The 43,623-nt window shown below is 59.3% G+C and carries 54 protein-coding genes and 2 tRNA genes (1 of these 56 running past the window's edge); 18 read left to right on the plus strand and 38 right to left on the minus strand.

The features are described from left to right. A protein-coding gene (locus DXY03_RS11465; protein ID WP_244272450.1) for a HEAT repeat domain-containing protein crosses the window boundary here: on the minus strand, positions 1–862 show its 5' portion. The gene continues 23 nt to the left of window position 1, outside the view; the window shows 862 of its 885 coding nt (coding positions 1–862); its start codon is at positions 860–862; its stop codon lies beyond the left edge, outside the window. Positions 863–944: 82 nt separating this feature from the next. Here DXY03_RS11465 and DXY03_RS11470 point away from each other — a divergent pair, with 82 nt between their 5' ends. Then, positions 945–1,379, plus strand: a complete 435-nt coding sequence (locus DXY03_RS11470) for a DUF2656 family protein (RefSeq protein ID WP_115010510.1) — start codon at positions 945–947, stop codon at positions 1,377–1,379. Positions 1,380–1,381: 2 nt separating this feature from the next. On the opposite strand, the gene DXY03_RS11475 is transcribed toward DXY03_RS11470, so the two are convergent. Next, complete coding sequence (locus DXY03_RS11475) at positions 1,382–1,669, minus strand: M15 family metallopeptidase (RefSeq protein ID WP_136987683.1); 288 nt, start codon at positions 1,667–1,669, stop codon at positions 1,382–1,384. A gap of 137 nt (positions 1,670–1,806) precedes the next feature. On the opposite strand from DXY03_RS11475, the gene DXY03_RS11480 reads away from it, so the two are divergent. Further along, a complete protein-coding gene (locus DXY03_RS11480; protein WP_115010512.1) occupies positions 1,807–3,105 on the plus strand; it encodes a HEAT repeat domain-containing protein in 1,299 nt (432 codons plus the stop codon). 68 nt (positions 3,106–3,173) lie between these two features. Here the strand turns inward: DXY03_RS11480 and mpeA are convergent, their stop codons facing one another. The 3 genes from mpeA to DXY03_RS11495 all read right to left on the minus strand — a co-directional run bounded on the left by mpeA (position 3,174) and on the right by DXY03_RS11495 (position 5,601). Then, the gene (gene mpeA / locus DXY03_RS11485; protein WP_043695066.1) at positions 3,174–3,671 is read right to left on the minus strand and encodes a class 2 C-phycoerythrin subunit alpha; all 498 of its coding nucleotides are present in this window, start codon (positions 3,669–3,671) and stop codon (positions 3,174–3,176) included. Between the two features lie 39 nt (positions 3,672–3,710). Further along, positions 3,711–4,256, minus strand: a complete 546-nt coding sequence (locus DXY03_RS11490; protein ID WP_114987359.1) for a bleomycin hydrolase — start codon at positions 4,254–4,256, stop codon at positions 3,711–3,713. Positions 4,257–4,407: 151 nt separating this feature from the next. Further along, positions 4,408–5,601 (minus strand): HEAT repeat domain-containing protein, encoded by a 1,194-nt coding sequence (locus DXY03_RS11495; RefSeq protein WP_115010513.1) that lies wholly within the window; start codon positions 5,599–5,601, stop codon positions 4,408–4,410. A 75-nt stretch (positions 5,602–5,676) separates the two neighbouring features. Here DXY03_RS11495 and DXY03_RS11500 point away from each other — a divergent pair, with 75 nt between their 5' ends. Beyond that, complete coding sequence (locus DXY03_RS11500; RefSeq protein WP_115010514.1) at positions 5,677–5,982, plus strand: hypothetical protein; 306 nt, start codon at positions 5,677–5,679, stop codon at positions 5,980–5,982. 2 nt (positions 5,983–5,984) lie between these two features. Continuing rightward, the gene (locus DXY03_RS11505) at positions 5,985–6,572 is read left to right on the plus strand and encodes a Nif11-like leader peptide family natural product precursor (protein WP_115010555.1); all 588 of its coding nucleotides are present in this window, start codon (positions 5,985–5,987) and stop codon (positions 6,570–6,572) included. 5 nt (positions 6,573–6,577) lie between these two features. Here DXY03_RS11505 and DXY03_RS11510 read toward each other — a convergent pair whose 3' ends face one another. The 12 genes from DXY03_RS11510 to DXY03_RS11560 all read right to left on the minus strand — a co-directional run bounded on the left by DXY03_RS11510 (position 6,578) and on the right by DXY03_RS11560 (position 15,291). Further along, on the minus strand, positions 6,578–6,886 hold the full coding sequence (locus DXY03_RS11510) for a CpeR family transcriptional regulator (RefSeq protein ID WP_114987367.1): 309 nt from the start codon (positions 6,884–6,886) through the stop codon (positions 6,578–6,580). A gap of 28 nt (positions 6,887–6,914) precedes the next feature. Next, positions 6,915–7,529 (minus strand): chromophore lyase CpcT/CpeT, encoded by a 615-nt coding sequence (locus DXY03_RS11515; protein WP_115010515.1) that lies wholly within the window; start codon positions 7,527–7,529, stop codon positions 6,915–6,917. A gap of 10 nt (positions 7,530–7,539) precedes the next feature. Next, entirely contained in the window at positions 7,540–8,076 is a 537-nt protein-coding gene (locus DXY03_RS11520; protein WP_115010516.1) for a phycobiliprotein lyase, read from the minus strand. Then, complete coding sequence (locus DXY03_RS12400; protein WP_170950981.1) at positions 8,073–8,243, minus strand: hypothetical protein; 171 nt, start codon at positions 8,241–8,243, stop codon at positions 8,073–8,075. The genes DXY03_RS11520 and DXY03_RS12400 overlap by 4 nt, the downstream gene beginning before the upstream one ends. 121 nt (positions 8,244–8,364) lie before the next feature. After that, on the minus strand, positions 8,365–9,096 hold the full coding sequence (locus DXY03_RS11525; RefSeq protein WP_115010517.1) for a phycobilisome rod-core linker polypeptide: 732 nt from the start codon (positions 9,094–9,096) through the stop codon (positions 8,365–8,367). 102 nt (positions 9,097–9,198) lie between these two features. After that, positions 9,199–10,845: a phycobilisome rod-core linker polypeptide gene (locus tag DXY03_RS11530; RefSeq protein WP_115010518.1), complete on the minus strand. Its 1,647-nt coding sequence runs from the start codon at positions 10,843–10,845 to the stop codon at positions 9,199–9,201. A 116-nt stretch (positions 10,846–10,961) separates the two neighbouring features. After that, on the minus strand, positions 10,962–11,846 hold the full coding sequence (locus DXY03_RS11535) for a phycobilisome linker polypeptide (protein ID WP_115010519.1): 885 nt from the start codon (positions 11,844–11,846) through the stop codon (positions 10,962–10,964). 149 nt (positions 11,847–11,995) lie between these two features. Next, the gene (locus DXY03_RS11540) at positions 11,996–12,691 is read right to left on the minus strand and encodes a pentapeptide repeat-containing protein (protein ID WP_244272452.1); all 696 of its coding nucleotides are present in this window, start codon (positions 12,689–12,691) and stop codon (positions 11,996–11,998) included. Between the two features lie 5 nt (positions 12,692–12,696). Then, positions 12,697–13,455 carry a phycobilisome rod-core linker polypeptide gene (locus tag DXY03_RS11545; RefSeq protein ID WP_115010521.1) on the minus strand — a complete coding sequence of 253 codons (759 nt, stop codon included), beginning with the start codon at positions 13,453–13,455 and terminating at the stop codon, positions 12,697–12,699. A gap of 72 nt (positions 13,456–13,527) precedes the next feature. Next, a complete protein-coding gene (locus DXY03_RS11550) occupies positions 13,528–14,103 on the minus strand; it encodes a phycobilisome polypeptide (protein ID WP_115010522.1) in 576 nt (191 codons plus the stop codon). Then, positions 14,100–14,525 (minus strand): hypothetical protein, encoded by a 426-nt coding sequence (locus DXY03_RS11555; protein WP_115010523.1) that lies wholly within the window; start codon positions 14,523–14,525, stop codon positions 14,100–14,102. Before DXY03_RS11555 ends, DXY03_RS11550 begins: the two co-directional genes overlap by 4 nt. Before the next feature lie 109 nt (positions 14,526–14,634). Further along, a complete protein-coding gene (locus tag DXY03_RS11560) occupies positions 14,635–15,291 on the minus strand; it encodes a TVP38/TMEM64 family protein (protein WP_115010524.1) in 657 nt (218 codons plus the stop codon). 119 nt (positions 15,292–15,410) lie between these two features. On the opposite strand from DXY03_RS11560, the gene DXY03_RS11565 reads away from it, so the two are divergent. Beyond that, on the plus strand, positions 15,411–15,848 hold the full coding sequence (locus tag DXY03_RS11565; protein WP_244272454.1) for a hypothetical protein: 438 nt from the start codon (positions 15,411–15,413) through the stop codon (positions 15,846–15,848). Here the strand turns inward: DXY03_RS11565 and DXY03_RS11570 are convergent, their stop codons facing one another. Next, positions 15,849–16,088 carry a hypothetical protein gene (locus tag DXY03_RS11570; protein WP_115010556.1) on the minus strand — a complete coding sequence of 80 codons (240 nt, stop codon included), beginning with the start codon at positions 16,086–16,088 and terminating at the stop codon, positions 15,849–15,851. Positions 16,089–16,357: 269 nt separating this feature from the next. Between DXY03_RS11570 and DXY03_RS11575 the strand changes: the two genes are divergently transcribed. Further along, positions 16,358–17,740, plus strand: coding sequence for a hypothetical protein (locus DXY03_RS11575; protein ID WP_136987684.1), 1,383 nt, complete (start codon positions 16,358–16,360; stop codon positions 17,738–17,740). A gap of 14 nt (positions 17,741–17,754) precedes the next feature. On the opposite strand, the gene DXY03_RS11580 is transcribed toward DXY03_RS11575, so the two are convergent. Together DXY03_RS11580 and DXY03_RS11595 are read right to left on the minus strand one after the other, a co-directional pair. Then, positions 17,755–18,183 carry a hypothetical protein gene (locus DXY03_RS11580; protein WP_115010527.1) on the minus strand — a complete coding sequence of 143 codons (429 nt, stop codon included), beginning with the start codon at positions 18,181–18,183 and terminating at the stop codon, positions 17,755–17,757. Positions 18,184–19,645: 1,462 nt separating this feature from the next. Further along, positions 19,646–20,251 (minus strand): recombinase family protein, encoded by a 606-nt coding sequence (locus tag DXY03_RS11595; protein ID WP_115010557.1) that lies wholly within the window; start codon positions 20,249–20,251, stop codon positions 19,646–19,648. A 429-nt stretch (positions 20,252–20,680) separates the two neighbouring features. Here DXY03_RS11595 and DXY03_RS11605 point away from each other — a divergent pair, with 429 nt between their 5' ends. Together DXY03_RS11605 and DXY03_RS11610 are read left to right on the plus strand one after the other, a co-directional pair. After that, complete coding sequence (locus DXY03_RS11605; protein WP_115010558.1) at positions 20,681–20,926, plus strand: DUF1651 domain-containing protein; 246 nt, start codon at positions 20,681–20,683, stop codon at positions 20,924–20,926. An 836-nt stretch (positions 20,927–21,762) separates the two neighbouring features. Then, entirely contained in the window at positions 21,763–22,008 is a 246-nt protein-coding gene (locus tag DXY03_RS11610) for a hypothetical protein (RefSeq protein ID WP_115010531.1), read from the plus strand. Between the two features lie 1,075 nt (positions 22,009–23,083). Here the strand turns inward: DXY03_RS11610 and DXY03_RS11615 are convergent. The 10 genes from DXY03_RS11615 to psbB all read right to left on the minus strand — a co-directional run bounded on the left by DXY03_RS11615 (position 23,084) and on the right by psbB (position 31,260). Next, a tRNA-Phe gene (locus tag DXY03_RS11615) sits at positions 23,084–23,156 on the minus strand. Positions 23,157–23,181: 25 nt separating this feature from the next. After that, complete coding sequence (locus tag DXY03_RS11620; RefSeq protein WP_115010532.1) at positions 23,182–23,832, minus strand: ComF family protein; 651 nt, start codon at positions 23,830–23,832, stop codon at positions 23,182–23,184. Between the two features lie 54 nt (positions 23,833–23,886). Then, positions 23,887–24,162 (minus strand): DUF2470 domain-containing protein, encoded by a 276-nt coding sequence (locus tag DXY03_RS11625; protein ID WP_011363472.1) that lies wholly within the window; start codon positions 24,160–24,162, stop codon positions 23,887–23,889. 180 nt (positions 24,163–24,342) lie between these two features. Continuing rightward, complete coding sequence (locus tag DXY03_RS11630) at positions 24,343–25,581, minus strand: FGGY-family carbohydrate kinase (RefSeq protein ID WP_115010533.1); 1,239 nt, start codon at positions 25,579–25,581, stop codon at positions 24,343–24,345. A gap of 4 nt (positions 25,582–25,585) precedes the next feature. Continuing rightward, positions 25,586–26,821, minus strand: coding sequence for a methionine adenosyltransferase (gene metK, locus DXY03_RS11635; RefSeq protein ID WP_115010534.1), 1,236 nt, complete (start codon positions 26,819–26,821; stop codon positions 25,586–25,588). 23 nt (positions 26,822–26,844) lie between these two features. Beyond that, positions 26,845–27,618, minus strand: coding sequence for an HAD family hydrolase (locus DXY03_RS11640; RefSeq protein WP_115010535.1), 774 nt, complete (start codon positions 27,616–27,618; stop codon positions 26,845–26,847). 5 nt (positions 27,619–27,623) lie between these two features. After that, a complete protein-coding gene (locus DXY03_RS11645) occupies positions 27,624–28,715 on the minus strand; it encodes a 30S ribosomal protein S1 (protein ID WP_115010536.1) in 1,092 nt (363 codons plus the stop codon). Positions 28,716–28,887: 172 nt separating this feature from the next. Next, positions 28,888–29,370 (minus strand): transcriptional regulator NrdR, encoded by a 483-nt coding sequence (nrdR, locus tag DXY03_RS11650; protein WP_115010537.1) that lies wholly within the window; start codon positions 29,368–29,370, stop codon positions 28,888–28,890. Between the two features lie 213 nt (positions 29,371–29,583). Beyond that, the gene (locus DXY03_RS11655) at positions 29,584–29,679 is read right to left on the minus strand and encodes a photosystem II reaction center protein T (protein WP_011128841.1); all 96 of its coding nucleotides are present in this window, start codon (positions 29,677–29,679) and stop codon (positions 29,584–29,586) included. Between the two features lie 21 nt (positions 29,680–29,700). Next, positions 29,701–31,260 carry a photosystem II chlorophyll-binding protein CP47 gene (gene psbB / locus DXY03_RS11660; RefSeq protein WP_114987403.1) on the minus strand — a complete coding sequence of 520 codons (1,560 nt, stop codon included), beginning with the start codon at positions 31,258–31,260 and terminating at the stop codon, positions 29,701–29,703. 182 nt (positions 31,261–31,442) lie between these two features. Here psbB and DXY03_RS11665 point away from each other — a divergent pair, with 182 nt between their 5' ends. Then, on the plus strand, positions 31,443–31,919 hold the full coding sequence (locus DXY03_RS11665; protein WP_115010538.1) for a 2Fe-2S iron-sulfur cluster-binding protein: 477 nt from the start codon (positions 31,443–31,445) through the stop codon (positions 31,917–31,919). Positions 31,920–31,978: 59 nt separating this feature from the next. Continuing rightward, on the plus strand, positions 31,979–32,083 hold the full coding sequence (gene psbM, locus DXY03_RS11670) for a photosystem II reaction center protein PsbM (protein ID WP_025362091.1): 105 nt from the start codon (positions 31,979–31,981) through the stop codon (positions 32,081–32,083). A gap of 1 nt (position 32,084) precedes the next feature. Here the strand turns inward: psbM and DXY03_RS11675 are convergent, their stop codons facing one another. Continuing rightward, positions 32,085–32,933 (minus strand): universal stress protein, encoded by an 849-nt coding sequence (locus DXY03_RS11675; RefSeq protein ID WP_115010539.1) that lies wholly within the window; start codon positions 32,931–32,933, stop codon positions 32,085–32,087. A gap of 82 nt (positions 32,934–33,015) precedes the next feature. Between DXY03_RS11675 and DXY03_RS11680 the strand changes: the two genes are divergently transcribed. The 6 genes from DXY03_RS11680 (at position 33,016) to DXY03_RS12405 (ending at position 36,066) form a co-directional block, all read left to right on the plus strand. Then, positions 33,016–33,420 (plus strand): thioesterase family protein, encoded by a 405-nt coding sequence (locus DXY03_RS11680; RefSeq protein WP_115010540.1) that lies wholly within the window; start codon positions 33,016–33,018, stop codon positions 33,418–33,420. A gap of 94 nt (positions 33,421–33,514) precedes the next feature. Beyond that, a complete protein-coding gene (locus DXY03_RS11685) occupies positions 33,515–34,186 on the plus strand; it encodes a DNA-processing protein DprA (RefSeq protein WP_244272455.1) in 672 nt (223 codons plus the stop codon). Positions 34,187–34,192: 6 nt separating this feature from the next. After that, positions 34,193–34,384, plus strand: coding sequence for a hypothetical protein (locus DXY03_RS12660; RefSeq protein WP_256377255.1), 192 nt, complete (start codon positions 34,193–34,195; stop codon positions 34,382–34,384). Next, positions 34,363–35,268 carry a peptide chain release factor N(5)-glutamine methyltransferase gene (gene prmC, locus DXY03_RS11690; protein ID WP_115010541.1) on the plus strand — a complete coding sequence of 302 codons (906 nt, stop codon included), beginning with the start codon at positions 34,363–34,365 and terminating at the stop codon, positions 35,266–35,268. The genes DXY03_RS12660 and prmC overlap by 22 nt, the downstream gene beginning before the upstream one ends. Before the next feature lie 13 nt (positions 35,269–35,281). Then, positions 35,282–35,896: an L-threonylcarbamoyladenylate synthase gene (locus DXY03_RS11695; RefSeq protein ID WP_244272456.1), complete on the plus strand. Its 615-nt coding sequence runs from the start codon at positions 35,282–35,284 to the stop codon at positions 35,894–35,896. Beyond that, positions 35,893–36,066 carry a hypothetical protein gene (locus DXY03_RS12405; RefSeq protein WP_170952057.1) on the plus strand — a complete coding sequence of 58 codons (174 nt, stop codon included), beginning with the start codon at positions 35,893–35,895 and terminating at the stop codon, positions 36,064–36,066. Before DXY03_RS11695 ends, DXY03_RS12405 begins: the two co-directional genes overlap by 4 nt. Before the next feature lie 9 nt (positions 36,067–36,075). Here the strand turns inward: DXY03_RS12405 and DXY03_RS11700 are convergent. The 6 genes from DXY03_RS11700 to ctpZ form a co-directional block, all read right to left on the minus strand. Continuing rightward, positions 36,076–36,147 (minus strand) — tRNA-Thr (locus DXY03_RS11700). Positions 36,148–36,337: 190 nt separating this feature from the next. After that, entirely contained in the window at positions 36,338–36,646 is a 309-nt protein-coding gene (gene minE, locus DXY03_RS11710; protein ID WP_006851856.1) for a cell division topological specificity factor MinE, read from the minus strand. A gap of 4 nt (positions 36,647–36,650) precedes the next feature. Next, positions 36,651–37,463, minus strand: coding sequence for a septum site-determining protein MinD (gene minD / locus DXY03_RS11715; RefSeq protein WP_115010543.1), 813 nt, complete (start codon positions 37,461–37,463; stop codon positions 36,651–36,653). Between the two features lie 56 nt (positions 37,464–37,519). Then, positions 37,520–38,158 carry a septum site-determining protein MinC gene (gene minC, locus DXY03_RS11720; protein WP_115010560.1) on the minus strand — a complete coding sequence of 213 codons (639 nt, stop codon included), beginning with the start codon at positions 38,156–38,158 and terminating at the stop codon, positions 37,520–37,522. A 7-nt stretch (positions 38,159–38,165) separates the two neighbouring features. Next, complete coding sequence (locus DXY03_RS11725) at positions 38,166–39,431, minus strand: HD domain-containing protein (RefSeq protein ID WP_115010544.1); 1,266 nt, start codon at positions 39,429–39,431, stop codon at positions 38,166–38,168. Then, complete coding sequence (ctpZ, locus tag DXY03_RS11730; RefSeq protein WP_115010545.1) at positions 39,428–40,705, minus strand: carboxyl-terminal processing protease CtpZ; 1,278 nt, start codon at positions 40,703–40,705, stop codon at positions 39,428–39,430. Before ctpZ ends, DXY03_RS11725 begins: the two co-directional genes overlap by 4 nt. 67 nt (positions 40,706–40,772) lie before the next feature. On the opposite strand from ctpZ, the gene petB reads away from it, so the two are divergent. Together petB and petD are read left to right on the plus strand one after the other, a co-directional pair. After that, complete coding sequence (gene petB, locus DXY03_RS11735; RefSeq protein ID WP_011363493.1) at positions 40,773–41,429, plus strand: cytochrome b6; 657 nt, start codon at positions 40,773–40,775, stop codon at positions 41,427–41,429. 39 nt (positions 41,430–41,468) lie between these two features. Continuing rightward, complete coding sequence (gene petD / locus DXY03_RS11740; RefSeq protein WP_006851144.1) at positions 41,469–41,951, plus strand: cytochrome b6-f complex subunit IV; 483 nt, start codon at positions 41,469–41,471, stop codon at positions 41,949–41,951. A 76-nt stretch (positions 41,952–42,027) separates the two neighbouring features. Here petD and DXY03_RS11745 read toward each other — a convergent pair whose 3' ends face one another. After that, positions 42,028–43,485, minus strand: coding sequence for a glycoside hydrolase 100 family protein (locus DXY03_RS11745; protein WP_115010546.1), 1,458 nt, complete (start codon positions 43,483–43,485; stop codon positions 42,028–42,030). Positions 43,486–43,623 lie beyond the last annotated feature (138 nt).

The raw sequence follows: 43,623 nt of genomic DNA on the forward strand, positions 1-43,623 counted from the left end.
TTACAGCGAGCTTGAGCACCACAGCGACGGATGGGTCGCTTTCCGTCTCCATGCACTGCTGGAGTTGGCTGATCACGGAAGGGTCTTCCAGTTTCATCAGCGACAACGCGGCATTTTTGCGAACCAGTGCCGCTTCGTCCTGCAGGTTCGGAAGCAGCAGTGGGATGGCCCATTCGCTTTCGTTGAGCTTGCCCATCAGGGTTGTCGCTTCAGCGCGCACGTCTTCATCGGCATCCCTCAGGGCATTGGTGAGCAGTTGACGCGCATCCTCATCACCAAGGTTCTGGATTTGATCCCCGAGGGCGGCGATGGCTGCCGTGCGGATCTGGGCATGGGGTGATTGGGCAGCCTTGCGCAAGGCCTCCGGTGCCCGTGCGCCCACGAAAGCCAGGCCCCAGCTGGCCAGGCCCGTCTGCATCGGGGTGCTGCCGGTGTCCACCAGGATGTCGAGCAATCCGTCCACGGCAGCGGGGCCAATGGCGGCCATGGCGCCAACGGCCGATCCCTGGACGACCGGATCGGCATCGTTGAGCAGAGCCTTCAGCAGGAATGGAAGGGCGCGTTGATCGGAAATCAACGTCAGCGTTTTGGCGGCCGCGCGGCGCACCGTCACGTTCTCGTGGTCGCACATCGCGGTGCATAGGGCTGGAACGGCAGCACCACCAACGGTGCCGAGGCTTTCGGCAAAGGTGAGGCGCAGCAGTCCACGCCGGTCTCCCAGGCCGGCCACCATGCGCTCGATGGCCTGGGTGTCACCAGCGAGACGCTCTCCCTGCCGCAGTTGTTGCTTCAGCTCCTCAGCCAGTTGCTCGGCTTCCTCTTCGCTCAGCTGAATCGTTTCAGGGCTGCTTACGGGAGACATCGATTCGGTCACGGCAAGGCTGAAGCAGCCATTCATTATCCGTTTCTCCCATCGCTAAGGTCACCGGACTGCACTGTTTGTTGTGACCCGATTCGTCCTTTCCCACAACCTGCAGATCCAGGATTCCGCCGTGCCTCCTCTCGCCTTTGATGCCCTGGCCAAGGCGTTGGCGGAGCAGTGCAATTCTGTGACAGCGTCGGAAGCGCTCAGCCACCCGCATTGGAAGATCAGCCTCGAGTCCACGGCGACTCCAGGACAGTTGGCTCAAGAGATCAGTCAGGCCTGGCGAAAGATCCGCGCTGATCAGGGACATTCCACCGACCATGCCGTTATGGCGCTTGGCGGTCGTAAGGATTCCGAGGGAACGCCCGGCGCCCCGCTCCAGCAGGGCGGCTGGGGTGTGGATGTGGTGGAAACCCGTGATCCAGACGGGTTTCTGCAGGCGATCAATTGGATTGGACTCACGGCCGGCCGGCCGGCCGATGGCATCTTCCAGTTGATTGATCGCCCGGGCTGACTTCAGCCGCGCTTACGACGTCCGGCGCGTCTGGCTGGCTTCTTGGCCGCAGCTTTGGGAGCCTCTTCTGTAACGGCGGCCACGGGTGCGGCTGCTGGGGCCGGTGCGCTGGCTTCACCGGAGCCGTAGGAGAACGCCACCGAATCAATCGCAAGGCCACGGTTGTGCATCGACTGCATGCTGCGGCAGAGCTGTGCAAACGGCACCCGCACCGAGCGTGCCGTCCAAGGGCGAGAACCGGGCTCAATCCCTGTTCGTACAGCAATTGATGTGGCGAGGGTGGGTCCCATGGCAGGCGATGTGACTGCGTTGAAGATGCCGCAGCTGCCGGAATTTTCGAGCCTTTCGCAATCTTCCTTACGAGAGCAGATCCACGCTTTCCGGCCTGTGGAGTCCTGCAGAATTAACCCCCCAAGAGCGTGCTGCCTTGACCGGAGCTTTTGACAACATCCATCCGGGGCTGTCCCAAGGCGATGCGATCCGCCTGCTGAGCACTCCGCTGGAGGAGCTGGAGTCACAGAGTGATCCCTACATGGCGGCGGCCCATCTGATCAACTTTCCCGGCCGCGAAACGGAATCGGCGTTGATCGCCTTGGTGATGGATCCGGAGCAAGCACAACCACGCAAATTGGCGCGGCGGAAGGCTGTGGAAGTGCTGGGACGGCTGGGCTGTCAGGAGGCCATGGCTGCCATCGCCAACTGTCTCAACAGCGACGACCCCTATCTGGTTGAGAACTCTGCTTTTGCGCTTCAACAGCTGAACTGCCAAGACGTCACCGTTCATGAGGCGTTGCAGCAGCTGTTGTCAGACCCAGCCCAGAACCGACGGGTGTTGATTCAGAGCCTTGCCGCGTTGAACGTCTCCGAAGCGGAGCCGTTGATTGCGAGCTTCCAAACGTCTGATCAGCCGGGGGTTCGCGGTGCGGCCATCAGTGCCAGCATCCGTCTGGGTGGCAGCCGAGACCACGTCTCTGTTCTTGGTGAGCAGACGTTGTTGCCCAATCAGATGGATCGCCAGTCGGCGATTCAGGATGCGATCAATGCCGGAGCAACGGAGCTTCTGCCTCAGATCCTGCGCGCACCTGTTTCGCCTGTGTTTCGGATGCGGGCGTTGCGTGCGCTCTGGCCTGAGGGCCGGCTGCAGAACGATGGTCTTGATCTGATCGAGCTGCTTGATGGCTTGATCGTCGATCGCCCGGAAGCCTTGGAACTGGTGCACGCCTACGACCAGCCGCCCTCAGCCGATTTCCTGATTCAGGAATTCTTCGGCACGGATTTCAGTCGCAGTTACCTCGCACTCCAGACCCTGCAGGACCATTCAGCGGAGCAGCTCTGGCCAGCTCTGGAGCAGCGATGGCATGCCGAGGCCCACAACGACTATGGGGCGCATTACTTTTTCATCCGCCTGTTTTCAAGGATCGGGCCCTGGCCTGATGAGGCTCTCGGCCTGATCGAATCCATCCTTGCGGAGGCCATCACCACGCGCCGGCCGCAATTCATGAAATCCAAGCCGGCTGCTGTGTTGGCCATGGCTGGTTTGAAGCTCGTGAAGGATCCAGACACAACGGTGGCGTCATGGCTTGATCCACAAGCGACGCCCTTCTGGGAAGCCCGTTATGCCGCTGCGATGGTGGCGTCTCCCGCGCAGTTGGCGTCGGCCCTGAGTGACCCTGAGCCCTTCGTGGCGATGCGTGCCCGAGCCGCCTGCAAGGCCACCGCTGGTTGAGCATGAAAAAAGGGGGCGGATGAACCGCCCCCTGCAATGGAGTTCGAATCGAAACTCTCGGCTGAGAATCAGGCGAGGGAGTTGATCACGTAGTCCAGAGCAGCGTTGTACTCGGTCAGAGCCTGGGGGCTCAGGTCGCGAGGAGCGCAGCCGTCGTTACGCATTTGGGTGAAACCAGCAACGTAGGTGCCGGGGTCGATGCTGAGGGCCTTGTAGACCTCACGCTGACCGTTGATGGCCAGTTCGTCCAGAGGGCCGGTGCCGCCAACAACCAGGGAGTAGTTGATCAGACGCAGGTAGTGGACGAAGTCGCGCTTGCACTTCTCCTTGCCTTCGGTGGCGCACTGGCGGGGCTGACGGCCGGTGGCACCGTTGGGGTACTGGGTGTAGACGGCGTCGACAGCGCGCTGAGCGATGGCGTCGTAGTTCTGAGCGATTTTCTCAGCAGCCTCGAGACGGGCGGCTGCACGCTGCAGGGAACCCTGCACAGACTCCAGGTCGGAGCTGGTGGGGAAACGGGAGCCGCTGTCTGCGGCGCCGATGACGGTGGTGAGAACGGACTTCATTGATTTAAAAGAAGGTTGTGCTTGAAAATCTCAGGCGGTTCAGCTGATGGCGCTGATCACCATGTCGAAGTAGGAAGCAGCCTCAGCGGAGAGTGCGTTGCAATCGCCTTCGGTCACAGGCATCTTGCGCTTCTCACCAGTGGTGTTGTTGGTGTTGGTGATGTGCGCACAGGCGGAGGCCTTCATGATGGCCACAGCGCGGGAAGCGGAGCCGGAAGGAACGCCCAGAGCGGCATAGGTCTCGCGCAGACCGTTCAGGCAGCGGTCCTGCAGCACGGAAGCGTCACCAGCCAGCAGGGCGTAGGAGACGTAGCGCATGATGATCTCAGCATCACGCAGGCAAGCAGCCATTTTGCGGTTGGTGTACACACCACCGTTGGGGGCGGTCAGGCCGGTGTTCTCGCAGCAGATGCCTGCAACGGAGTCGGACACCACGCAGGAAGCGTTAGCGGTGATGGCGTTCACGGCGTCCAGACGCTTGTTGCCCTCGGCGATGAATGCCTTGAGGTCGTTCAGCTGAGCGCCACCGATGAAGCTGCCGCTGGAATCAGCGGAAACAGCCTGCCTAGAGAATGCGTCGAGCATAATCAAATGCTTAGGAGAGGGGGGTAGATGCGATGCATCACCCCGGGACCGTACGCCGCCCGCCAAGTCATGGGGGCAATTGCTTCAGGCTTCTCAATACAAATTTGCACTGCAAAAAGAAAGAAAAACGAAAGTGCGAAGTGGCTTCGATTTAAGAGAGAAGAAGTGCCACTTCGCGGCAGCTCCACTGCAGCGGCTGCCAGGGATGGCTGCGGCCAACCTCTTCCAGCAGTGATGTTTGATCCCGCAGCTGTAGTCGCAGGCAGCTCCAGGCGCCCGCGATTCGGGACTTCGCATATTGCGGTGCTGTTTCCGCCAGTGCATCACGCACCAGGTCGCTGCGTTCATGCAGCTCCAGCAGTCCGGTGCAGCTCGCCAGCAGGTAGTGAACGCCGTAGTCGCTGCCGAGGCTGGAGCGCAACGCATCGATCTGATCCAGTTGCGCGGCTCTGGGCATCGCCATCAGAGCTTTAGCGGCGGCGTACTGGCGGGCTTCGTCCCGATGCTGCAGTCCCTCTTTGATCGCTTCGGGTTCGGCAGCGGTTTCGGGGATGCCATCCAGGTTCAACTGCCTTGGATCGTCCTGAAGCAGCTCCTTCAACAGATCTGTCGCATCAGGATCAACGGCGCCCGCTTGGCTGGTGGCCATCTGAAACGCACTCTTGGCGCGCAGGGGCATCGAGACCGGGCAACGGATCAACGCCGCCAGGGCTTCGATCCGGCCCGCATCTCCCAGATCGATCACGGCGGCCCGTCGTCGCCCGGGGTTGTCATCCCGGAGCTGCTCTACAAGCGGATGAAGACCTTGCTGGTCGCCCAGCACCCGAACGGCATAGGCATGGGCCGCTCCCGCCACCAGGGGATTGCTGTCGTTGCGGCAACGATCAATCTGGCCGCTGGCATCGTTCATGCCCAGGCGGCAGAAGGCCTGAAGCACCGCGCGGCGTTGGTTGTCGGGGCCCTGAAGCGCTTGCAGAAGTGCCGTTTGCTCCTCCTTATTTAGAGGTGTACCCAGCCGGGCGATGGCATCAGCCGCATTGACGACCGTGGGTTCGTCATCGGCCTGTAGGGCAGCAAGAAGAACGGGAAGTGCTGAGCCGTCTTTGCGTCGGCCCAGGGCTTCGAGGGCCTTGCGCCGGGTGATGCGTTCGTAGAGGTCGTCGGAGTCGTTGGCTCCGGCTGCCAGGAGTCTCTGAAGGGACTCGGGGGATTGGCAGGCGCCAAGACGAGTTGCGGCGAGATATTTAAGGCCGGGATTCTTGAGCTCGGCGGGCGGCTTGAGCAACGTTTCAATCGCCGTCTCTTCACTCATTCCAGCGAAAAGAGTGTCGAAGCGTTCGCTCATTGCCGATCAAGAATTTGAAAAACCTGAGGATGGTTCATTTGGCTTATGATCCCGTCCAGCCAAAGCTTAAGCCGAATGGCCGTTGCCGAAAGCGCAGCTCAAGAAATCCGTCGATTTGTTGAATTGCATCAATCCGGATCGGCGTTGAATCAAATTGCTTCGCTTGATGATCTCAATGGATTGTTGAAGCAGGCCGAAAGCCCTTTGTCTGCCTCACTTATCCCGCTTGAGCAGGCAACGCGTCCCCCCAAGATTCTGGTGGATTCGGGGGTAACAGAATCAAAGGTGCCGTGGCGAATTCTTCAGTGCCCTGGTGGTCCTTTGGTGCTGCAGATGATCTGTGAAAAGGTTAATTTTGCCCTCTGGATTCAGGAGTGTTGATGATGGCCAACTCTGAACTTGAGCGTTTCGTCCAGGCAATTGCTGATGATCACGGTCTAGCCACGGGGATCAAGACGCTTGGCTCCCACTACGACATCGTTGCCTACGCCAACATCCGTGGCTACGCGATCACCTTGGCGGAATGGGGGAGATATCTGGCCATGGATTGGTTGCAGACCTCCGATGCCGATCTGGCCTCTGTTCACCGGGCCGATCAAGCCCATTGGAGCTGGGCGTTTCGTCAATTGTCCCGCTGGCGTGCGCTGTTGATGGATGGTGCTGAATCCGAGGGCATGCTTGGCCCTGCAGATTTTGCAGTAACCCCGGATCAGTCCGTTGCCCAGCCGGCCAGTATCCCGGCATCCAGCCTGACGGATGCAGAGAAAGATGCGGCTTTGGCGTCGTTCATCCAGCTGGTGAAAACACGGCCTGATCTCAAGGACCAGGTGAAATCAGCACGGAACCAAGATGAAGTGATTGGCTTGGCTCAAGCCCAGGGTTTTGCGATTGATTCACTCACGCTGTTGCGGAGTTGGAGTCAGGTGTCTGACTTCAGCAAACCCACCTGGTTTGGTTGGTTTGATGATTGATCGCTTCAGCTGATCTCCGCATAGCGGGTGCGTGTGGTGCCGCGTTTGGCCCAATACGTCACCAGTGACTCACCACCGGGCCTGGGAACTGCTGCTGTGGCGCGAAGGATCTTGAAGGTGCGCCTTGGCCCCATCGGCCAGTTGCCCGCAGCTGCAATTTTTCGTACGCGTCCACCAATGGCTTCAATGCAACGCTCGAATTTTTCGAGGTGGGTTTGATCCACCGTTTCAAAGATGAAATCGGTTCCTTCGCAAATCAGATGCTGCGATCGGATCCAGGTTTTCAGTTGTTTCTCGGCCTCAATTGCAGACATCGTCTAGCTGCTCAGACGAGGAGGTTGCTCACCATTTGAGCCAGTTCTGGTCCAGCTCGTTCCCGAGGTGAGCCACACGTTTGAATCGCAGCGGCCCGTGTTCGGAGCCCCAGCGCTGCTCATCCGTGTCGGGGTCAAAGCCTCGATCGCGACTGATCCAGTCTGTGGCGTTCACATCCACTTCGCTGACCAAATACGTGAGCCGGCCATCCCGGGGAACCATGCAGTTCTTGCCAGGTTCCACTTCACCCAGGTATCGACCGGCTTCAACCTCGCGAAAGTGCATCCCACAGCCACAACGTGGCTTCAGAGACTCAGGCTTGAGGCTGTTGAGGAGTTCAGGGCGTTGGCCTGCACCAGCCAACCGGATGGGATCAGCGAATCCGTAGTTTTCAACGATGAACGTCTCAGCCTCGGCCGGGAGCAATCGATGAATGCCTTGGCGATAGGGCCGCCAGGGATCATGGTCATAACTTTGCTCCGAATAAAACCCAGGTGCTTTCAGAACATCCCAGGGAAGCGGGCGAAAAAAGATATTGATGTGAGCGTAATCCTTGGGATTCTCCTGAGATTGTTGGAGATTGCTGTAGTGCCCTGAAAGCGTTTTGGCGAAGAGGAGCAGAGCCTCGTTGTTGTCTGACATTGGCGTGGGATCAGCTGCTCAGGCGCCGCACTTCTGAAGCAAAGGACGTTTGCAATACACCTGATCCAGCCGATGTGCGGAGCACAGAAGAGCGGCAGCGAACATTCTCCGAGACAAACCAGATGCGTTCTTCGGCGATGGATTGCTCGTATTGCGTGGTGAGCAGAAATGTTCCGTCGCTGAGAAAGCTGTAGCTGGATTGCGCTGGCGCTGCTTCTGCATAGCCAACACTCCGAAGCAGAACGCCTTTGCGGTCATCGCTTGGAATGGGCACAATCAGGCATGAACCGGATGACACCTCATTGGGATCATCTGGTTCCCAGTCGCTTTCGGCAGCCCAAGTCATTCGAAACGGTGCCGAGACCTCTGATTCTTCACTCAGGCTCGACGATTGAATCAAGTCGTTGATCTCGTTATCGGAAGCTTCAATCCGTGATATTTGAACTTCACTGAGGACTTCTTCAAATTGCTGAAAAGCGAGGGAGTGGCCGGATCGCATTGATCGCCACGTTCCCTCGCTTTGAGCAACAAATTGCTCGATGTTCATTTGGTGCTGGAGTCGGTCTCAGCCTTCAGATCAGGACGGCTGTTCTGCACCATGTTCACCATGGAGTCGATCATCATCGACATGGCAACAGGAACGGAGGACACAGAAGACTGAAAGCCCTGATTCGATCCCGGCTGGCTGTTGGTGGGTTGACGAAGGATGGGCATGATTCAAAAGCTGGCGGTTTCAGGAGATGAGATCTCCCTGGATTCACCGATTGGGTCCAGACGTTTCAGGCACCAATCATGACGGACTGATCCGGCCGCAAGGGCCGGATCAGCACAAGGATTAAGCGTTCGCAATAGAAAGAATGTTTCCACCCTGAGCCTGGATGCTCTGAATGGTGCGGGACAGGGAGGCATAGCTCACGACCGAGCGCTGGGCAGAGCGACGGACGGCACCCAGTTGAACGCGGGAGGTCCAGAGGATGGTGAAGCGGTTGCCGCCGCCCACCACTTTTCTGGTGCCCGCTGCCGTGGGATTCGAGTTGGAGGCCAGGCTCACCTGCAGCACAGAGCCTTGATCGGCATCGAAGCCTGCGAAGCCAGGATCCATGGCCTGGTTGCGCTGGTAGGCCACGGTGCTTTCGCCGGAGACGCTCGTCTGCGTACGGGCGTAGGGAACTGAGTCGATCCCGAAGTTGTTCAGATACTCGTCGCTGTAGGTGTAGCTAGCGATTTCGGCTTCGAAACCTTCGTCGGCCAGGCGACGCACGTGCTCACTGATTTCAGCCTGATCCCGGGGAGGACGACCGAGCAGGTGCTTGAAGTTCAGTTCAACGAAGCGATAGGGGTTGTTCGTCTCAAGGAACAGCCGCCGGTAGCTCTCCGACTGAGCCAGTGCTGTGACCAGACCCTGAACAGTGAGGTCGCCATTGATGAAGAGAGCTTCGATGGAGGGCTGAACGTCCAGCTCCATCAGGTGGCGGTTCCCGAAGACCTGCCGGTACACGGCACGAATGATGTCTTCAGCGTGGCTGCGATCTTGGTTGGCGGGTGAGGCCAGGGTGGCAGTGGTCATGGGTTGAGGGGAGGTGCGTCGAAAGGGGCCGGCATCGGAGTGAGGGTGATGGGCCCCTTGAGGGAAGGGGTGGTGTGAAGCGGGTCGTGATGACCTGCGCGATCACATCACTTCGGTGATGGAGACGATCCGGCCGCCGCGGGCGTGGATGTACTTCATCTGGCTGCTCATGTCCTTACCGGAGACGAGGTAACTCGCATTCGGGGTCCGCTGGCGTCCGCCGCGCGGCTGAGCTTGAACCACGATGCGGAAGCGCTTCGTGGTTGCAGCAGGAGACCCGGCCACAGCACCGTTCCGGTTGGTACGGCTCGTGGTGGTTCTCCAGCCACTGGGGACAGAGTTGGTGGCCATTGAGGTCACCAGGGATGCGCTGTTGAGCACGGCATCGCTGGCTGCAAAACCTTCAGCCAGCGAGAGGTGGCGGTTGAAGGCCACCTGAGCTCGGCCTTCTTCGGTGAGGATGCGCATGTAAGGCACCGTGTCTTCACCGAAGGTGTTCTGGTACTCAGCGCTGTCGAGGTAGCTGTTGATTTCAGCTTCGTAGCCGTCGTTGGCCAGAATCTGGATGTGCTCACTCAGCTCGGCCTGAGACTTTGGTGCCCGGCCCAGGAAGTGCTTGAAGTTGAGCTCAACGAAGCGGTAGGGAGCGTTGCTTTCGAAGAAACGGCGGCTGTACTCAGGGGACAGTGCGATGGCCCGCACCAGTTCTCTGGTGCTCAGATAACCTTCGGCGAAACGGCTTTCAGCCGACATCGCGCGCTCCGACTCCATCAGGTGGGGGTTGCCCATCACCTGGCGGTAGGTGGCACGAATCAGACCATTGATCTGATCAGCGGAGTCACCCGGGCAGCGTTGGAACACTTCCTGCTCTCGCTGTCCCAGGCCGAAACCGACGTAGGCGTCATTGCGGATCGGAGTGGAATCTCCGCCATCGCTGCTGGCGCGCTTCTTGGCCGCGAATTGAGCTGTGGTGCCTAGGCCGCTGGACTGAGCACCGCCGGTGAAGCTGGCTCCGGAGGGCAGCTGGATGTAGGCCGTGGTGTTGCGTGCCAAGCCATTGGCAAGCTGACTGCGGCTGCCGATGGCACTGTCGCTGATGGCGAAGCCGCGTTCGAGCGTCGCCATGCGGGCGAAGCTGTTGTTGGGGATGCCAGCAGCGGACGTGAAGGAGCGGGTGTAAGGCACCACGTCGTCACCAAACACCTCGGCGTATTCAGCGCCATCGACGATGAAATCGATGACGGCCTCGTGGCCACCGCTCGCCAGCAGTGAGATGTGCGCCGACATTTCGGCCTGATCCACGGGCGGACGACCCAGCAGGTGCTTCAGGTTCAGTTCGATGCCGCGCTGAGGGGCAACACCCTCGAAAAAGCGGGCTTTGTAAAAGGAGGTTTTGGCCAGGCCGCGAACGAAATCGCGGGTGGTGAGCTCGCCATTGCCGTAACGGGCTTCCAACTCAGCAGAACGCTCGTTGTCCATCACGTGGGCGTTGCCGTACACCTGGCGGTACGCAGCACTGATGGCTGTGGCCAGGGCGGCGGAGTCGTCTGGTGCGTAGCGCTGAGCGGTGACGCCATGGGGGCAATCCTCATGATTGCGGGGCCCGATGGCGATCTTCATCGAAGCGCAGGATTGGCGCAGGAATTCGCCGTTGCTCAGGGCTGCTTTTGCGGATGCGTTGCGGGTCCGGCTGAAGGAGACGGGAGCATCGTTGAGGGAGGCGGCGCCGAAGCCTTGTGAGGCAGACATGGTGGGAGGCGGATGAGGGGAGGAAAGGTGTTGTGGAGTGAGTTCGGATCAGAGGCGGCGATGCGGGGTCATGCGCGAACGCCCGGGCTGCCGCCTTTCTGATCGATCTAGGGAACTCAATTCACAGGTGTGATGCTGGCGATCTTGCCGCCTTCGGCATGGATGCGCTTGAACTGCTCGGAGAGCTTGTCGAAGGGCACGAAGTACACCCGGTTGGAGCGGGTGTAGCGGGAGATCCGGCGCACGTTGTTGGCGCTGTAGCCGGTGACTTCCACCCGGTAGGTCTTGCCCTGTTCGCCGGCACCAACGCCATGGCGGGTGGGGGCGTCCTGCAGGTTCTTGGAGGGACGAAAGCTCCAGCCCGTGGCTTCGGTGGAAGAGGGGGGCACCACCGCCATGGGGCGGTTCTGGTAGGCGTTGCCGCCGAGCTTGCTGCTGATCCCGGACAGATCGCCTTTCAAGCTGCTGCTGCTGTTGCCCCGCAGCAGCTGGAAGCTCCAGGTGAACTCCTGCAGGGTGGTGCAGGATTCGGTCTTCCAGCCCCGCTGGAAGGGAACGGTCCACTCGCCGTAGGTGTCTTGGTAGTCGGGGCTGTCGATGAAGCTGTCGATATCGGCTTCGTAGCCGTGGCTGTCGAGTCGCTCGGCGTGAGCACGCATCTCATCGAAGTCCACGGGGGCGCGTCCCAGCAGGTGACGGAAGGCCAGCTCGATGTAGCGGTAGCGGGAGCAGGCGTCGAAGAAGCGATCGCGGTACAGCTCGCTCTTGGCGATGCGGCGCACCAGCTCTCTCACGCTGATCTCGCCCAGCTTGAACTGGGATTCGGCAACGATCTGGCGCTCGCTTTCCATTACATAGGCATTGCCCAGCACCTGCTTGTAAACGGCGCGGATGATTTGTTCCTTCTTGGCGTCGTCATCACCAGGGATGAGTTCAAGAGGAGCTTCGCTCTCTTGCGAGAAACGCTCGACCCCGAGAAGAGAGGCAGGACCGAAGGGCATGGACAACCTGACGTGTGCGTCACGCCATGGTCATTCAGAAGTGGTGGCCTGGAGCGGGTTCTTTATAAAGCTCAATCAAATGTGTCCGAATGTTGCGTGACATGACGATTCGGCCCCGGTATTCGGGTGGTGGATCGGGGTAATCCTTCTCACGACAAGGATTCGAGGCTGTCGCGTGTGGTGCTCCGCGTCAGGGGGTTCCAGCAGTCGAGTTCCTCGAAGGGGCGGGCCAAGAGCGCATCACGCTGCCCACTGAGCCCTGTGGTGAGGGAGAAATCGGCTCCTTTGATCGATTCCGCGCTCTCCAGACCAGCTTCGGAGAGGTCGGCGCCGCGAAAATCGGCGAAGTCCAGCTGGCACGTGCCAAAGCGGGTTCCCCTGCACATGGCACTCCGCAGGATTGCGTGGCGAAGATCCGAACCCACCAGTCGAACGTTGTCGAGCAGGGCACCACTCAGATCAGCTCCGCTGAGATAGGCCCCCATCAGCACGGCGCCGCGCAGATCCATGCCCCGCAGGTCGGTGCTGTTCAAGAACACACCACTCAGCCGTGCTTTGGGGCCTACGGCCCCGCTGCTGAGCAGATCAAAGCCCTCCGGCACGCGGGTGCTGGCGTCGTAGCGCGCCAGGCGCAGGTCGGCTCCCTCCAGCTGGCAGCTGGAAAGGTCGGCTCCCCTGAGATCAGCGCGACAGAGGTTGGCGCCCCGCAGGTCACCCTTTTCAACAGTCACTCCTCTCCAATCGGCGCCCCGGGCATCAACCGGGCCATCCAGTGACCCTGAGGCCAGGGTCTGTTCCGGCGGCTGCCAGGTGTCCAGATTCAAAGGGTTGGAAAGCGCCGTCAAGGAAGTCAGCTGCGAAGCATCGAGAATGCGATGGTAAGGACCACACGGCCCAGCTCGAATCCGCCGACAACCGCCAGGCCCAGCCAGAGCTTGAGGGCGAAGGCAGGAGGTTGGCCATTGACCCAGGCCGACGACATCTCCAGCTGCTGCATCTGAGCGGCCTGGTCGCTGGGAGCTCGATCCTGCAAGGCATCGCGCCAGTCGGCCCCGTAGCGCGGGAATTGCTGGTAAATCGGGGTCTCGCCCAGGGATCGACCCGGCAACACGCGCGAGCGTTGCTGAGGCACCAGGTCGTAGCCGAAGCTCTCCATGTATTCAGGGCTGTCGAGCACCGCGTCGACAAAGGCTGTGAAGCCCTTTTCGCCGATCACGATCGACCAGGCCCGGCGTTCGGCGTCGCCATGGGTCGGGCGGCCGAGCACTCGTCCCACCACCTGATCCACCATCCGGTAGTTGGAGCTGCACTGGTAGTAGCCCTGCTGGAAGCGTTCCGAGAGCAGCAGGCCTCGGATGAAATCCCGCACCGTGATGTTTCCGCTGCGGAGTTGTGATTCCAGGAATGGTTCGCGATCACTGCGCATCGCATGGAAGAAGACCTGGCGGTAGGCCTGTTCGATCACGGCATCCATGTCGCTGCGGTTGGTGTCGTCACCTGCAGCAGAGGAGGGATAGAGCTGGCTCTGAACGGTGCTGTTGTCTCCGGCGAGATTGCTCACCCGACCGTTCTGCGTGCTGAGCGGGTACCCAAGGAGCGGGATGGCCATGGCGTGCGCCGTGAGTAGAAATACTTGTCGGAAATCTTCCCTTGAACAATCCGTTTTCTGGGCGGCGGCTTATCAGCTCTTAACTGCAGTTTTGTTGAGCTGATCTCTCAGGTGTTGGAAGCAGTCGCTGATCAGCTGTCGGTCGTTCGATCGCGAGACCCCTTCCAGTGCGTGATTTTTGAGCTGAACGAGGGCGATGTTCATCCCCTCGATGGGCACGTTCATTCGTCTGTACAGCTCTCTCAGGGCGGCCATGCCGCTCGGGTTTGTAAAGCAGCTCTGGTTGCAGGCCACCGCGTAGATGACCACGCGTAGAAAGTTCCAGCAGTCCCGCCAGCAGGCCTCTGCCCTGTCCTGCGGGTGAAGAGCTCCGCCCGGTTGCACCAGATGTGGTTGGGTTGCAAGCAGCTGTGCCCGGGCCTGGTTCACCAGGTGATCGGATCGTTGGATCAGGCTGCTGGGGAGCGACTGATCAATGCCGGAGGCCTGGCAGATCGTGGCGAGCTCCTCACTCGTGAGCTGGCGTTGGGCTTGATCGGCACGCTCAAGAATGCTGCGTGTGGCCTGCGGAAAATCTTGGTTGAGGCTCAGCCCTTGAACCTGGGCGGTCTGCACCAGCGTTTTGAAGTCGGTGTTTTGAAGGTTCAAGGGTTAACGCTGGCTACCGGTGTGGCGATCAGCCAGCCGTGGCGTTCCAGGTAAAAAGCCCACACCAGGTCGTCCCCCAGGCCAGGACAACGGCTGATGGCTGCTTCCGTGAGTTCAGTTGGTACCCCCAACTGCGTTAACAGCCAGCCAACTGCGTCTGGGCTTGATGCCGTCGCTGTACGGATGGCAGATCCCACCACCCAGGTCAGGCGGGTGTCCCTGAGGTCTCCATTGCTTTCTTCGCAAGCCAGCAGAAGGTTGGCCGCCGTGGTGTGTTGATCAAATGTCTCCTGCCAGAGCGCGATGTTTTCATCGCGGAGGTTGATCCGAAAACAACCGTCCCCCACCGGTAGATCCAGCTCACCGCTGCTGCCGGCCTGGTTCTGCAGGGTGGCAATTCTCGGATCTGCCAGTGCGCTCATCGAGAAACGCCGATCAACTCGAATGTAACCAGTGTCCAGGAATTTCCTCGACCCAGTCAGCGGTTCGTGGGAATCGACATGGATCGTCTGTCATCCCCCAGGGCTCCTGTCAGGAGTGGGTGTTGGAGGGCGCCTCTGAGGATTTCTTTTTCAGCACACCGGTGATGGTGGCCAGAGCAAACATGGCCAGCAGAGCCAAGCCCAGGGTGAGGCTGGCGCCCTGAGCGGCACCAGCTCCAACAGCCACGAGGATCGAATCGCTGATCAGCACGCTGATCAGCAGTGCCGGAGCGAATAGACGCCAGTGGGTGCGGCTGATCCCGATGGCATAGCTGAGGAAATCAAACAGCCCGGTCATCAGCAGGCCTGTCATCAAGAAGAAGTTGCCCTCAAGCTGGTTCTTGCTGAAACCATCGATGCGTTTCATCGCGCTGGCCCCCACCAGACGGCTCACCGGTCCGCGGCCCCAGCGGCGGGCAATGAAGAAGGCCGCGCTGCAGAACACCAGGTCCGAGAGGATGATTGTGAGGTAGCCCGCTTTGAAGCCAAGCAGCGAGCCGGCCAGAAGGGAATACACCGAACTGGGCAGCGCCGGCAGGATGATGCTCACCCCCCGCAGCAGGAACAGGCCGAGTGGGGCCCAGATGCCCATGTCATTCACGGCGCTTTGCAGCGGTGCGATGCCGTATCGCTGCAGATAAACGACGGCAACAATGAAGATGGCGATCCAGGCGCTGACCTTCAGCCCCGTCTTCAGCCTGGACATCTCTTCAACCGCTCAAAAGCCCTGGGGAATGTAGGCCAGTCGTGGCTTTTCCCAGGGCCGTGGACACGAAGCTCAGCATCGATACCATCAGCGAAATTTCTCAACACGAGGCCAGCCCGGTGACCACCACCTCCCCGCGCACCGCGTTCGAGCAACAGCTGTGCACCCATCTGCTCAGTCTCAGTGAGGTGGTGGAAACGCTGGCGGATCGGTTGATGGAGCTGGAGACGCGGTTGGTCGCCGTTGAGGGCCAGCAGCTGGAAGATGCGGAGATCGCCGCGGTCAGTGATGACGCCGGTGAACTGCTCCTGGCCAGCGAAGAAAAGGTGCGAATGCTTTGGGATCGTCTGAGCCCAGGCGAGGTGGTGGAGCTTCACGCTGATTCCCACGCCGAGGAGGCCTCAGCAGAGCACAATCACGACACTCCAGAAGCTCCTGAAATGGAGATGGGGGGGATGGATGACGACCGAGTCGAGGATGAGGCCTTCAGTGATGAGCCCCTCAGCGATGACACGGAATATGTGGATGATCCCCAGATCGATCTGCTCTCCGCCTGATCAGGCCAGTTCCAGCAACCTGATCCGGAAGGCAGCCACCTGGCGTGCCATGTCTGGGGAACTGATCAGGAAGGGGTGATCAGCCATCGCCTCGAGCACGGCTTCGAGATGCTCTTCCTGGCTGAGTTCAGCCTTGTTGCGGCTTCGCAGTTGCTTCCAGGTGCGGTCAAACACCATGGCAAAACTGTCGGCGTTGTCGAAAACGCGATCTGTGCCTGCATCCGGAGAGATGAATGACACGGCAGTTTTGGCACTAATGTGATGCCAGGACCCAGATTTGAACTGGGGGCGTTGCGACAATTCGCCCCTTTAAACGCTCAATCTGTATAGAAGCGATACCAAAAATGCCGTTTTTAGGCGCTTTTGCTTGCTGCTCCCATACCGCTCCCATACCATTGGGGTGATTTGCGGTAGGTCCGAACCACTCCTGGAAGGTGTTTCGGTAAGGGAACTCTATGGGACGGTCGCTGCCACAGGAATGGATAGATGGCACCCTTCACACCCTCAACGTGGTGCGCGACCTAGATGGCAAAGGGAACATCCCACATACCTCTCTATCGGTCGTCCGTCAGAAACCCAGCGCGAACAGCAGAAAGACCAAGAACCTCCAGTGGCGCTTCCTGCCTGAAAAAGCAGATGACCCTCGTCCGTTTGCTGGCAAAACCAATCGGGGGCAGGGCAAACGCATCTATATAGAAGGGACTTGCGGGACCACTGACCCCTGGGAAGCAGCCAAGGTCGCGGTCATCGCCTCTCAAAAGAAGTGGCAGGACCTCCTCTCACAGTCCCAAGTGCAGGAAGTGGAGAAGCAACACGCTCTGTCGGTCTATTGGGAGCGTTGGTATGCCGAGGCGGAACTGGAACCACGGAATAACCGAAACCGCTGGTTGAGCGACAAGCGGAACCTTTGGAACGGAACTACAGGCGTGGGAGTTCAACCTTGGGCAACGGTCAAAAGCATTGAAGCGATTACAAGCAACGACTTTCTGGAGTTTTTCCGTCTCGTTAGGGAGAACTGTGAAGCGAAGGGCAACTCAGGAGAAGAGACCAGAAGGCAGTACAAGACTCTCATCCGCAACCTCTTCAAAGAGGCGAAGGCAGATTTCCCCACTCTGTCCTGCCCTGAGTTTCCTGCGATTAAGAAGAGCGTGCGTCAGAAGAAGCACTTCACCCATCAGGAGTGGGAGCAACTTGTTCGCGTTGCCGCCGAACTGTCTGGTGGTGCTGCTCGTCGGTCTCTGACGCCAGCGGAATATCTGGAGTTGCCCTGGACGCCGACGAATAGGCAGAACCCACGCAACTGGGTGGATTTGTATGACGCTCTTCATCTCCAGTGGTTCTATTACCTCCGAAGTGAGGACGCTCCTCGGTTGAGAAGTGAGTGGTTCAGCGAGCAACTGACCGAACAGGGGGAACCTCAGGTCATCTGCTTCCTTGAGAAGACGAAGGGCGACAGGGACAAGCACGACACCTATGCATACCGACCAGATGCGTTGGAGAACGTCCGCCGCATTCTCAAGAGGAAACCAAAGGGGTGGTTGAACTTCCCCTACATCAAGAGAGACGAAGGCAGCGAGAACGAGAGCAACGTTGGAGAGACCATCAACTTCCTGCTCAAGAAGGCGTGTGAGAAGGCAGGTATCTCAATCAGAGGAATTGATTGGACCACCTGCCGGCACACCGCGTTCCGCTTGACCCTTGAGGACTACCCAGAACTTGGGACCACCCAATACATCAGGGATTTCGCGGACAATGGACACACCTCTCCAAAGATGCTGGAAGAGCGTTATTTACGCTTTATCCAGCGTCAGAAGACAGCAGCAAGGGCGCGATCAAAGATCAAACCAGGCACTTGGTCGATGGTTCGAGGACGCATAGGAGACCTCAACTGACCTCTTCTTCTTCACTACCGCACCCTGATCTGGATGGACTGGGACTTGAGGTCCTGCTGCTCCTTAAAGGTCTTCTTCTTTGGTTGCTTCTTCTCTTCCTTCCTGCGGTTCTTTATCGGCAACCACTCGGGCACATAGATCCAACGCGCCCTCCTCCAGCGATCAAACACGCCCTTCTCTCCGTGCTCCTTGATGAGATCGTGGAGAGTCATTCCATTGAGGGAACAAATATGAGAATCGACCGGACAGGCAAGCATATAAGTATTCCCTGATTTCATATACCCCATAACCGCTTTCTTCTTGCCGCAACTGGGGCATCGACAATCTTTGTAAGCATCTTTTCCGTTAAAAGCGCCTTTCTTTTTGGTCCCTCCAAGTTGCATTGCAATTTCATGGAAGAAAGGCTCTTCGATGAAGGGATTAGTAAAAAATTTGTAACTCATTGATTTTCTCCTATGTCTTTATTTCATGACACTCTTCAGTGGTATTTAGTTAAACTCTTATAGATAGAGTGGGTATGATTTATTGTTTTGATAAAGGGCCTTAGAGGACCACTAGAAGTCAAGCGAATAAGGCAAACACTAAATAGAAAAAAGAATATTATTAGAAATATGATCGAGCGATCTGTCTAAGGCTGCATTCTATGATTATAAACTTAATTCCCGTAAATAGCAATACCTAAACCATGGATAAAGCCTTGCCTGTTAATAGCAACTACAAAACTAAGACCTTTACTATCTCGTACCAAAAACAAGAAGCAGAGAAGGTGACAAAGATGGAGAATGAACTCATGGAGCATTTTGGGTACAACAGATCTCAACTCCATAAGACACTTGTGAGAGATGCTTATAGGCAATTCAGGATGCTGTGACTAGAACTCCTCTAAGTGCCATTCCTTAGGAGACAGTTCGCCGTCATCGCCCCACTTCAGACTGGATAGGTCAGGAGAGCACATAGGGATCGACGCGTATTTTGCAAACTAGGGATGCTGAGATCCCTGTTGTGCCAATGCTCCCCGAAGATTCACGGAAGAAATTCTGAATGGAGTGCCACTGCGATACCGAACTGGTTGGGAGTGGTTTCAACCACGCAAAATCCGACCACCGAGGCACTGCGGAGAAATGGTCCAGAAACCCGCCGCGGCTCTTAGAAGTTCTCGATTAGGAGCGAACTCCTCTGTTCGCCACAAAAGGAGTGCATTGTCAAATCCAACAAAGATCACTCGATTGACATCCTTTGGTTTGGGCGCTCGCTTGTACGGATTCCATAGAAGGTCGTTTTCGAACAGCAGAGCAGTTCCAGAATCAGCGGCGTCCTTTGTGAAGAAGGACCATGAGGTTTGGCGGGTTTTCTTGGGTTTGCTGGACATAAATATTCCAAGTTGTTTGTCGTCTTGGATCAGAACTCCTCGCAGTGCCGTAGGGGTTCGATCTTCCAATCGAATGGAAATGGTGGGGACCTCTTCGCTGGTTACTTCGCAGACCAAGGGCAGTGGTACTGCCCTTGCAGGTATTGCTGCCAGACCCAGAAAGAGTGCCGCCCTGATAAAACATCTCATTCTTATGGGTTTACCTCAGTCAGGACTTCTCCGTCTTCGCTCACCACTCGGGTTTTCCTGCCGATCATCCTGGCGATCCTCTTTGCTTCTTCAGAGGCGACCTCCAACGAGCGTGCTGTCGTGTGGAGATGCCATTCCAAAAACGGGTTGAGTTCTTGGACTCGGAACTGATCTCCTTCCATCCCATCAGTCGCCCAGCAAAACTTCGTTTACCCGATCTTCGAGCTTCCTGTCCTCATCCGCAGGAGCAATGGCATCACCAGCGGCACGGAGTAGGTCTGCTGTTATCTGCCTTGCGTCTGGGTTGGTGAAGAGCAGGAACCCCAGACCGACACCTAAAAGGATTTTCAGCACGACACCGCTTCCGCTTCCTGTTCAGCAATGATCCGACGGATCGTTGAGAGCGCCAACCCTGTCTGTTCCCTGATGGAGCGATAGGAGCACCCCTCATCCCTTAGGCGAAGCACCAAGCGTTCCTTTGCTTGATTGGTCTTAGGGCGACCGCCAATGGATCCACCTGTCGCCTTTCGGTGCTCGATCGACTCCATCACGCGATCTCTGGTTATCTCCCGTTCCACCTCATTCAGTCCCGTCAGGAGACCGATGAGGACTGGTGCCATCTTCCCCATCGCCTTCGTGTTCACCAGTCCATCAAGCGTTCTGAGGTGGATCCTTTTCTCCTGGAGGTCATGGAGGCGGTTGATCACCTCACGTTGTGTCCTGCCTAGGCGTGAGAGAGCGGTGATGACGAGTTCATCTCCTTCCAGCACTGCATTGAGTGCTGCCTGGAGTTGGTGGCGGTCTTTCTCTGCTGTGCGACTACTGACGATCTCTTGGAATACCACAGCGCACCCTGCATCCTTCAGCGCTTTGACCTGAACCTCAAGACCCGCCGCTTGCTTGGTGTCACCACCGCCGCTGGTTCTTGCGTAACCAATGCTTCGGGAGGTCACTGTTCCAAAAAGGGTCGTTATGGAAACCATATCAACAAAACACCGTTATTGGAACAGAAAGATTCCAGTCGCAGCAGCCCTCTTAGGGCGTTCTAGTTTCCGATCGGTTGTTGAAACGCCTCATTTCTTCCGCTTTCACCCTTGACCAATGCCTGCAAGTCAGGAGTAGAACATATGAACTATTCACGAGGAGGGTTCGATGTCGGAAGAGGAATGGGGCTTTGTGGATGGTCTGAAGCAGACAAGGTCCTCGTGCGTCTGTATGACCTGCCAGCACTTCTCCTATGTCTGTGACCAGCATTGCCACACGTTGTTGACCTGCGGTCTTCAGCGTCGTCAGGTCCCTCACGGCGAGCACCTAACGAAGAGGTGCCGCAACTGGATGGTCCGCAGGGAAGCGGAAATGGGTTGGTGCCCGGAGGCGGCGTGATGCAAGAGGGATGGTTGATCGATGCCAATGACCATTGGGTCTGGCGGTTTCACCAGGACAACTCCGCCTTGGTGAGAGATCCGAAGGTCTTCATCGACAGAGGGCGATCAATGCCTGAAGGTCCACCGCTACTCAAGGAACGCCGATATCTGAGGAAAGACGCCGCAGAGCAGTTGTGGAAGTCTCTTCAGACGCAGGGGTGGAAGAAGACGAGACCGCTTTGGGGCGCAACTGTCGAACCCTGATCAGGTCTTTCTGCGGATGGCGTGCCTTCCCTGAATCCCTAGAAAGAGAACACGACATCTACGGAACCGCACTTCATTAGGACGGGGTTAGGTGCCAAGGGGCGGGTAACTCCCGCCCTTCTTCATGGGTAGGCATCTTTAGAGGCAGGGTTGGAAACCTCTGAAGACGCCTGACGGGGGCGTTTCTGCTGAAGAACCTTGAAGCAGCGTCTGACGCGTTGCTTTCTCTGGGATTAGACAGTTGAAAGATCGTCACCCTCTTTGAATGCCCCCTAGGTGCGTCAACTGCAAGAACTTCCAGGGAGAACCTGGTTTCGATGGGATTTGTCGTGTGTGGCAGCACATAGTTCCTGCCTGGCGCTCTCATTTCTTCCGATGCGAGCACTGGACGCCCCAGCGGTTCGGCAACCCGTAAGTACAAATGCTTAGTAGATGGTGTTAGAACGTTCTTATCGCATGAGAGCGAGGAACCCAGGAGGTCAAGCACTCCTGGGTCTTTTCTTGGAAAACGCTCACGGCACCCACGGCAGTCCCACCTCATCGGTGATGGTGGTGGTCGCTTGGCGTCGTCCCGCCCAGCGGCACTTTCAGTTTTCGAAGGAGCGATAGGGATACCGCTCCTTTTTTTGTGCCCGGCAGAATCTCCCTATTTGCTCCCTAGTCGCTCACCTCTTCCAGGAGGAGCGTGGATTTGCGGAGTCGTGAGACTCACTACCCCTGGGAATAGGCACCCAGGGGTTTTTTGTTGAGGATCTCAGAAGGGCGGTTATCCCATCAGATATGTGCTCTAAAGGCACATTCAGGGACCATAGGGTTTCCGCAGTCATTTTTCATCCATGACCGAAGAGAGCGCCACCAAGGAAACTTCCAACAAGTGCGGTGGGAAGAACAAAGCGATGCTCGCCTACGGCGTCATTCAAATCTCCGCCACCGCTGTTTCCGCCATCTCTCTGGCAGCAATCGCCCTTGGTCTCTGTGCCGTTAAGCAGGAGAGTAAAGCGTTCAACGGTTGCGTCCAAGAAGTCATCGCTGAGGGCAAGACCAACTCAGCAGCAGTCCGCTTCTGTAATGGCGGCAACTGAGCGGTAATTCCGCTCATGCCCTGATGCTCTGAAGCGCCTTAGAACGGGAATGAGGTCAGAGACCGATAGGAACTACACAACCAGGTCTCAAGGATCTTCAGGGGGGCGCAACGCCCCCCTTCTTAATGGGCGCTTCTACGGATGGCGGCGCGTCTGTTGCGGCGCAAATATCTGTTCATCCCTCGTAAGGGGGGATGGATGCGTCATGAGGGGAGCGGGTGGGACCGCTCCTTTTTTGTGCTCTCTCGATACAGAAAGCGGTAGTTCCGCTCATGCGTCACTGCTCTGACCCGCCTTAAAACAGGGACGAGGTCAGAGACCGAACAGGTCGGAAAACCAGGTCTCAACGACCTTCAGGGGGGTGTCTGCTCATCCCCCTTCTTAATGAGCGGTTCTACCGATGGTGGAAGTGTTTGTTACGGAGCGAACATAAAAGAGCATCATCCGTAAGAGATGAATGCGTCGAACAGAGCAGAGGGTGGGACCTCTGCTTTTTCTTGGGTTGCTCACCTGAGCAGTCGTTTGGTCGTAATGGCGACGACCAGTAGGTATTTCTTCGGTCACCTTGAACCCGTTCCTTCGGTGAGGGGACGATGCGTCGTACTGGGAGCGGGTGGGACCGCTCCTTTTTTTTGGCAGTTCGTAAACGGCACCCACGACACCACTGACTGCCTGAGGAGGGTGGTGCCGCTGGTAACCCCAGCGTTTTCGACGCGTTCGTCCCCTTGTTTCTGGCGGCACTCCCTGCCGCCTTTTTTATTGCTTGCGGACGACCGAACCAGGAGCGGTCCTCACGACTTCTTCTGACGGTTCTCCTACTCCTAACAGCGGAACACCAGCAGGAAGGTGGATGGGTCGAGAAGACGAGGGTTCGGGCCTCTGAGGGTGGGAATGCCTCAGAGGTCTTTTTTTGCCCTTGGGTAGGGGAAATCTGGGGACCTTTCCCCGTCTGACCGAAAGGAAGTGCTCCCCTACTGCTTTGGCAAAATTCAATTGGGTGCTAGAGGTACTTAAAAGGCACGTGAAAACACCATATATGGTGCTTTCACGTGCCTTTTAAGGCGTTTTCGGGAAATGCCAGGACCCAGATTTGAACTGGGGACACGGCGATTTTCAGTCGCCTGCTCTACCAACTGAGCTATCCCGGCGCGCCGCCGAAGCGACACAGGAATCTTAAATCACCGCCTGCTCTCCCTTGCGGGGGGTTCGTCCCAGGCAGATCAATCCAGCCACGTGGTGGCCAGCAGCTTCAAGGGCCTGACGGGTAGCCAATGCGGTGGACCCGGTCGTGAGGATGTCGTCCACGAGCCAGACCGAGCTGTGGGCCCCCTGTTTGTCCATGGGGACGGCCTGGAACGCCCCGATCAGGTTGGTTTGGCGTTGGCGTTTGTTCAGATGGTGTTGGCTCAACCCGGTACGGGTGCGGTGCAGCAGCTCTGCCGTCGGCCGGCCCAATACCAGGGCAATGCGCTGCGGCAGGGGGTTGGATCGTTGCCGCTTCCAGCTTGGAATCGTCACCAGCACGGCTGTTGCAGGCAGGGCGAAGCGCTCAGACAGCAGCTGAACCAAGGCCGCAAGCGCTTTGCCTTGGCGCTGTTGACGCAGCTTCAGCAGCAGCTGGCGCAAATTGTCTGCGTAAGGCCCGAGAGCGCACCACGGCAAGGGCAGCAAGCCCTTGAGCCCCTCACAAGGGAGAGCAAGGGCATCGAGGCACGTGGTGCAGGGAGCCGTCGGCGGCAGCCGACTATCCCAAGGTCCATTACAGATCGGGCAGCGGGGTTCGATCAGCAGAGCTTGGGCAAAGCTCAGGAGCGCACGATGCACAGCAGGTGGGTCGCTGCAACGAGCGTTCCCCTGTTGGGCTGAATCGCTCCGAGATCAGGCGCCTTCTTTGGGCATCGCCCGCAGCATGGCCACCAAGGTGCGGTGAGCGTCTTCGCTGTCGGTGAGGGTGTGATCAAAGGCAATGCTGACGCTGGCGCCATCCACCTCCAGTTCCATGGTTTCTGCTTTCACAGACACCATGCGCGCTGCAGCGGGATTGCTGACGCCGCCGTAGTGCTTGGCATAGGCGAGCACCGCTTCGGCATGGTCGTCGTTCATGTGTTTGCAGATCCGTGTGCTGACGGCATCAGTGAGGGGGTCTGCAGGCATTGGGATCAAACAGGTGAGTGCAATCTTTGCAGTGATCGGCTCAAGCGAAGCGCTCGATCAACAAAAGGCCGAGGCGAATGCCGCTGAAGCCCACGTACCCGGCCAGAACGACGAAAAGGCCGATGGCCAGACCATCGCGGAGCTTGGTGGGCATGGGGGTGGGGCGTGATGCCGGAATTCTCACCCGACTAGGGCCTGTTGGGCCAGTCGCGCCACCCCTGCAGCAGGGGGAGTTTGGCAACTCGTTACGGCGCAGCCGAGGCGGCGTTCCCGCAGCCGTCGCCATTGGGGATTGCGCGCTCCACCGCCGATGCTGATGATCCGCCTGGGTGCAGCAGCACCCAGCTCGTTCAGGCGCTGCCAACCCTGCGCTTCGATCTCGGCGAGACCTTCCAGCAGTCCATGCAGATACAGGGCATCGCTCACCGGCCGTGGTTCAAGCACCGGCAGCATCTCTGGATCATCCACAGGGAAACGTTCCCCCGGGGCGGGAAGCGGCCGCAGGCGAAGTCCGCTGTCGGTGTCTGGGTCGATCTGGCGGCTCAGTTCGCTGAGTTGCTCGTCGCTGTAAAAACGCTGCAGCACACCGGCCCCTGCATTGGAGGCGCCTCCACAGAGCCAGCGTCCCCCCACGCGATGGCTGGTGACGCCCGGGGCGTGCAGGGGCGTCTCGGTGAAGCACTTCATCACCAGCGTGGTTCCCAGCACGGTGATCCCATCTCCGGGACCGGGATCGGCGGCGAGCACGGCGGCATTGGAATCCGTTGTGCCGGCAACGACGATCAGATCGTTCTCCAGGCCCAAGGCCTTCGCCTGCTCCGGTGCGATCGTCCCGAGAATGCTGCCGCTGGGACGGATTTCAGGCAGTGCCTGCCGCCAGGACTGTTCGGCAAAACGGGCTGGCCAGCTGTTCGTGATCAGATCCCAACCCAGACGCAGGTTGTTACCTTCTTCTCCCCAGCGCCAATCGTTCAGCAGCCATCCGCTGATCCAGTCGGCCTGATGCCGCAGCAGGATCGCCTCGCCATGGCAGGTGAGGAGCCGCAAAGCCCGGGCCAGGCTGCCGCTGCAGCTGGCGGCTGGACTACTGGGATCCACCAGAGGCTGCAGGGCTGACTGCAGCTCAGGGCAGCTCTGGGAGTAGGCCAGTGCTTTCCCCAGTGGGGAACCATCGCGATCACAGGCCAGCAGCGTGCCGGAGGTGCCATCCACGGCGAGTGCTTTCAGCTGTGATCGCAGCTGGCCTGGGATTGCCCTGATCAGGTCTCCACAGCCTTCGCGCCAGCTGAGGGGGTAGGCGAAGTCTCCGCTGTAGGCCTGGGATCGGCTGTCGAGCAGCGCGCCGTTAGCGGCAACAACGGCTGTGCGGATTCCGCTGGTGCCCAGGTCGATTCCGAGCACCAGCGGTGAATCCGTCATGGCTTCAGGCCGCGGCGACCTGCTTCAGCTCCTGGCTTTTCGCTGTCACGTCTTCCCAGGGCGCGTTGAGGTCGTTGCGCCCGAAATGGCCGTACGCCGCAGTGTCCTGATAGAAACGGCCGCCCCGTTGCTGGGGCAGGTTGCGCAAACCGAAGGTCTCGATGATGGCGCCGGGGCGCAGATCGAAGTGCTCCTGCACCAAGGCGGTGAGGGCATCGTTGGCCAGTGTGCTGGTGCCGAAGGATTCCACCAGGATCGAAACGGGCTTGGCCACGCCGATGGCGTAGCTCAGCTGCACTTCGGCCCGTTCGGCGAGCCCTGCGGCCACAAGGCACTTGGCCACGTAGCGCGCGGCGTAGGCGGCCGAACGGTCCACTTTGGTGGGGTCCTTGCCGGAGAAAGCACCACCGCCGTGGCGGGCATAGCCGCCGTAGGTGTCCACGATGATCTTGCGGCCGGTGAGACCGGCATCGCCCTGAGGGCCGCCCACCACAAACTTGCCGGTGGGGTTCACCAGATACTTGGTGGCCTCACGGGAGGGCTTGAGGGCCAGATCGGCGGTCGCCGGCTCCACCACATGGGTCCAGAGGTCTTCGGTGATGCGCTCGCGGATGCCCTGCTCATCACTGATCCCGTCCACTTCAGCGGTGTGCTGGGTGGAGATCAGGATCGTGTCGATCGAGACGGGCTTGTCGTTTTCGTAGACGACGCTCACCTGGGTTTTGCCATCGGGAAGCAGGTAACCCAGGGTTCCGTTGTGGCGCACTTCGGCCAGGCGGCGCGACAGCCTGTGGGCCAGGCTGATCGGCAACGGCATTAGCTCGGGCGTCTCGTTGCAGGCGTAGCCGAACATGATTCCCTGGTCGCCGGCACCCACCAGATCAAGGGGATCACCGGCGTGGTCGTCGGCCTCATTCACGCCCTGGGCGATGTCGGGGGACTGTTGGTCGAGGGCCACCAGCACCGCACAGCTGTTGGCATCGAAGCCACCGGCCCGGGCGCCGCTGTAACCGATTTCCTTGATCACGTTGCGCACCAGGTGGATGAAATCCACCTGCGCCTTGGAGGTCACCTCACCGGTGATCATGCAGAGGCCGGTGTTCACAACGGTCTCGCAGGCCACACGGCTGGTGGGATCCTGGGCCAGCAGAGCGTCAAGAACGGCGTCGCTCACCTGGTCGCAGATCTTGTCGGGATGCCCTTCGGTGACGGACTCAGACGTAAAGACGTAACGGCTCATTCGGCGCTCCAGATCGGGCGACTTTACGAGTTGGTGCTTAAGGAGAGGTGATCCCAGCTGTGGAGAAGATGCTGGGCTGATGGCAGTTTCGGAGCACTCTTCCAGCCACCGGTGAAGCCGATCACGCCGCCGATACCGGCTTCGAGGGCCATTTGGAGGTCGGTCTCCGCATCGCCAACCAAGGCACACCGTTGGGGTGGCAGGCCAAGCCTGTTGCACAGCTCCAGAACGGCCTGTGGATCGGGTTTGCGCGGATGGTCATCAGCACTCCAGATGCCGGCAATGCCTGCGCCGAGCTGATGGTGAGCCAGGAAGTCTTCAATGCCGGAATGGGTGTCGTTGCTGATCACAGCAGCGGAGACGCCCTGCTGGTGCAGGTCCTGCAGCAGTTGCCCAGCCCCGTTGATCAACGGGCTTGGGGTGGTGTCGATCAGGCCCTCCTGGTCAACCGCGTCGAAGCAGGTGTGGGCCAGGGAGAGAGCCTGGGGCCATGAGCAGCCCAACAGGCAGAACACCGTTGCAGTCGAGGCGATGTTGTCTTGCCTTGAGGCAACCGCCAGGGTTCCGCCGGGATCGAGCATGCCTTGATCAACACCAAACGCTCTGTGCAGGGTGTGGCTCAACTCAGAGGGGTTCAGCGCAGGGGCTTGTTCCTGAGCAACCTTGACGGCTTTGTTGATGCGTGCGTCTGCTAAGGCCAGCAGATGCGGCTCGCTATGGGAAAGGGTGCCGTCCTTATCGAACAGCACCCCTTGGAAATTGCCGATGGGACCTCCCTTCAGCAGCAGTTGGGCCATCAGGCTCAGATCATCATGGAGCTGATCGGATCTTCGCCCTCTTCGGCCTGCTCCATCAGCATCTGCTTGTAGCGAGCAGCCATTTCCTCGGCCTTCTCGAACACCTTCTGGGGGTCGGTGAGCATGTCGCCGGGTTCGGGCTCGAGAGCCTTCGTGGACAACGAAATCCGGCCGCGCTCGGCATCCAGATCGATGATCATCACTTTCATCTGATCATTCACGTTCAGCACCGAGTGGGGGGTTTCGATGTGCTCGTGGCTGATCTCGGAAATGTGCAGCAGACCGCTGACACCACCGATGTCGATGAAGGCGCCGTAGGGCTTGATGCCGCGGACGGTACCCACCACAACTTCGCCCACTTCCAGGCGATTCATCTTCCGCTCCACCAGGGCGCGGCGGTGGCTGAGCACTAGGCGGTTGCGCTCTTCATCCACCTCGAGGAACTTCAGAGGCAGGAAGTCGGCAACCAGTTCTTCCTTCGGCTTGCGGGTGCTGATGTGGGATCCGGGGATGAAGCCCCGCAGACCTTCCACGCGCACCAAGGCACCACCACGGTTGGTGGCAAACACTTCGGAGTAGATGGTGGCGTCTTCTTTCTGGAGCTGGCGAACCCGCTCCCATGCCCGCTGGTATTCGATCCGACGGATCGACAGCGCCAGCTGACCATCTTCGTTCTCCTCACTCATGATGAAGAACTCACGGATCTCACCGGGCTGGAGCACGTCGCTCAGACCCTCGACCCGGTTGATCGACACCTCTTGCAGAGGCATGAAGGCAGCCGTCTTGGCGCCGATGTCGATCATGGCGCCCTTCGATTCCAGGGCGAAAACCGTGCCGTTGACGATGTCGCCAGGCTTGAAGTTGTAGTCGTACTTGCTGAGGAGAGCCGCGAACTCATCCAGGGTGAATCCGGCGTCGTCCAGGCTGCGGCTGGCGGCGCGGCTGGTTGGATCATCTGCTGTGGGGACGTCTTCAGGAATGCTCAGGTCCTCACCCTCAAACGCCTGTTCGGCGGCGGCGGTTTCTGCAGAGGCTTCTGTGGCGTTCGCGTCCTGAACCTGATCCTGGATCTGATCTTCTGTCGGAGTCGCAGACATGGGGGGCTGGCGGTCTACCTCAGGTGGGTAGTTCGAAAAAATCGCATGGAACGCCCGCCGACGTTTCATGGAGAACTACTGACTTTACAGACACGACCGACGGCTTTTTTGCGCAGCGATGCACTGCACGGGTTCAACGAACCGATTCAGCGCACTGGCTCAGCGAACCGATTCAACGAACAGTGGCCAGATGGTTCTGTTCCTGATCGGCGTTCAGTGTTTCCAGGGTCGAGACGAAGTCGTCGATGCCTCGGAACTGGCGATAAACGGATGCGAACCGGATGTAGGCCACTTCGCTGATCTGTTTGAGATCCCTCAGCACGAATTCACCGATCTCTGTGCTGCTCACTTCCTTGCCGGTGCGTTGCTGAAGTTTCAGTTCGAGTTCTTCCACGAGGGATTCGAGCCGAGAGGTGTCCAAGCCCGTTTTCTCGCAAGCTCGATTCAAGCCGTGCAGCAACTTGCTGCGACTGAAGATTTCCCGGTTGCCGTTGCGTTTGATCACCGTGATCGGAACGGTCTCCACCCGTTCGTAGGTGGTGAAGCGAAATTCACAGTTGAGGCATTCACGCCGTCGTCTCACGCTGCGTCCACCATCCGCTGCCCTGGATTCGAGAACGCGACTATCTGTGTTTTGGCAGGAGGGGCACTGCATCCCCGAGGGCATCAATTAATTGCACCAACTGTAGACACTGATTTGAGACTTGAGAAGGGCCTCGTGGACATCAGTCTCATTTGAGGATTGCGTTGACGGCTGTTGCTGACGTGAGACTGCTGTGATCCGCTCGCGTGGACGAGACCGGCTTGCGACGGTGGGCGATGGAAAGCATGAAAAAACCCCGCCGAGGCGGGGTTTTGGGGGATCAAATCACTTACCGATTTTCGGCGGATCGCGGAAGGCGATTGCGAAGAAGAGGGTGGCAATCGCGAGGGTAAGGATGAGGACGTAAGCGAAGCTTTCCATCGTGTTGTTCCTAGAGGGCGATCAGTTGAGGGGAGTTCCAGCGGGGGGAACGTAGCCCTCGGGCAGGCGACGGGTGGTTTTGTCACCGAGCTTGGCGAAGAGGCCAAATTCCACCTGATCTCCGAGGTCGGGGTCAATACCAGCGAACACGTCGCGGTACAGGGTGCGGGCACCGTGCCAGATGTGACCGAAGAAGAACAGCAGCGCGAAGGTGGCGTGGCCGAAGGTGAACCAGCCGCGCGGCGAGCTGCGGAACGTGCCGTCAGAGTTGTAGGTCTCACGGTCGAAGTCGAAGGCTTCACCCAGCTGAGCCTTACGGGCAAGGCGCTTCACGTCGGCAGGGTCAGTGAAGGTCTGGCCGTCTAGTGCACCACCGAACACCTTGGCGGTCACGCCCTGTTGTTCGAAGGAGAACTTGGCTTCCGCACGACGGTAAGGAATGTCGGCACGGACGATGCCCTGCTCATCTTCCAGAACGACAGGGAAGTTCTCGAAGAAGTTCGGCAGACGACGGACTTCGAGGTTGCGACCTTCTTTGTCGCTGAATGCGATGTGACCAACCCAAGCGGTTGCAAGACCATCACCGTTCACCATCGGACCCACGCGGAACAGACCGCCCTTGGCAGGGCTGTTGCCGACGTAGTCGTAGAAGGCGAGCTTTTCAGGGATAGCCTCGAAGGCTTCTTCCTGGGTAGCGCCATCGTCCATCGCGGTTTGTACGCGACGGTTGATCTCAGTCTTGAAGTAGCTCTGATCCCATTGGTAACGGGTGGGGCCAAACAGCTCGACGGGAGTCGCAGCAGAGCCGTACCACATGGTTCCAGCCACGATGAAAGCGGCGAAGAACACAGCTGCGATGGCGCTGGCAAGAACGGTTTCGATGTTGCCCATCCGGAGCGCTTTGTAGAGACGCTCGGGCGGACGCGTGGTGATGTGGAAGATGCCGGCAATGATTCCGACGATGCCAGCAGCAATGTGGTGGGCAACGATTCCACCGGGATTGAAAGGGTTGAAACCTTCGGGTCCCCAAGACGGTTGAACCGCCTCCAGATGACCGGTAAGTGCATAAGGATCAGAGATCCACATTCCTGGACCGAAGACGCCAGTGAGGTGGAAAGCACCGAAGCCGAAGCAGCCGAGTCCAGCGAGAAGCAGGTGGATGCCGAAGATCTTCGGCAGGTCGAGAGCAGGCTCGCCGGTGCGGGGGTCCTGCCAGATCTCAAGATCCCAGTAGGTCCAGTGCCAGATGGCGGCCAGCATCATCAGGCCGGAGAAAACGATGTGAGCGGCAGCGACGCCCTCGAAACTCCAGAAGCCGGGATCAACACCCGTTTCACCGGTGATGCTCCATCCACCCCAGCTGCCGGTCACGCCCAGGCGGGACATGAAAGGCATCACGAACATGCCCTGACGCCACATCGGGTTCAGGACAGGATCAGACGGATCGAAAATGGCCAGCTCATAGAGAGCCATGGAGCCGGCCCAGCCGGCTACGAGGGCTGTATGCATGAGGTGCACAGCCAGAAGGCGGCCCGGGTCATTAATGACAACGGTGTGCACCCGATACCAGGGCAATCCCATGGGTCAGGTTCGGGGGACAAGACTGCTTATGCAGTCAGACATGGGCGATCGTAAGGGCTTCAGTTCATAGGGCGGGGGAAAAGTGACCTGCCCGCAACGGTCAGTGACATGAAAGTCAGGACCCTGCTGTTCACAAAACGCAATGCTTCAGCCCATGATGGGGGTTGGTTGCTTGTGAGCTCATGCCCGTTATCCGGTTTGTTCGCGAAGGGCGTGATGTGGAGTGTTACCCCGGTGAGAACCTGCGTGAGGTGGCCCGTCGCGAGGGGATCGAGCTCTACGGCCTGAAGGGGCAGCTTGGCAATTGCGGAGGGTGTGGTCAGTGCATCACCTGCTTCGTTTCCGTGGTGGACGAAGACAACGCCGATGCGCTGACGGCACGCACTGCCGTCGAAGACAGCAAGTTGCGCCGGCGACCCCAGGAGTGGCGTCTGGCATGCCAGGCCCTGGTGGAGAAGTCCGTCATGGTTCTCACCCGGCCTCAGGTGAGGCTCGCCAATGCCGATTCGAGATTGGCTGCGGCCAGGCAGGCTCCGCTGCCGGCGGGTCCCACGGCATGGCCAGCGCCTCCGTCTAGTGAGCTCGATGAGGAGCACCAGGATGGGGGCGATGGCGAGGGCCGAGATGCCAAGGCTGCTACCGCCGGTGACGAGGCCTAGGGCAGACGTTCCCCAGGCCTCTTGTCGGTGATACCTTCGCCTGGATCCCTCCAACGGCCATGGAAACCAACGATCTCGGATTCGTCGCCAGCCTCCTGTTCATCCTGGTTCCGGCGATCTTCCTGATCGTGCTCTACATCGGCACGCAGAACAACGAGGCCTGATTCAGCCTTGTTCAGGCTCACGCACCAGCAGCACAGGGGCTGGTGCGTGCACTCGGATGTAGTCGCTGACTGATCCGCCCAGAAGCTTGTCCAAATCCACCAGTCCTCTGGCGACAAGAGGACGTCGGTCCTGAGAGGCGATGACCACCAGGTCGGCGTTGCATTCCGATGCAGCCAGGCAAACGCTGCGACCGATGTCCTTCCCTTCGGTGTGGATGGCTTGCATGTCGACACCGAAACCCCTGGCCCGCTGAACAGCGGCGTCAAGAACTTCGTCTGCTTTTGTGCGGCCTCCCCGGGAGGGTGCTGACTCCTGGCGTACGACATGAACGCCGGTGAGCGTTCCGCCAGGGATTTCACGCACAAGTTCGCAGGCCGTGCGCAGAGCGTCGTCCCCAACGCCTGTTCCGTCGATCGTCACCATCACGCGGTTGACATGCTTGACGTAGAGGTCATCTCGCACCAGCAGCATCGGCCGCGTGGACAGCTGAAAGACGTATTGGCTGGTGCTGTTGGCCAGGATCGATTGAAGCCGTCCCAGGCCGCGGGATCCCATCACGATCAGGTCGGCCTGAACTTCATCGGCAACTTTGAGCACGGTCTGTTTGGTGTCGCCCTCGCGAATCAAGGTGCTCACGCTTGACGGGCTCAGGCCCATGCGCGTGATTGCGCTGTTCAAGAGGTTTTCTGCTTCGTCGCGATGGCCGTCGGATTGCGACTTGCTTTGCTCCGACACCACATGCAGCAAATTGATTTTGGCGGCCTTCAGGCTGGGAATGTCCTGGAGCATCCGGATCATTTCCTCGACGTGACCCTTGCCCGAGTCGGCAATCAGAAGGTTCCTGAACACAGGGAGATGAAGCAGCCTCTGCGGAAGCCTATGGGTGGTTGCCTCCGTGGAGAGAAGCTGATGTCACAGCGTTACGCGGATCATGTACACCCTGACCAAGCGTGTGCTGCCACAGCACACCGATTACGCCGGTGTGATGTGGCATGGGGCCTATGTGCAGTGGCTTGAGGAGGCCAGGGTTGAGGCCCTCCAGGCTGCGGGCCTTGGCTATGCCGCCATGACCGCGATGGGTGTCGATATGCCGGTGGTGTCCCTTCACCTGGATTACCGCCAGCCGCTCCGGCACGGCGACGAAGTGTGTGTTGAAAGCCGATGCCCTGGTCAGCAGGGGGTGCGCTGGCCATGGATCTCACGCTTTATCTGCGGAGACGCGGTGGTTGCGGAGGCGTCGGTGAATCTGGTGATGGTGCGTGAGGGGCGCGTGCTCAGGCGCGTGCCGGCGCAGCTGCAGGAGGTGATGGATCAGCTGGTGCGCCAATCGCTCTGAATCGAACCCTGAGCCACCGCTGCCGAGCCAGTACGCATGTACTTGCTCGGGGCTGGTGCGGGGGTGGTGGTGGCTCTGGACCTGTTGCCCTGGCTTGGGCGACGCCCGCATGGCTGATCTACGCAGGCTTTGCCGCGACCAAGCCATCGGCCCTGATCAGCTCTGGGGGTGGCCGATCGAACGCTTGGGCCAGGCGCTGGCTTGGCCGGCGCACTGTTTGCGCGACGTTGAGCGTTACAGGTTCGAGCACGGGGCTGCCCTGAAGCTTGACGTGCCTGCTTGTGCCCTTTTGCCGGGTGACCCTGATTGGCCTCGTTGCTTGGATGATGTGCAGGCACCCCCTTCCGGGCTCTACGTCGAAGGGGATCGATCGCTGCTCCGGCACATCCATGCCCGCACGGCCATCGCGGTGTTGGGGACACCCTTGGACCGTGTCTATCCAGCCCACCACCGTTCGTTGCAACAGCAGGTCGGCAGGCAAGGGCTGTTGATCAGTCCGAGTCGGTCCGGCTGCCGTGTGCGCCCAGGGCACTTCGCGGCGCGGAACCGTTGGTTGGTGGCCTTTGCCCAGGCGCTCGTGGTGGTGGAGTGTCCGCAACGCAGCGGAGCACTGATTTCGGCCCGCTGGGCGAGCCGGTTGCAGTGCCCCGTATGGGTGGTTCCGGGGGATGCCCGCCGTTGGTCCTGTCGGGGCAGCAATGCCCTGCTTCGCGATGGTGCAACTGCCTTGATTCACCCTGAGGATCTGCTCGCTTCCATTGGCTAGGGCCCGTTGAGGTCAGAGGAGTCACTCGGCAAGCATCAGCGGTTGATGGAGGCCATTGGCTCAGGGGCGACCTTTGATCAGCTGGTGCTTCGTTTGCAGTGCACCCCTGCTGAGCTGGCCCCCCAGCTTTTGGCGCTTGAGTGTCGGCGCGAACTGCTGTGTGAATCTGGATTGCATTGGCGCAAGCCTCGGCCTTGAGAGACTGCACAACCGTTGCCGGCACTGATGTGTTGCAGTGGCGGCGCCAACAACTCGCCCGGGGTGGCACCGCGGCTGATCTGGATTGGTTGCTTGATCTTGCCGCTGGTCTTCGTTGGGCCAGCTTGCAACGGCTGTCGCTGGACCCCTCGCGCACCGTCGCCCTGGAGCAGTCCCTTGAGGTGCTCTCTGAGCTGTGGGAGCGTCACCTGCATGGGAATGTTCCCCTCCAGCACCTGGTTGGGCTCTGTCCCTGGCGGGATGTGCTGCTTGAGTCGTCGCCTGCCGCCTTGATTCCCCGTCAGGAAACGGAACTGCTGGTGGATCTGGCCATGAGCCAGTTCAAAGCCACCCCTCCCGCTCGTTGGGCTGACCTCGGCACTGGTTCAGGAGCCATTGCTGTTGCTCTGGCCCGTGCCTGGCCCACAGCACCAGGGCATGGCGTTGACCTCAGTTCCGATGCCTTGCAGTTGGCTGAACGCAATCTTGAGCGTTGCGCCCCGCATCACAACTGTTCGCTGCACCTCGGGTCGTGGTGGTCTCCCCTCAAGAGCTGGTGGGGAAGCCTGGATTTGGTGGTCAGCAATCCTCCATACATCCCCAGTGCTGTGGTTAACGGTCTTGAGGCTGTGGTGCGTGACCACGAACCTCACTTGGCGTTGCTTGGGGGAGCAGATGGCTTGGATGCGATCCGCAGCGTGGTGGATGGCGCCCTAATGGGGCTGTCGCCCGGAGGTTGGCTTTTGCTCGAACACCACCACGACCAGAGCGCTCAGGTGACGCAGCTGCTGCGGGATGCCGGCTTGGTGGAGGTCAGAGCGGCCGCTGATCTTGAGGGGACCCTCCGCTTTGCGCTTGCTTGCAAACCTGCCGCATCAAGCTGATGCAACGCCTGCGATGAAGGAAGGATTCATGCCTGCTCCGGTTCTGGCCGCCTCCGACCTGACGCTGCTGCTTCGTGCCGGTGAAGCCGCCATCATTCCCACCGACACGCTGCCTGGCCTGGCGGTGCTTCCCGATCAAGCCCAGACCCTCTGGCGCTTGAAACGGCGCCCAGCCGATAAGCCCCTCATTTTGATGGGTGCATCCGTCAATGACTTGCTCCACGAGGTTGAGGGGCCCTGCCATCGGGAGGTTGAAGCTTTGGCTGAGCGCTATTGGCCTGGAGCGCTCACGCTGGTGTTGCCTGCCCGTGATGGTGGTGCGGGCCGGTATCTCAACCCAGGTGGAACAACCCTGGGCTGCCGCATTCCGGCCTGTGAGCAGACCCGCGCGCTGCTTCAGATCAGCGGGCCGTTGGCCACCACCAGTGCCAATCGCTCCGGTGAACCCGCCAGCATGACCGCAGCAGAGGCGGCTCTGGTTTTCCCTGATGTCGCGCAGCTGGGTCCGCAGCCCTGGCCTCAACCCTCGGGCCAGGCCAGCACGGTGTTGGTCTGGGTGGAGCAAGGACGCTGGCTCCTGGTGCGCCGGGGTGCTGTGATTCCAGCAGGGGTTGAGGTGCTCGAGTGATCTCGCTTGTTGGGTTCTGCCTGCTGGTGATGGCCTTGCTTCATTGGGTTCTGGAACCCCTCGAAGCGGTCTTCACCTGGACGCTTCAACTGAATCTTCTCCCCTGGTTGTTGGGGGTTTTCTTCATCTGGCTGCTGGCGGGCGAATCAGACCGCAGTACGTCGCCCTGATCCAGATCAAGCCGGCTAACGGATTTGAACCGATGGCCTTCGCTTTACAAAAGCGCTGCTCTACCGCTGAGCTAAGCCGGCATGGGCTGCATCGTACCGGCTGCCAGGTGATTCAAGGCGGGGTCTTGATCGCTAATCAGCCAAAGCACCAGCTCGAGTCGATTGCGACATCCGCTTTTCCGGAGTGCCCTGCTGATGTGGCATTCAGCGGTGCGATGACTGATCACCAACCGCTGTTCAGCGGGGGTGAGGAGGTTCGGGATTCGAGGTTTCAAGCTTGAGCAGGTTGCTGCTCAGAGGGTTCCACCTTGGCGGGTTGGGCGATCGGGCGACGGATCGGCAGGTTCGCCACCAGGGCGGTGACGCGATCTTCCGTCTCGAGGCTCACATCACCTTCAGCGAGGTCGATCTCCACGTAGCGGGCCACCACTTCGAGGATCTCGCGCCGCATTTGTTCGAGCAGCTCCGGATTGAGGTCACTGCGGTCGTGGGCCAGCACCAACTGCAGCCGCTCTTTGGCTGTTTCTGCACTGGCGGGCTGACGGCGCAGGAGTTTGTCGATGAATTCCTTGAGTGTCATCGCCTCAGAAAATCCGGGTTTGCATCAGCTTGCGCATCCTGGCGCGGAGGCCGCGGCGGGCCTGGGAGGGGTCCATCAGAGGAATGTCTTCACCCTGAAGCCGTTGAGCGATGTTGCCGTAGGCCTGGGCCGCTGGGGACGACGAATCACTCAGGGTCAAGGGTTCACCGCGGTTGGTGCTCACGATCACCTGTTCGTCTTCAAAAACAAGCCCCAGAAGAGGTAACGCCAGGATGTCGGTGACGTCGTCCACCGAGAGCATTTCCTGATTCGACATCATCTTCGGCCGCACCCTGTTGAGCACGAGCTGAACAGGCTGCACGCCCTGGGTGTTTAGAAGCCCGATCACCCGATCAGCGTCCCGCACGGCGGCCACTTCCGGGGTGGTGATCACCACTGCTTCTCGAGCTGCGGCCGCGGCATTTTTGAATCCGTCCTCGATGCCTGCCGGGCAGTCGATCAACACGTAATCGAATTGGCGTTCCAGCAGAGTAACGATGGCTTGCATGTCCTTGGGCTTGAGCCACTCGAGCATCCGAGGGTTGCCCGCAGGGAGCAGGGCCAGATTGGGCTCCTGCTTGTGCTTCACCAGGGCTTGCTCCAGCCGGCAAGTCTCGGCCAACACCTCCTGAGCGGTGTAGACGATGCGGTTCTCCAGGCCCAGGAGCAGGTCGAGGTTCCTCAGACCGAAGTCCGCGTCAAGAACCACGGTCTTGGCGCCTTGGCGAGCAAGGGCGATCCCAAGGTTGGCCGTGGTCGTTGTTTTTCCGACACCGCCTTTGCCAGAACAGATGAGGATGGTTCGGGTCGTCGACACCAGGGTTCTGCTTTGGTGCGGCCAGAATAATCTGGCTTTTGGGCCTGACAACGACGTCAGCGTTTTTGAAAGCTCTGGATGACGGCGGGTTCAATGGCGATCACGCCATCCTTAAGCTCGGCCTGTTCGGCCAAACCCGCCTGGGGCAGATCCTCTGGGCCTCGGGCGACAACGTTAGCAATCCTCAGTTGCAGTGGCCGCAGCTGCAGGGCAACGATTTTCGCGGTTGTTGACCCCTCACATCCGGCATGGGCCACGCCCCGCAGGCGACCCCACACCAAAACATCAGCGGCTGAACTGATCCGCGCTCCAGGATTCACATCGCCATAGAGAAGGATGGTGCGCTCGCTTTGGAGATGGTCGCCGGAGCGCAGGGTTCCGTGATGAAACAACAGCTCGGAAGGGGCTGTCGTCAAAGGATTGGGCTGGAGTTCACGGCTGGACGGCGTCTTGGACCGGCTTGCGTCCAGTCCCAAGGCTGAAGCACTCACAACCGTCTCGGCTACCTGGCCGGTGATGCGTCCGAGTTGATGGCCTGCCTCGCTCACGGCGGCGCACAAATCAGCGAGGTCGCTGCAGGTCAATACCCAGTCCCCGCAATCGAGATCAACAATCGGTTGGGAACACCTGCTCAGCAGATCAGGCAAACGATCCCTCCAGTGATCCAGGCGCTGGTCGGGAAGCCTCAAGGTCATGGCTGCTTCACGCTGCTGCTGCTCGGGGCCATTCAACGTCCATCTCCTGCCTGAGCTCGTTGCTGATGTCGCGGGGGTGAATCAACCAGGAGGTTGCCGCCGGGGTCGCCAGACTTGCGACCAGGGGAGAGGCTTTCTCCAGGGCTTGGAGTTGTTGCCCGTCCCAGAGGCGCAAGCCGCCTCGATAGGGGTGGTACCCGCGCAGCTGTTGATGACGCAATCCGCAGCAGAGTTCAGGGTCGTGGCCATGACGATCGGCCAGACGCCTTGCTGTTGCAAGCAATTGCAGTTGATCCGCCGGGGAAAGATGTTCAACGGCCGTTGCTTTGAGCAGGCGTCGATCCAGGAAACGCCCACTCAGTTCAGCCAGGGCTGCTGGCGCTTCGGCTTGCCAGCGCTGGAGGTGGTAGCCGGTGCGTTGGTCATCGTTGGCGAGGAAGTCCTCCAAGCGGATCTGGTCTGGTTGCCAGAGCCAGGTGGCCATCACCTCATCAGCCCACACCTGGTCAGGCCCCAGTTGTCGTGCCGTCAGGATCAGTTTTTCCAGCAGCCAGTTGCACACCACATTCAACCGGTGGTTGTAGACGCTCCTGTACATGAGGTTTCTCACCACCAGGTAGTGCTCCACAGCCATCAGACCCTTGGGATGAATGGCCATGTCCCCATCAGGGGCCAGGGTCAGTGCTCCCAGGATGCGGTCGAGATCCAGTTGCCCGTAGCGCGTTCCGGTGCTGTAGCTGTCGCGCAGGAGGTAATCCAGTCGGTCGCAATCCAGCTGACTGCTGACCAGGTGTTTGATCAGGGGGTGAGGGCTGCGTCCATGCTCCAGCAGGTTCGCCACCGCCTCAGCCGTGCCGGATGCATGGCTCTCAAGACATTCATGGATCTCTGGGTGATGCCGGATCACCCGCGCTGACCACGCTTCATGGTGCAGGTCAAACATCTCTTCGCCGGTGTGGCTGAGGGGGCCATGGCCAATGTCATGGAGCAAAGCAGCTCCGTAGAGCAGCCCCCGATACGTCTCCAACTCGGGTGCCAACGGCAGCATCCGCTCAAACGCACGGCGAGCCAGATGAAAGACCCCCAGCGAGTGGGTGAATCGACTGGATTCAGCGCTGTGAAAGGTGAGGTATGCCGGACCCAGCTGGCGGATGCGTCGCAGGCGCTGGAATGGCGCCGTGTCCACCAGGTCCATCACCATTCCCTCGGCTGGGGCTTGGCGGTCAAGACCAATGCCGCGATGCAGAGGGTCGTGATAGGTCCGCTGACTCATGCCTCGGTCTCGTCAGCGGGTTGTTCCAGCAGGGCCTCCATCCATTGCTCAGCTTCCGCGAGCCAGCGATCACCGTCACCGCCGGGGTTCAGGGGTTCCGGATCTGACAATCCACGATCGGGAGCGATGCCTTCCCCTTGAATGTTCCGTCCACTCGGTGTCACGTAGCCAGCAACGGTCACGGCGAGGCCGCTGCCATCACTGAGGTTGGTCAGCGTTTGAATCAGCCCTTTGCCGAACGTCTGTCCTCCGAGAAGGGTGGCGCGTTCGTTGTCCTGGAGGGCGCCAGCCAGGATTTCACTCGCACTTGCCGTCCCTCCGTTCACGAGGGTGACCATCGGTCCGTCGTACATCGTCTGGAGACTGGCCTGGATGGTGTCATTGATGCCCTCGCGGTTACGGGTTTCAACGATGGCGCCACCGGAAAGGAAGTCGTCGGCGACCGCCAATCCAGCGCTCACCAATCCGCCTGAGTTGTTGCGGAGGTCGAGCACCAATCCTTCGATCTCCTTGTTCTGCAGTTCTGTAAGGGCTTCTTTCACCTGTTCGGGAACTCCTTCGCTGAACTGGGTGATCCGCAGATAGCCAAGGGTGTGACTGCCGCTGCGCAAGCGTCTTGTGCGCACCGGCCTGAGGTCCACGCTGCGGCGTTCCAGGGTCAGCTCGTTTGTTTCACCGCTGCCGTTGTCCAGCGTCAGCACCACCTGCGAACCCACGTCTCCGCGCAGCGCTGCCACGGTTCCCTCCAGACCCAGATCCACCACGTCCCGGCCATCAACAGACAGCAACTGCGTTCCACTGGTGATCTCCGCCTCGCCGGCAGGTGAACCCTCGAGGGCAGAAATCACCACAACACCATTGCCGCCTTCATCCGGCCCGAGTTGCAAGCCCACACCGCTGAGGCTTCCGTTGGTGCTGTTCTTCAGCGCCGTGTAGTCCTCTGGACGAAGCAGCCGCGTGTAGGGGTCGCCCAGCTGAGCCAGCATCGATTCGATGGCTGCATAGGCATCGTTGCTGCTCTCGATGCTGCGTTCCATGGCCTTCTGCCGTTGACGCTTCCAACGCACCGCATCAAGTTGCTCTGGGTTCCAAAAGCCCTGGTTCACAAGCCGCCAGCTGTCCACCACGAGCTGTTGTGTGTCGCTAAGTGCAACGGTTGTGCAGGCGCTGCCCAGCACCAAAAAGCAGCAAAGAGACGCTGCGATCAGTTGCCTCAGCGCCTGAAAACCTTTGCGCCGCAGCCAGTCTGAAAGATCGTTAACAGTTGGATACATCGCGGTGGGTTCGCCTCAGTGGCAGAAGCGTGCTCAGTAGACTTTCGCAACTCGAGCCCGCTTGTGCATGGCGAACTCATCACCGGTTTACGACTGGTTCCAGGAACGTCTGGAAATCCAGGACATTGCTGACGACATTGGTTCCAAGTACGTGCCCCCCCACGTCAACATCTTTTATTGCCTGGGGGGCATCACGTTGGTGTGCTTCCTGATCCAGTTCGCGACTGGGTTCGCGATGACCTTCTATTACAAGCCCACCGTTGCTGAGGCTTACAAGTCGGTCGAATACCTGATGACCGACGTCAGCTTCGGTTGGCTGATTCGCTCTGTGCACCGCTGGAGCGCATCAATGATGGTGTTGATGCTCATCCTCCACGTGTTCCGCGTGTACCTCACAGGCGGCTTCAAGCGTCCCCGTGAGCTCACTTGGGTCACCGGCGTGACCATGGCAGTGATCACCGTGTCTTTCGGTGTGACCGGTTACTCCCTCCCCTGGGACCAGGTTGGTTACTGGGCTGTGAAGATCGTTTCCGGCGTCCCTGCTGCCATCCCTGTTGTTGGCGATTTCATGGTGGAACTGCTTCGCGGTGGCGAAAGCGTTGGTCAGGCCACTCTTACGCGCTTCTACAGCCTTCACACCTTCGTGATGCCCTGGCTCCTGGCGGTGTTCATGCTCATGCACTTCCTGATGATTCGGAAGCAGGGCATTTCTGGTCCCTTGTGATCTGCGTTCCTACTGTTCCCTCAACACCTGGACTAAACGATGCACATTCTCAAAAAGCCTGATCTCTCTGATCCCAAGATGCGGGCCAAGCTCGCTAAGGGCATGGGTCACAACTATTACGGCGAGCCTGCCTGGCCTAACGATCTCCTCTACATCTTCCCGGTGGTGATCCTCGGCACCATCGCCTGTGTAGTTGGTCTGGCCGTCCTGGATCCAGCCATGCTTGCCGACAAGGCTGATCCCTTCGCCACCCCTCTGGAAATTCTTCCTGAGTGGTACCTCTACCCCGTGTTCCAGATTCTGCGGGTTGTTCCCAACAAGCTTTTGGGTATTGCTCTGCAAACCCTCGTTCCCCTGGGTCTGATGCTTGTTCCTTTCATCGAGAGCTTCAACAAGTTCCAGAACCCTTTCCGTCGTCCCGTGGCGATGACTGTCTTCCTGACCGGAACCCTTGTCACCATCTACCTCGGTATTGGTGCAGCACTTCCGATCGATAAGTCGCTCACCCTCGGACTGTTCTGATCCATTGCTTGAGTTCAGATCATTCACCCCGGCCCCTCGAGCCGGGGTTTTTTTGTGCCATGGCTGCGCTGGTTCGTCAGTGATCCATCGATTCGTCGAGGTTGAGCATCAGCACGTCGTCTGGGTTGATGTGGAGAAAGTGGTGCATCAGCAGAAAACCAACGATGGTCCAGGTCTGATACGTGCGTGATTGCTGTCCAACCCAGGTTCCTGTGGGGCCATCGAAATATTCAGCCCACTGCTGACGGGGCAGTTGGTTGAGATGGCTCCAGTAGCACTCGTCCAACAGCGTTTTCATTTGCCCCATCAGCAACACGTCGGCCTGGGGATTCAGCCGTTCGTGCAGAAGGATGGACGCACCAAAAAACCAGAGCAGGCTCGGCCAGTGGCCACCGTTGTGATAACTCCAGGGCCAGTTCTTGGGGTCGGAGCCCGTTTTGTTCTCCCATTCCACGCCCTCCATGGGGGGATGACAGATGCGCATCGGCATCTGTGCCATGAGGTGGTCACGGTTGTGGAGCACCAGTCGGAACAGAGCCCGTTGCTGTGGCGCGGTCAGCAACCCGAACAGTGATGCCAGGGAATTTCCCAAGGAGTAGAAGCGGAAATCCGGTCGTCCGGTCCTCATGTTGCCGATCATGTAACCGCCACGGTTTTCGAGCCAGTCCTGCAACCAGTCGGGGATGACCTGGGGTTGAACGTTGAATTCGTTGTGGTGCTGGTTTTCGCCGTACTGCTCCGTGGGGCGTCGCCGAAGTACTTGCATCGTTTTGCTGGTCACCCAGTAGTGCTTCAGCAGGAACTGCCGCAAGTCATGGGTCCATTGCCGGCTTAGCCGCAATCGTTCCCCCAGAAGAACGCTGTTCTCGTGGCGTTGGCAGAGTTCCATCAGCCCAACGCAGCTGCGCAGCGCTGCGAAGAGCAGCACCTCCACTTCCAGTGGAGCGCCCCACACGTCCATGGGGCGATCAATCATGAACGCGCAGTCGGGAACGAACAGCACCGGTGTGCCCTCGAAGCTGGGGTGAAGAACCAGATCGAGCAGCAGTTGCAAACCGCGTTGCACTTCAGGACTGCGACCGAACTCGATGTCCCCACTGCGCTTGACGTAGATCCAGCAGAGAATCGGCCACCAGAGGCTTGCATCCACTGAGGTGATGCGACCGATCGAGCGCTGGCCATAGTCGGCAACCAGTTCTCCCTCTTCCTCCACAAAGCTGGTGGGGAAGACACCACGGGTTTGAACGTTGGTGCTTTGGAGCTGAAGGCTGACGCTCAAAAACTGCTTCACGATGGCGAAGCGGCCCTCCAGCATGAGATAGATCATCACGGGAACGTTGTCCCGCAGGAAGATCTCGCCGTAGTTGAGGGCGTCGTCAGCGCGGCGATGTTCCATCGCGGCAACGCTGCCGGCGAGTTCCCCCTGTACGCCAATCAGGGTGGCTTCGAAGTGTTCCCGTGCTTTTTGCAGTACCTGCTCTTCGTTGGAGTTGGGGCGGAAACGCTGGCTTTGTTCGGTGAAACGCGTTGGCATCGCGGTGACCTCCAACTGAAACGTAGTTCTGGCAATGGGTTTCGCCAGTGGAAGCAACCCTTCAGATCTTCAAGGGGGCTTGCCCATTGCGACCTCGGGGTGTGTGGTGTTATGGTTTTGTCTTGCGCGGGAGCCGAG

This window comes from Synechococcus sp. N5, assembly GCF_900473925.1.
Taxonomy (GTDB): domain Bacteria; phylum Cyanobacteriota; class Cyanobacteriia; order PCC-6307; family Cyanobiaceae; genus Parasynechococcus.

What these genes read in the sequence shown, in the direction of transcription:
- DXY03_RS11610 (WP_115010531.1), top strand. Translation starts at nt 21,763, where the DNA reads ATGACCGAAGAGAGCGCCACCAAGGAAACTTCCAACAAGTGCGGTGGG.
- DXY03_RS11555 (WP_115010523.1), bottom strand. Translation starts at nt 14,525, where the DNA reads ATGAGCGCACTGGCAGATCCGAGAATTGCCACCCTGCAGAACCAGGCC.
- DXY03_RS11680 (WP_115010540.1), top strand. Translation starts at nt 33,016, where the DNA reads ATGTACACCCTGACCAAGCGTGTGCTGCCACAGCACACCGATTACGCC.
- DXY03_RS11525 (WP_115010517.1), bottom strand. Translation starts at nt 9,096, where the DNA reads ATGACCACTGCCACCCTGGCCTCACCCGCCAACCAAGATCGCAGCCAC.
- DXY03_RS11630 (WP_115010533.1), bottom strand. Translation starts at nt 25,581, where the DNA reads ATGACGGATTCACCGCTGGTGCTCGGAATCGACCTGGGCACCAGCGGA.
- DXY03_RS11625 (WP_011363472.1), bottom strand. Translation starts at nt 24,162, where the DNA reads ATGCCTGCAGACCCCCTCACTGATGCCGTCAGCACACGGATCTGCAAA.
- nrdR (WP_115010537.1), bottom strand. Translation starts at nt 29,370, where the DNA reads ATGCAGTGCCCCTCCTGCCAAAACACAGATAGTCGCGTTCTCGAATCC.
- DXY03_RS12400 (WP_170950981.1), bottom strand. Translation starts at nt 8,243, where the DNA reads ATGCCCATCCTTCGTCAACCCACCAACAGCCAGCCGGGATCGAATCAG.
- DXY03_RS11545 (WP_115010521.1), bottom strand. Translation starts at nt 13,455, where the DNA reads ATGGCCATCCCGCTCCTTGGGTACCCGCTCAGCACGCAGAACGGTCGG.
- DXY03_RS11605 (WP_115010558.1), top strand. Translation starts at nt 20,681, where the DNA reads ATGCAAGAGGGATGGTTGATCGATGCCAATGACCATTGGGTCTGGCGG.
- DXY03_RS11490 (WP_114987359.1), bottom strand. Translation starts at nt 4,256, where the DNA reads ATGCTCGACGCATTCTCTAGGCAGGCTGTTTCCGCTGATTCCAGCGGC.
- DXY03_RS11695 (WP_244272456.1), top strand. Translation starts at nt 35,282, where the DNA reads ATGAAGGAAGGATTCATGCCTGCTCCGGTTCTGGCCGCCTCCGACCTG.
- minE (WP_006851856.1), bottom strand. Translation starts at nt 36,646, where the DNA reads ATGACACTCAAGGAATTCATCGACAAACTCCTGCGCCGTCAGCCCGCC.
- DXY03_RS11655 (WP_011128841.1), bottom strand. Translation starts at nt 29,679, where the DNA reads ATGGAAAGCTTCGCTTACGTCCTCATCCTTACCCTCGCGATTGCCACC.
- minC (WP_115010560.1), bottom strand. Translation starts at nt 38,158, where the DNA reads ATGACCTTGAGGCTTCCCGACCAGCGCCTGGATCACTGGAGGGATCGT.
- DXY03_RS11560 (WP_115010524.1), bottom strand. Translation starts at nt 15,291, where the DNA reads ATGTCCAGGCTGAAGACGGGGCTGAAGGTCAGCGCCTGGATCGCCATC.
- psbM (WP_025362091.1), top strand. Translation starts at nt 31,979, where the DNA reads ATGGAAACCAACGATCTCGGATTCGTCGCCAGCCTCCTGTTCATCCTG.
- ctpZ (WP_115010545.1), bottom strand. Translation starts at nt 40,705, where the DNA reads ATGTATCCAACTGTTAACGATCTTTCAGACTGGCTGCGGCGCAAAGGT.
- petD (WP_006851144.1), top strand. Translation starts at nt 41,469, where the DNA reads ATGCACATTCTCAAAAAGCCTGATCTCTCTGATCCCAAGATGCGGGCC.
- DXY03_RS11640 (WP_115010535.1), bottom strand. Translation starts at nt 27,618, where the DNA reads ATGGCCCAACTGCTGCTGAAGGGAGGTCCCATCGGCAATTTCCAAGGG.
- mpeA (WP_043695066.1), bottom strand. Translation starts at nt 3,671, where the DNA reads ATGAAGTCCGTTCTCACCACCGTCATCGGCGCCGCAGACAGCGGCTCC.
- DXY03_RS11500 (WP_115010514.1), top strand. Translation starts at nt 5,677, where the DNA reads ATGGCCGTTGCCGAAAGCGCAGCTCAAGAAATCCGTCGATTTGTTGAA.
- DXY03_RS11505 (WP_115010555.1), top strand. Translation starts at nt 5,985, where the DNA reads ATGGCCAACTCTGAACTTGAGCGTTTCGTCCAGGCAATTGCTGATGAT.
- DXY03_RS11645 (WP_115010536.1), bottom strand. Translation starts at nt 28,715, where the DNA reads ATGTCTGCGACTCCGACAGAAGATCAGATCCAGGATCAGGTTCAGGAC.
- DXY03_RS11515 (WP_115010515.1), bottom strand. Translation starts at nt 7,529, where the DNA reads ATGTCAGACAACAACGAGGCTCTGCTCCTCTTCGCCAAAACGCTTTCA.
- DXY03_RS11535 (WP_115010519.1), bottom strand. Translation starts at nt 11,846, where the DNA reads ATGCCCTTCGGTCCTGCCTCTCTTCTCGGGGTCGAGCGTTTCTCGCAA.
- psbB (WP_114987403.1), bottom strand. Translation starts at nt 31,260, where the DNA reads ATGGGATTGCCCTGGTATCGGGTGCACACCGTTGTCATTAATGACCCG.
- metK (WP_115010534.1), bottom strand. Translation starts at nt 26,821, where the DNA reads ATGAGCCGTTACGTCTTTACGTCTGAGTCCGTCACCGAAGGGCATCCC.
- petB (WP_011363493.1), top strand. Translation starts at nt 40,773, where the DNA reads ATGGCGAACTCATCACCGGTTTACGACTGGTTCCAGGAACGTCTGGAA.
- DXY03_RS11745 (WP_115010546.1), bottom strand. Translation starts at nt 43,485, where the DNA reads ATGCCAACGCGTTTCACCGAACAAAGCCAGCGTTTCCGCCCCAACTCC.
- DXY03_RS11475 (WP_136987683.1), bottom strand. Translation starts at nt 1,669, where the DNA reads ATGGGACCCACCCTCGCCACATCAATTGCTGTACGAACAGGGATTGAG.
- DXY03_RS11665 (WP_115010538.1), top strand. Translation starts at nt 31,443, where the DNA reads ATGCCCGTTATCCGGTTTGTTCGCGAAGGGCGTGATGTGGAGTGTTAC.
- DXY03_RS11725 (WP_115010544.1), bottom strand. Translation starts at nt 39,431, where the DNA reads ATGAGTCAGCGGACCTATCACGACCCTCTGCATCGCGGCATTGGTCTT.
- DXY03_RS11520 (WP_115010516.1), bottom strand. Translation starts at nt 8,076, where the DNA reads ATGAACATCGAGCAATTTGTTGCTCAAAGCGAGGGAACGTGGCGATCA.
- DXY03_RS11530 (WP_115010518.1), bottom strand. Translation starts at nt 10,845, where the DNA reads ATGTCTGCCTCACAAGGCTTCGGCGCCGCCTCCCTCAACGATGCTCCC.
- DXY03_RS11495 (WP_115010513.1), bottom strand. Translation starts at nt 5,601, where the DNA reads ATGAGCGAACGCTTCGACACTCTTTTCGCTGGAATGAGTGAAGAGACG.
- DXY03_RS11580 (WP_115010527.1), bottom strand. Translation starts at nt 18,183, where the DNA reads ATGAGTTACAAATTTTTTACTAATCCCTTCATCGAAGAGCCTTTCTTC.
- DXY03_RS11510 (WP_114987367.1), bottom strand. Translation starts at nt 6,886, where the DNA reads ATGTCTGCAATTGAGGCCGAGAAACAACTGAAAACCTGGATCCGATCG.